51 protein-coding genes and 1 other annotated feature (2 of these 52 cut by a window edge) are annotated in these 57,671 nt (G+C 46.7%); of the genes, 45 read left to right on the top strand and 6 right to left on the bottom strand.

Translation table 11 applies throughout. From position 1 onward, the window contains the following. From CI595_RS17995 to CI595_RS17935, 13 genes are all read left to right on the top strand, one after another. Positions 1-156: the end of an extracellular solute-binding protein gene (locus CI595_RS17995; protein ID WP_095175007.1), read on the top strand. Its footprint begins 1,293 nt before the window's first position; the window shows 156 of its 1,449 coding nt (coding positions 1,294-1,449); its start codon lies off the left edge, out of view; the stop codon is at positions 154-156. An 84-nt stretch (positions 157-240) separates the two neighbouring features. Continuing rightward, positions 241-1,098, top strand: coding sequence for a carbohydrate ABC transporter permease (locus CI595_RS17990; protein ID WP_095175006.1), 858 nt, complete (start codon positions 241-243; stop codon positions 1,096-1,098). A 12-nt stretch (positions 1,099-1,110) separates the two neighbouring features. Further along, positions 1,111-1,995: a carbohydrate ABC transporter permease gene (locus CI595_RS17985; protein ID WP_095175005.1), complete on the top strand. Its 885-nt coding sequence runs from the start codon at positions 1,111-1,113 to the stop codon at positions 1,993-1,995. Between the two features lie 8 nt (positions 1,996-2,003). Further along, on the top strand, positions 2,004-2,738 hold the full coding sequence (locus CI595_RS17980; RefSeq protein WP_095175004.1) for an SDR family NAD(P)-dependent oxidoreductase: 735 nt from the start codon (positions 2,004-2,006) through the stop codon (positions 2,736-2,738). Between the two features lie 83 nt (positions 2,739-2,821). Beyond that, positions 2,822-3,973 (top strand): Gfo/Idh/MocA family protein, encoded by a 1,152-nt coding sequence (locus tag CI595_RS17975; protein ID WP_095175003.1) that lies wholly within the window; start codon positions 2,822-2,824, stop codon positions 3,971-3,973. A gap of 32 nt (positions 3,974-4,005) precedes the next feature. Next, positions 4,006-4,476, top strand: a complete 471-nt coding sequence (locus tag CI595_RS17970) for a VOC family protein (RefSeq protein ID WP_095175002.1) — start codon at positions 4,006-4,008, stop codon at positions 4,474-4,476. A 15-nt stretch (positions 4,477-4,491) separates the two neighbouring features. Beyond that, positions 4,492-5,325, top strand: coding sequence for a sugar phosphate isomerase/epimerase family protein (locus tag CI595_RS17965; protein ID WP_095175001.1), 834 nt, complete (start codon positions 4,492-4,494; stop codon positions 5,323-5,325). 371 nt (positions 5,326-5,696) lie between these two features. Continuing rightward, positions 5,697-7,052 carry a GH1 family beta-glucosidase gene (locus CI595_RS17960; protein WP_095175000.1) on the top strand — a complete coding sequence of 452 codons (1,356 nt, stop codon included), beginning with the start codon at positions 5,697-5,699 and terminating at the stop codon, positions 7,050-7,052. Positions 7,053-7,217: 165 nt separating this feature from the next. Beyond that, positions 7,218-8,678 carry an alpha/beta hydrolase gene (locus CI595_RS17955; RefSeq protein ID WP_095174999.1) on the top strand — a complete coding sequence of 487 codons (1,461 nt, stop codon included), beginning with the start codon at positions 7,218-7,220 and terminating at the stop codon, positions 8,676-8,678. Positions 8,679-8,932: 254 nt separating this feature from the next. After that, positions 8,933-10,099, top strand: a complete 1,167-nt coding sequence (locus CI595_RS17950; RefSeq protein WP_095175074.1) for a radical SAM/SPASM domain-containing protein — start codon at positions 8,933-8,935, stop codon at positions 10,097-10,099. Between the two features lie 3 nt (positions 10,100-10,102). Then, positions 10,103-10,717, top strand: a complete 615-nt coding sequence (locus CI595_RS17945; protein ID WP_095174998.1) for a TetR/AcrR family transcriptional regulator — start codon at positions 10,103-10,105, stop codon at positions 10,715-10,717. A 183-nt stretch (positions 10,718-10,900) separates the two neighbouring features. Continuing rightward, on the top strand, positions 10,901-12,031 hold the full coding sequence (locus CI595_RS17940; protein ID WP_147737744.1) for a M50 family metallopeptidase: 1,131 nt from the start codon (positions 10,901-10,903) through the stop codon (positions 12,029-12,031). A gap of 113 nt (positions 12,032-12,144) precedes the next feature. Then, a complete protein-coding gene (locus CI595_RS17935; protein ID WP_095174996.1) occupies positions 12,145-12,471 on the top strand; it encodes a DUF1622 domain-containing protein in 327 nt (108 codons plus the stop codon). A gap of 62 nt (positions 12,472-12,533) precedes the next feature. Here CI595_RS17935 and CI595_RS17930 read toward each other — a convergent pair whose 3' ends face one another. Continuing rightward, positions 12,534-13,346 carry an AraC family transcriptional regulator gene (locus tag CI595_RS17930; RefSeq protein WP_158661527.1) on the bottom strand — a complete coding sequence of 271 codons (813 nt, stop codon included), beginning with the start codon at positions 13,344-13,346 and terminating at the stop codon, positions 12,534-12,536. 202 nt (positions 13,347-13,548) lie between these two features. Between CI595_RS17930 and CI595_RS17925 the strand changes: the two genes are divergently transcribed. The 9 genes from CI595_RS17925 (at position 13,549) to rplA (ending at position 19,835) form a co-directional block, all read left to right on the top strand. Then, positions 13,549-14,829: an ABC transporter substrate-binding protein gene (locus tag CI595_RS17925; protein WP_095174994.1), complete on the top strand. Its 1,281-nt coding sequence runs from the start codon at positions 13,549-13,551 to the stop codon at positions 14,827-14,829. A 63-nt stretch (positions 14,830-14,892) separates the two neighbouring features. Continuing rightward, the gene (locus tag CI595_RS17920) at positions 14,893-15,777 is read left to right on the top strand and encodes a carbohydrate ABC transporter permease (RefSeq protein ID WP_095174993.1); all 885 of its coding nucleotides are present in this window, start codon (positions 14,893-14,895) and stop codon (positions 15,775-15,777) included. A 9-nt stretch (positions 15,778-15,786) separates the two neighbouring features. Then, positions 15,787-16,629, top strand: a complete 843-nt coding sequence (locus tag CI595_RS17915; RefSeq protein WP_095174992.1) for an MBL fold metallo-hydrolase — start codon at positions 15,787-15,789, stop codon at positions 16,627-16,629. 12 nt (positions 16,630-16,641) lie between these two features. Then, on the top strand, positions 16,642-17,469 hold the full coding sequence (locus tag CI595_RS17910; protein WP_095174991.1) for a carbohydrate ABC transporter permease: 828 nt from the start codon (positions 16,642-16,644) through the stop codon (positions 17,467-17,469). Positions 17,470-17,647: 178 nt separating this feature from the next. Further along, positions 17,648-17,797, top strand: a complete 150-nt coding sequence (gene rpmG, locus CI595_RS17905; RefSeq protein ID WP_018597038.1) for a 50S ribosomal protein L33 — start codon at positions 17,648-17,650, stop codon at positions 17,795-17,797. 21 nt (positions 17,798-17,818) lie between these two features. Further along, the gene (secE, locus tag CI595_RS17900) at positions 17,819-18,022 is read left to right on the top strand and encodes a preprotein translocase subunit SecE (RefSeq protein WP_065543582.1); all 204 of its coding nucleotides are present in this window, start codon (positions 17,819-17,821) and stop codon (positions 18,020-18,022) included. A 15-nt stretch (positions 18,023-18,037) separates the two neighbouring features. After that, the gene (nusG, locus tag CI595_RS17895; RefSeq protein WP_065543581.1) at positions 18,038-18,553 is read left to right on the top strand and encodes a transcription termination/antitermination protein NusG; all 516 of its coding nucleotides are present in this window, start codon (positions 18,038-18,040) and stop codon (positions 18,551-18,553) included. A gap of 81 nt (positions 18,554-18,634) precedes the next feature. Continuing rightward, a complete protein-coding gene (gene rplK / locus CI595_RS17890) occupies positions 18,635-19,060 on the top strand; it encodes a 50S ribosomal protein L11 (protein WP_018597035.1) in 426 nt (141 codons plus the stop codon). Positions 19,061-19,139: 79 nt separating this feature from the next. Beyond that, the gene (gene rplA / locus CI595_RS17885) at positions 19,140-19,835 is read left to right on the top strand and encodes a 50S ribosomal protein L1 (RefSeq protein WP_033139666.1); all 696 of its coding nucleotides are present in this window, start codon (positions 19,140-19,142) and stop codon (positions 19,833-19,835) included. Between the two features lie 54 nt (positions 19,836-19,889). On the opposite strand, the gene CI595_RS17880 is transcribed toward rplA, so the two are convergent. After that, a complete protein-coding gene (locus tag CI595_RS17880) occupies positions 19,890-20,945 on the bottom strand; it encodes a LacI family DNA-binding transcriptional regulator (RefSeq protein ID WP_158661528.1) in 1,056 nt (351 codons plus the stop codon). A gap of 416 nt (positions 20,946-21,361) precedes the next feature. Between CI595_RS17880 and CI595_RS17875 the strand changes: the two genes are divergently transcribed. From CI595_RS17875 to yicI, 6 genes are read left to right on the top strand one after another with little or no spacing between them, the layout of a single operon-like run. Further along, positions 21,362-22,630 carry an ABC transporter substrate-binding protein gene (locus CI595_RS17875; RefSeq protein WP_162291915.1) on the top strand — a complete coding sequence of 423 codons (1,269 nt, stop codon included), beginning with the start codon at positions 21,362-21,364 and terminating at the stop codon, positions 22,628-22,630. Positions 22,631-22,644: 14 nt separating this feature from the next. Next, a complete protein-coding gene (locus CI595_RS17870) occupies positions 22,645-23,538 on the top strand; it encodes a carbohydrate ABC transporter permease (protein ID WP_242987009.1) in 894 nt (297 codons plus the stop codon). After that, positions 23,519-24,418, top strand: coding sequence for a carbohydrate ABC transporter permease (locus CI595_RS17865; RefSeq protein WP_243135202.1), 900 nt, complete (start codon positions 23,519-23,521; stop codon positions 24,416-24,418). The genes CI595_RS17870 and CI595_RS17865 overlap by 20 nt, the downstream gene beginning before the upstream one ends. A 14-nt stretch (positions 24,419-24,432) precedes the next feature. Then, positions 24,433-26,238 (top strand): sulfatase, encoded by a 1,806-nt coding sequence (locus CI595_RS17860; protein ID WP_095174986.1) that lies wholly within the window; start codon positions 24,433-24,435, stop codon positions 26,236-26,238. 22 nt (positions 26,239-26,260) lie between these two features. Then, the gene (locus CI595_RS17855; protein ID WP_095174985.1) at positions 26,261-27,379 is read left to right on the top strand and encodes an anaerobic sulfatase maturase; all 1,119 of its coding nucleotides are present in this window, start codon (positions 26,261-26,263) and stop codon (positions 27,377-27,379) included. A 12-nt stretch (positions 27,380-27,391) separates the two neighbouring features. Then, positions 27,392-29,647: an alpha-xylosidase gene (gene yicI, locus CI595_RS17850; protein ID WP_095174984.1), complete on the top strand. Its 2,256-nt coding sequence runs from the start codon at positions 27,392-27,394 to the stop codon at positions 29,645-29,647. A gap of 43 nt (positions 29,648-29,690) precedes the next feature. On the opposite strand, the gene CI595_RS17845 is transcribed toward yicI, so the two are convergent. The 3 genes from CI595_RS17845 to CI595_RS17835 are packed head-to-tail and all read right to left on the bottom strand — an operon-like array spanning position 29,691 to position 34,267. After that, positions 29,691-31,586, bottom strand: coding sequence for an ATP-binding protein (locus tag CI595_RS17845; protein ID WP_095174983.1), 1,896 nt, complete (start codon positions 31,584-31,586; stop codon positions 29,691-29,693). Next, positions 31,583-33,541, bottom strand: a complete 1,959-nt coding sequence (locus CI595_RS17840; RefSeq protein ID WP_095174982.1) for a hypothetical protein — start codon at positions 33,539-33,541, stop codon at positions 31,583-31,585. The genes CI595_RS17845 and CI595_RS17840 overlap by 4 nt, the downstream gene beginning before the upstream one ends. Positions 33,542-33,550: 9 nt before the next feature. Continuing rightward, the gene (locus CI595_RS17835; RefSeq protein WP_158661530.1) at positions 33,551-34,267 is read right to left on the bottom strand and encodes a LytR/AlgR family response regulator transcription factor; all 717 of its coding nucleotides are present in this window, start codon (positions 34,265-34,267) and stop codon (positions 33,551-33,553) included. A 207-nt stretch (positions 34,268-34,474) separates the two neighbouring features. Here CI595_RS17835 and CI595_RS17830 point away from each other — a divergent pair, with 207 nt between their 5' ends. Next, positions 34,475-35,347: a tyrosine-type recombinase/integrase gene (locus tag CI595_RS17830; RefSeq protein ID WP_243135201.1), complete on the top strand. Its 873-nt coding sequence runs from the start codon at positions 34,475-34,477 to the stop codon at positions 35,345-35,347. Between the two features lie 291 nt (positions 35,348-35,638). Next, the gene (locus CI595_RS17825) at positions 35,639-35,878 is read left to right on the top strand and encodes a hypothetical protein (RefSeq protein ID WP_095174980.1); all 240 of its coding nucleotides are present in this window, start codon (positions 35,639-35,641) and stop codon (positions 35,876-35,878) included. On the opposite strand, the gene CI595_RS17820 is transcribed toward CI595_RS17825, so the two are convergent. Continuing rightward, positions 35,864-37,144, bottom strand: a complete 1,281-nt coding sequence (locus tag CI595_RS17820; protein WP_095174979.1) for a glycosyl hydrolase family 18 protein — start codon at positions 37,142-37,144, stop codon at positions 35,864-35,866. The genes CI595_RS17825 and CI595_RS17820 overlap by 15 nt on opposite strands. Before the next feature lie 265 nt (positions 37,145-37,409). On the opposite strand from CI595_RS17820, the gene CI595_RS17815 reads away from it, so the two are divergent. The 15 genes from CI595_RS17815 to rpoC form a co-directional block, all read left to right on the top strand. Beyond that, positions 37,410-42,296, top strand: coding sequence for a carbohydrate binding domain-containing protein (locus CI595_RS17815; RefSeq protein WP_147737742.1), 4,887 nt, complete (start codon positions 37,410-37,412; stop codon positions 42,294-42,296). Positions 42,297-42,347: 51 nt separating this feature from the next. Then, complete coding sequence (locus CI595_RS17810; RefSeq protein ID WP_095174977.1) at positions 42,348-43,373, top strand: peptidylprolyl isomerase; 1,026 nt, start codon at positions 42,348-42,350, stop codon at positions 43,371-43,373. Positions 43,374-43,551: 178 nt separating this feature from the next. Beyond that, positions 43,552-44,067, top strand: a complete 516-nt coding sequence (locus CI595_RS17805) for a hypothetical protein (protein WP_147737741.1) — start codon at positions 43,552-43,554, stop codon at positions 44,065-44,067. Between the two features lie 39 nt (positions 44,068-44,106). Beyond that, positions 44,107-44,391, top strand: a complete 285-nt coding sequence (locus CI595_RS17800) for a hypothetical protein (RefSeq protein ID WP_095174975.1) — start codon at positions 44,107-44,109, stop codon at positions 44,389-44,391. 12 nt (positions 44,392-44,403) lie between these two features. After that, positions 44,404-44,907, top strand: coding sequence for a hypothetical protein (locus tag CI595_RS17795; protein WP_095174974.1), 504 nt, complete (start codon positions 44,404-44,406; stop codon positions 44,905-44,907). A gap of 25 nt (positions 44,908-44,932) precedes the next feature. Beyond that, entirely contained in the window at positions 44,933-45,457 is a 525-nt protein-coding gene (locus CI595_RS17790; RefSeq protein ID WP_095174973.1) for a hypothetical protein, read from the top strand. A gap of 56 nt (positions 45,458-45,513) precedes the next feature. Continuing rightward, positions 45,514-45,654 (top strand) — a sequence feature (ribosomal protein L10 leader region). A 63-nt stretch (positions 45,655-45,717) separates the two neighbouring features. Continuing rightward, positions 45,718-46,218 carry a 50S ribosomal protein L10 gene (gene rplJ / locus CI595_RS17785; protein ID WP_095174972.1) on the top strand — a complete coding sequence of 167 codons (501 nt, stop codon included), beginning with the start codon at positions 45,718-45,720 and terminating at the stop codon, positions 46,216-46,218. Positions 46,219-46,287: 69 nt separating this feature from the next. Further along, on the top strand, positions 46,288-46,662 hold the full coding sequence (gene rplL, locus CI595_RS17780; RefSeq protein WP_018596966.1) for a 50S ribosomal protein L7/L12: 375 nt from the start codon (positions 46,288-46,290) through the stop codon (positions 46,660-46,662). A gap of 332 nt (positions 46,663-46,994) precedes the next feature. Next, on the top strand, positions 46,995-47,501 hold the full coding sequence (locus CI595_RS17775) for a helix-turn-helix domain-containing protein (RefSeq protein WP_095174971.1): 507 nt from the start codon (positions 46,995-46,997) through the stop codon (positions 47,499-47,501). A 303-nt stretch (positions 47,502-47,804) separates the two neighbouring features. Next, positions 47,805-49,205 (top strand): Na+/H+ antiporter NhaC family protein, encoded by a 1,401-nt coding sequence (locus CI595_RS17770; RefSeq protein ID WP_408608207.1) that lies wholly within the window; start codon positions 47,805-47,807, stop codon positions 49,203-49,205. Between the two features lie 259 nt (positions 49,206-49,464). Then, a complete protein-coding gene (locus CI595_RS17765) occupies positions 49,465-50,634 on the top strand; it encodes an NAD(P)/FAD-dependent oxidoreductase (protein WP_095174970.1) in 1,170 nt (389 codons plus the stop codon). A gap of 208 nt (positions 50,635-50,842) precedes the next feature. Beyond that, on the top strand, positions 50,843-52,651 hold the full coding sequence (locus tag CI595_RS17760) for an aryl-sulfate sulfotransferase (protein WP_095174969.1): 1,809 nt from the start codon (positions 50,843-50,845) through the stop codon (positions 52,649-52,651). Positions 52,652-52,752: 101 nt separating this feature from the next. Further along, a complete protein-coding gene (locus CI595_RS17755) occupies positions 52,753-53,424 on the top strand; it encodes a Crp/Fnr family transcriptional regulator (protein WP_095174968.1) in 672 nt (223 codons plus the stop codon). Positions 53,425-53,655: 231 nt separating this feature from the next. Beyond that, entirely contained in the window at positions 53,656-57,498 is a 3,843-nt protein-coding gene (rpoB, locus tag CI595_RS17745; RefSeq protein ID WP_095174966.1) for a DNA-directed RNA polymerase subunit beta, read from the top strand. 15 nt (positions 57,499-57,513) lie between these two features. Continuing rightward, a protein-coding gene (gene rpoC / locus CI595_RS17740; protein WP_095174965.1) for a DNA-directed RNA polymerase subunit beta' crosses the window boundary here: on the top strand, positions 57,514-57,671 show its beginning. Its footprint extends 3,556 nt past the window's final position; 158 of the gene's 3,714 nt are visible here — the first part of the coding sequence; it begins with the start codon at positions 57,514-57,516; its stop codon lies beyond the right edge, outside the window.

Here is a 57,671-nt window from a genome sequence, read left to right as displayed (position 1 = left end):
AACGGAATACCCGCATTGTGTTCCTGCTCGGCTGAATTGTCCAAAGCATTTGTAACCTTCAGGGAAGGTGTGATTTACGGAAACATCACGGATATTCAGGGAGAACTTCAGAAACTTCAGGATAAATATCAGGCAGAACTTGATAAAGCAGAGTAAGGTCATCTGCGGTTTTTATGGAATACTCTGTGCGGCGCATACGTGCCGCACAGAGAGTTTCATCAGAATGAAAGGAGATTCAAAATGGCAAAACCGGATGGGAAGAGGAAACACAGAAAAGGCCCCAGTCTGGAAGTGATACTTTTATATGCATTTTTGATTGTTTTGGCTATTCTGTTCGTTCTGCCGATATTTTATCTGTTTATGGGATCTTTTAAGGCAGAGAGTGAACTGTTCAGGACGCCGTTTAAATGGCTGCCTGATAAATTCAGGCTGGATAACTTTGTGAATATGTTTTCATCAATTCCCTTTTTTAAGTACTTGAAAAATACAATGATCATTGTGATCTGTAATATTGTCGGTTCTCTTTTATCCTGCTCCCTGGTGGCATACGGATTTTCCAGACTGCGCTGGCCGGGACGTGATAAAGTATTCATTTTAGTACTCATTACCATGATCCTTCCGTATCAGGTAACGCTGGTGCCCCTGTTTCTTATGTTTACCAAGATGAAATGGATCGGGACTTTTCTTCCCCTTACCGTTACCTGCTTTTTCGGGAACCCGTTCTTTATCTTCCTGCTGCGCCAGTTTTTTACAGGGATCCCACAGGACATTTCGGAAGCTGCCCGTATTGACGGGGCCGGAGAATTTACTATCTTCTCAAAGCTGGTTATCCCAATGGCTAAACCTGCGCTGACTACGGTTGCTATTTTTGCATTTATACGATCCTGGAATGATTTCTTAGGACCGCTGGTATTCTTGGGGAAAGATGAACTGTACACACTGTCTTTGGCGGCTTCTATGCTGAAATCCAATCTGGATCCGAACTGGAGTATGCTGTTGGCGCTGGGAGCAGTTATGATCCTGCCGGTATTGATCCTGTTCTTTGTTATGCAGAAGTATTTCATCCAGGGTATTGCCATGTCAGGAATTAAGGGGTAGGAGGGGAAAACAATGAAAAAAATGAATATGAGAAAAAAAGAGGCCATTCATGGGCTGCTGTTTGTTTCCCCGTGGATAATCGGTTTTCTGGTATTTACCTTATTTCCGATCTGTTCCTCCCTGTATTATTCCCTGTGTGACTACCAGGTGATCAAAGATCCTGTCTTTATCGGACTTGACAATTACAAAATGCTGTTTCAGGATAAAACGTTTCTGAAGGCAATGAGTAATACCGTTTATATGATCATTTTTGGAGTCCCTATCACTACATTTATTGCAGTGGCGGTCTCTATTATAATGAATAACAAGAAGTTAAAATACACCGGACCGTTCCGGGTGGCATTTTTTATCCCTACGCTGGTGCCCACAGTGGTGGCATGTCTGCTTTGGATATGGGTCATGCAGCCGGAGACCGGTATTATCAACCGCCTTCTCAGTTATATTGGGATCCAGGGGCCGGGATGGCTTTCCAGCATGTTCTGGTCTAAGCCTGCGCTGATCATTATGATGGTGTGGACCTGCGGCAATGCCATTATTATTTATCTGGCAGGTCTGCAGGATATACCTGACAGTCTATACGAATCCGCAGCTTTAGATGGCGCGGGATTTTTCAGACAGACTTTGTCTGTGACCATTCCGCTTCTGCGCTCTACGATCCTTTATAATGTGGTGACATTGATCATTGCGGTGTTCCAGTGGTTCGCAGAGCCGTACATTATGACAAACGGAGGCCCGGACAATCAGACCATGTTCTATTCCCTGTATCTGTATCAGAATGCATTCTCTTACTTTAAGATGGGATACGCATCCGCTATGGCCTGGATCCTGCTGTTGATCGCGCTGGCAATTATTTTGGTACTTTTCAAGGTCTTCCGGTTCGGGGAGTCAGATTATTAGGAGGCAGTATGATTGGATTAGTGACCGGCGCCAACCGGGGGTTGGGCTATGAGATGGTAAAAGAAGGACTGCTTAGGGGCCACACGATGCTGGCCGGATGCAGGAAAGGCGCAGATGAAGCGTACGCCCGTGATCTGCTGGAGCTGAAAACAAAGTATCCCGACAGCCTTTTGATCATGGAGATGGATGTAACCGATGAAGAGATGGTAAAAGGTGCGGCAGAGCGGCTGCGTCAGAAGTACGGACACATAGATTTTCTTGTAAACAACGCGGGAGTGCTGTTTGAAAAAATGGTAATGCCGGGTGATGCTGTGGCTGACTTAAATGTGGATATGTTCAGAAAGACTTTGGATGTGAACGTGACAGGTACGGCTATTGTTCTGAAATATTTTATCGGTCTGCTGTATGCATCTGAGGATGCATGTATCATGAATATCACGTCCGAGGCAGGACATTTAACGCCTCAGGGCTACAATTATCTGGCATACTCAGTATCAAAACATGCTGCCAATATGTATACGCAGAAAATACGGAACTATCTGGCAGAGGAGAAGGCAGATAGACATATGCGGATCTATATGATCCATCCGGGCCGCATGGATACTATTATGGGAAAAGAGAATGCCCAGATCCCGCCTTCGGAATCAGCCATAGGGCTGTTTGACATTCTGGACAGGAAAAAACAGATACCTGATATGGATGTTCCTTTTATCAACTACAGAGGGGAGCCAATGCCATACTGAGGGGTGAGGAAATAATCTGCTATTTGATCCCGGGACGATAGGCAGGCCCGGAACACATATGGAAATACAATGAGGAATCAGATATGAGAAATGTAAATGTTGGAATACTGGGGTGCGGAGTCATCAGTAATACTTATATCCGGGATATCAAACGTTTTTATCCCTCCCTGCATCTGGCAGCCTGTGCGGATGTGAATGTGGAGCTGGCAAAGAGCCATGCGGAGAAGTACCAGATACCGTCAGGGTGTTCCGTGGAGGAAATGCTTGCCATGGAAGAGGTGGAACTGGTGGTGAACCTGACGCCTCCTCAGTTTCACATGGAATTGAATAAGAAGATACTGCAGGCAGGAAAACATGTATTCTGTGAAAAGCCATTTGCCCCCACCGCTGCCCAGGCCAGGCAGGTTATGGATCTGGCGGATGAGAAGGGGCTTCTTGTGGGAAGCGCGCCGGACACCTTCCTGGGATCTTCCCTGCAGACATGCAGAAAGATCCTGGATGACGGATGGATCGGAAAGCCTCTCTATGTAACTGCCAATATGATGTCAAACGGTGTGGAGACCTGGCATCCGGCACCAGCCAATTTTTACAGGCAGGGGGCAGGGCCGCTGTATGACATGGGTCCGTACTATTTCACGGCTCTGGCAGCGCTGTTGGGTCCGGTGAAAAGGGTCAGCGCTTTTTCCGGTACGGGATTTCCGGTGCGGAAGGTTTACACAGGCCCTCTGAAAGGGCAGGAGGTTCCGGTTGAGACACCCACTCATTATTCGGGAACCGCAGAACTGGCCTCGGGTGTGATCGTGAGCATGAATATCAGTTTTGATATCTGGCATTCCAATCTGCCCATGTTTGAAATATATGGGACAGACGGGACGCTGGAGGTGCCGGACCCCAATATGTCCGGCGGGCGGCCCAGGGTCTACAGGAAGGAAAGGACCCTGGATGTACTGTATGATGACAGCCGGGAGACAAAGGAAAAGCAGGACACGAGTGTGGAACTGCCTGAACTGTATCCCCATATAGGTGATTACACCAGGGGGATCGGCGTTCTGGACTTGGCCTGTGCCATAGATGAGAAAAGGAAGCCAAGGGTTAATGCAGAGATGGCCTGCCATGTGATTGAAGCCATCACGGGTATGATGGAATCAGCACAGGACAAGAAAGTATATGAAATGAAAACTACCTGCGAAAAACCGGAGCCTATAAAAACAGGCACGCCAGCAGGCAGAATATAAAAACAACAAAAAGGAAAAGTGAGGTAAAGAGTATGAGTGCAGTAGTCGGTACAGATTTAGTTTGCCAGGTTGGGTTTATTGTGAAGGATATCAATGCCACAAAGAAGAAATGGGCGGAATTTTTAGGTGTGGAAGAGCCGGAAGCAGCTCTCTGCGGGGAATATGAGACAACGCAGACAGAATTTAAAGGCCAGCCGGCACCGGAGGCCAACAGTTACCTGGCATTTTTTGATGTAGGCCCGGGTCTCCAGCTTGAACTGATCCAGCCAAATGAGGCACCCTCCACATGGAGAAATTACCTGAATGAACATGGAGAGGGCATTCACCATGTGGCATTCAACATAAAGGGAATGAAAATGCCGGAAGCAGTAAAACGCTGTGAGGACTTCGGCATGGTGCTGGAGCAGAAGGGTGAGTACGGCGATGCCAGCGGAAGATATACCTACATGAATGCTTATAAAGACCTGAAATGTATTGTGGAACTGCTGGAGAGCGACAGATAACAGGAGGATATGCGGATGAGACTGGGATTATCCAGCCCTCTGGAGCACAAAAGCCCACGGGAATGGGCTGGGAAGATGCACCGGATGGGATGTACTTCAGTTAATTTCCCTGTGGATCATACCTGTGATGAAGAGCTTCTGGAGGAATATGTAAAGGCAGCTCATGAATATGGACTGACCATCGCAGAGGTGGGCGCCTGGTGTAATCCGATCTCCCCGGATGCCAAAGTCAGGGAGGCCGCTCTTATTAGGTGTATTGAGCAATTAAAGCTGGCTGATAAGATCGGCGCCAGATGCTGTGTCAATGTCTCCGGTTCCAGAGGAGAGCGATGGGACGGCCCTTATAAAGAAAATCTGACACAGGAAACCTGGGATATGGTGGTGGATAGCATACAGCAGATCATTGATGCTGCCGATCCGAAAAAAACTTATTATACCATTGAACCCATGCCTTGGATGTATCCTATGGGGCCGGATGAGTATGTAAAGCTGATCCATGATGTGGACAGGGAGCGGTTCGCCGTGCATATGGATGTGTTCAATTGGATCACGACCCCGGAGAGATATTTTTATCATGAGGAGTTTATGGAAGAGTGTTTTAGCAAACTCGGTTCTTATATCAGGAGCTGCCACCTGAAAGATGTGGTCCTTTTACAGGAATTTACCATGCAGTTTAGGGAGACGGCCTGCGGGAAGGGAACCCTGAATTTGGAAAAATACGCAGAGCTTGCCGGCAGGACAGACCCGGATATGCCGCTGATCATTGAACATCTGGACGGTGATGCGGCTTACTTGGAAAGCCTGGATTATGTAAAACAGCGTTTTGGACGGGCAGGCATCACAATATAAAAGCAGACAGCCGGAGCAAATGCAGGGGGATCCTGCCGCTCCGGTTTATTCATAACAATGGAAAGTTCGCGGAGCGTGCTTTCTGTTGTTTTGTCCGGATCCATTTTATAGTTGTTGAAAACAAGGGATTTTTAGCTTAATATGAATATATAGATCAACATTAGTAACAATTCAGACAGGTCTGCGCATTTACTGCGCTGAGCGTATGAAAAAGTAGTGCCGGCAGGCATGCAGCCCATGGCGAAGCGATTTTTAATGGCTGGATGCGTAACGGTTCAGCTTGTCTGAACTGTTACCAACATACTGTCTGCAGAATTGGATTTGCAGGGCTGTGGATAGTAAGATACCATCATGCAGAGGAGGATTTTTTTATGGGATTTCAGGATGACTTTTTATGGGGGACAGCAACCGCTTCTTATCAGATAGAGGGCGGTGCTTTTGAGGACGGCAGAGGTTACACGGTATGGGATGATTTCTGCAGGACACCCGGCAAAGTATTTTCCATGCACAACGGGGACGTGGCCTGTGACCATTATCACCGTTACAAAGAAGATGTAAAAATGATGGCAGACATGGGGATCCGGGCGTATCGTTTCTCTATTGCCTGGTCCAGGATTTTTCCTGAGGGAAGAGGGGAGATCAACCGGAGCGGTATAGATTTCTACAATGCTCTGATCGATGAACTTCTGAAATACAATATTAAACCGTGTCTGACGCTGTTCCACTGGGATCTGCCCTTTGCCCTGCACCGTCTGGGAGGCTGGCAGAACCCTGAGATCGTGGACTGGTTTGCAGAGTATGCGGCTGTGGCGGCAAAAGCATTTGGGGACAGGGTTAAATTTTTTATGACCTTCAATGAGCCTCAGTGCTTCGTGGGGCTGGGACACGTGAGCGGAGAACATGCACCCGGCAATATTATGTCCCGCCGCAGCGTGCTGGAAATGGCCCATCATGTGATGATGGCACACGGAAAAGCAGTGCAGGCTATCAGAAGCTTGGTACCGGACGCACAGATTGGATATGCGCCAACCTCCAATCCGGTAATTCCGGCAGCGGATACGCCGGAGGATATTGAGGCTGCTAGAAAAGCATATTTTGCCGTGGAGGACAAGCCGGATTATATGTGGTCCGTAAGCTGGTGGAGCGACCCGGTCATGCTGGGCAGATATCCGGAGGACGGGCTGAAGCTGTTTGAAAAGGATTTGCCGGACTTTAAACCGGATGACCTGAAACTGATGCATCAGCCCCTGGATTTTTACGGGCAGAATATTTACAACGGATATAAAGTGAAAAGTGACGGAAAAGGAGGCTGGGAGGCTGTGGAACGCCCTGTAGGGTATCCAAGGACAGGCAACGGATGGCCTGTGGTTCCGGAATCTCTCTATTGGGGGCCGCGGTTCCTCTATGAACGGTATCAGAAACCTATTGTTATCACGGAGAGCGGCTGCTGCTGTGCGGATACGGTGTCTCTGGACGGAAAAGTCCATGACCCGGGCCGGATAGATTTTTATCACAGATATCTGCGGGAGCTTGGCCGGGCTGTTGAGGACGGGGTGAAAGTGGATGGCTATTTTGCCTGGTCCGTGCTTGATAACTTTGAGTGGGCAAAAGGCTATTCAGACAGGTTCGGTATGGTCTATGTGGATTTTGAGACGCAGGAACGCATCCTGAAGGATTCTGCACACTGGTATGCGGAAGTTATCAGAAATAATGGAGCAGATCTGTAGACATAAGAGGGATTGGAACCGCTTGGCGGGTCCGGGTATCTACGTTATTCCCGGTTTTCTGTACTTTGGGTTAAGGCAGTTGTGATTTTAAAGCAGTGTGATATAGTGAGACCAACGTAACTATTTATCAAATCCGCAGATTTACGGCGGTAAGGAGGAATCACTATGAAAAGAAAGATAATGGTAACTGTGCTGAGCGCTGCCGTCATGCTTGCATTTGCAGGCTGTTCCGGCAATGGCAAGGATGCAGGGGACAAAGGCGCTGAGAAGAAGACGGAGGATACACAGGGGGAGGCCGGTGCCCAGAAGGAGGCCGGTGCCCAGGAGAAGGCAGGTGTCCAGGAGGAGGCCGGTGCCCAGGAGAAGGAATCCGGGGCAGCAGGTGAGAGCAGCTCGGATCTTCTGACTACGGCTGAGACGCTTGTAAAAGATTTGATCGAAGGCAATACAGATAACATAAAAGGAAATTATGAGTATACAGAACAGATGAAGTCCGCAGTGGAAAGCGGCCAGTTCCAGGCAGCTTTTCAGGCGGCGCTGGAAGCAGTGGGAGAGCTGAAAGAGGTTCAGCCCGCGTGGGAAGGGGAGCCCCAGTCCGGGTATGACGTGGTACAGGTCCCCTGTGATTTTGCCGTACAGCCCATCAATCTGACCATATCTTTTCTGGAGGGCAAAATAGGAGGCGTTACCACTTCTGTGTATCAGGAAAGCAAAGAAGAGGTCTCCATACCGGAAAATGTGACGGAGACGGATATGGATCTGAGTATAGCAGAGGGGCGTACACTGCCGGGGACTTTTGCAGTACCTAAGAATCTGAAGGAATACCCGGCTGTGGTATTTGTGCATGGTTCCGGCAGCGGTGACAGAAATGAGGCTTCCGGTCAGCTAAAACCGTTTCAGGATTTAGCCTGGGGCCTGGCGAAGCAGGGGATCGCCTCCTATCGTTATGACAAGATATCCTATGTGTATGGAAAAGAGATAGCCGAGGATAAGGATTTTACAGTCTATGACGAAACGGTAAATGATGCGGTTGCCGCTGTTAAAATGCTGCGTGAGCAGGAGGGCGTTTCAAAGGTATACGTGGTGGGACACAGCCAGGGGGCTCAGATGATGGGCGCAATTGCACGTGAGGCCAAGCCGGACGGCTGTGTCATGATGGCAGGTCCCGCCAGAGGGTTTGCGGAGACGCTGGAGCGTCAGTACACGTTTCTTCAGAGCCTGAATCCCAATCCGTCAGAGCAGGAGAAGGCTGTGTATGAACAAGCCTTTGCTGCAGTGGAACAGATGAAAAATATAGACTCCCTCTCCGAAGATGAAAAGATCATGGGTCAGGATCTCACATATATAAAAAGCCTGCTGGATTACGATGCCGTGAAGGAAGCAGAGGATATGACCATGCCGGTGCTTGTCCTTCAGGGCGAGGAGGATTATCAGGTGACTATGGATGATTTCCGGATATGGAAAGACAACTATGAGGGGAAAGACAACTGGCAGTTTGTGTCATTCCCCGGACTGAGCCATATGTTCATGGAGGGCAGATATGAGGACGGCCCGGCCAGTTATCAGGGGGTAAAGCATATCCCTGATGAAGTGACAGATACAATTGCCGGATTTATTAACGGATAAAGAGGTTATTAACGGATAAAGAGGTATTCCTATTTTGCAGACAATCATCGTAGTGCCGGTGATTGTCTGCATTTTTTATGGGAAGTTTTTGGACAGGACCAACGCTGTGTGTAGGATATGGGCGGACTTATGTTTTGTGCGGTCACTTTCACTTGACAGGCTAGTGTGTACTAGCTATAATGAAAGAAAAAAAGGCTAGTGTTCACTAGCTGAAGGCGCCGATGACCCAGACAGAGAAAGGTATGGAAAAGATTATGAAGAGATTACAATTGGAGCAGTATCTTAGCCGCGGAGTGGAAAATATTATAAAAGGAATGAAAAAAGCATCATTCACAAATCCGAGATCAGCCATGTACCTGCTGAAATATGCTAAGGCAGCCGGACGGGCGGCAGGAAAGCGCAGGCAGGCGGAGCAGAACGGGAAACATGTGCCCCCTTTCCTGATCGCCAGCATAACCAGCCAGTGCAATCTTCACTGCAAAGGGTGTTACGCCCGGGCAAATCACACCTGCGGCAGCGAGGCAGTTGGGATAGGGATGCGTGCCGAACAGTGGGATGATATTTTTGCCCAGGCTGAGGACATGGGAGTAGGCTTTATCCTGCTGGCCGGAGGTGAGCCTCTGATGAGACCGGATGTACTGAAAAAGGCAGGAATGCGAAAAAATATCTTGTTCCCTGTTTTCACTAATGGTACTATGATTAATAATGATACATTGCCCCGCTGCGCGGAAGGGGAATCAGTCTCTGAGATGCCTGATAAAGGAGAGGCAGATAGAGGTACATATCTGCAGCTTTTTATGGATAACAGGAATCTGCTGCCGGTTCTCAGTATGGAAGGCGACAGGCAGAGGACAGATGCCAGGCGAGGCAGCGGGATTTATGACGGTTTAATACAGACCATGGAGGATCTGAGGGGCCGGGATATCTTATATGGGGTATCGGTAACCGTGACCAAAGAAAATATGGAGGAGGTTACTGCAGATGCATTTCTTAGCAATCTATCCCTCCTGGGCTGTAAAGCTGTGATCTATGTGGAATACGTGCCGGCAGACAGGGAAACAAGGAATCTGGCGCCGGATGATGGGGACAGGGAATATCTGGCAGACAGGCTGGAGATATTGCGGGAAATGCAGGGAGATATGCTCCTTATTTCGTTTCCCGGGGATGAGAGGGCATCGGGCGGATGTCTTGCTGCGGGGAGGGGATTTTTTCATATCAATGCCAGCGGCGGGGCGGAGCCTTGTCCGTTCTCCCCTTATTCCGATACCAGTCTGCAGGAGACCAGCCTCAGGGATGCTATGGATTCCCCTCTGTTTTGCAGGCTGAGGGAGGACGGCAGTCTCACGGAGATGCATACCGGCGGCTGTGCCTTGTTTGAGCAGGAAAAGAAAGTGAAGGATTACCTGAAAGGGATAGAATGAGTTATGTCAACTAAAGAGCGGATCGTGGAGGAGGCCCTGACACTTTTTTCAAGCAGGGGATACCAGGGCACCAGCGTGAAAAACATTGCGGAGGCAGTGGGGATCAAGGACAGCTCCCTCTACAAACATTTTAAGAGCAAAAAAGAGATCTTTGAGACTATTGTGGAGGAAATGGCAAGAAGGATGGAGGCTATGAGCCATACTTTCGGCCTGCCGGATGACACTTCCATGGAGGAGGCCGCAATTGCATACGGCGGGATAACCGAGAATGAGCTGGTGGAGCTGAGCAAAAAAGTTTTTTTGTTTTACCTACAGGACCCCTTTGCAGGAAGGTTCCGCAGAATGCTGACCATAGAACAGTACCGGGATCAAGTGATCGCAGCGGTTTACCGGAAGATTTATATGGAGGACAGCATCCGTTACCAGACGGTCTTATTCGGTGAGATGATACGTCAAGGCGTTTTTTCAGGGATGGATGCCAGGGCTATGGCAGTGAATTTCTACGCGCCTATATTTTTTCTCCTGAATAAATACGACGGCGGGGACAGTGATGTGGAGGATGGACTTGAGGAACTGGAACGGCAGGTCAGGGAGTTTGTCCGTATTTACCAAAAATAAAAGAGGGCGTATCTGCAGAAGGCTGGCCTGCAGTCCGATATTTTAGCCGGGATACCCCAAGGTGTGTGTGATATAACGTTTGATCGTATGATATGGAACTATAGAGATTAAGAGACGGCAGATTGATCAACAGCCCGGCATATTTAATTTACAGGCTGTTTTCGGAGGATGAATGAGCAGATTATGGGCAGAATAAAAAGGAAAAGACGGAGACCGTGGCCGCAGATGATCGTGGGAGCCCTGATCGGCGGAGCATGCGGGTACTTTGGTATGATGTTTGTGGAGAGAATGCACGGGGGGAAGGTTAGTACTGAGAAAATTGTGGCAGGCCTTGTGTGGATGATCCTGTGCCTTTATGTAGCAGCATTTCTGCAAGTTATTGTACATGAAGGGGGACATCTGGTCTGCGGGCTTCTGAGTGGATACAAATTTTCTTCCTTCCGCGTAGGAAAAGTGATTCTGGTTAAGAAAAGAGACGGGATTAAGCGGGGGCGGTATTCCCTTATGGGAACAGGGGGACAGTGCCTTCTGGCACCGCCGGATTTGGTGAATGGAAGTATGCCCTATATGTTGTACAACCTGGGAGGAAGTCTTTTTAATCTGCTGTTTGCCGGGGCCTCCTTGGTTATCTGTTTTGCGATAGACGGACACGGGTATCTGCAGATCCTGTTTATGGCATTTGTTATCGTAGGTGTCTTTTTAGCGCTGATGAATGGAATACCTATGCAGCTTGGCGGGGTGGATAATGATGGATACAATGCGCTCCATCTGGGGAAGGATAAAGAGGCAGTGCGCTGTCTGTGGCTGCAGTTAAAGATAAATGAGCAGTTTACATTGGGCGTACGCTTAAAGGATATGCCGCAGGAGTGGTTTGAACCTGCGCCGGAAGAGCTGTGGGATAATGCTCTGTGTGCAGCAACCGGTGTGTTTGCCGTCAGCCGTAATATTGACAGGGAGGACTTTCCGGCAGCACTGGAAATAGGGGAAAGGGTGCTGGAGCATGCTTCCGGTCTTATAGGAATCCAGAAATCCATGCTGGAGGCGGAAATGATATTCTGCAGGCTTATGCTGAATGGTCCGGGGGAAGAGGTGCGCAGAGAGTATGAGAAGGCCGGTGTTCAGGAGTTTTTGAAGCGCTCCTCATCCATGCCGTCCGTGCTGCGTATTCAATACGCCTATGAGCTGATTCAGAATCAGGATGGGGAAGCAGCACAGAAATGGCTGAAACTGTTTGAGAGAGCGGGAAAGAACTATCCCTTTGACGGCGATATTGCCAGTGAGAGGGAGCTGATATCTTATGTGGACCATTTGTAACGGTTCGGTACCTTTGCAGTAACTAAAGTTTACATAACACGAAAGAAAAATGAAAGGCTGGCCATACTGACAGCAGACGGATTACTGGTGTTGGCCTGTGGGAAAGGATAGCTATGCTGTTTTTAGAAGAGACTTTGAGGAACATTGTGGATTTGGCAATCCTGTTATTTGAATATATTGGTGTGGGCATTATTATTTTTGCGGGGGTCCGGGGTATCATCCACTATATTAAGCGGGATCCCAATACAAAACTTCTCCTTGCAAAAGGACTTGCCATGGGGCTGGAGTTTAAATTGGGGAGTGAGATTCTGCGCACGGTGGTTGTGAGGGAACTGTCGGAGATCTATATTGTGGCGGGGATCATTGTGCTGAGAGCGATATTGACGATTTTGATTCATTGGGAGATTAAGAATGATGAAGAGAAGGAACAGGTAATGTGATAGCCTGTTCCTTCTCTTTGCTTAGTTTTGTACGGTGTATTATAAGGATACCAAGGCAACTCCTATTTTCTGAAGCAGGAAGGACTCCTTCCCAAATTACGTTTAAACACCTTAAAAAAATGCGATTCATACTCATATCCGAGAAGATAGGCAATTTCTTTATAAGGCATATCTGTCTGTGTGATAAATTCTACAGCTTTTTCCATTTTCAGCTTTTCTATATATTGATGCGGGGAGATTCCCAGCTCTTTTATAAAACAGCGGTATAACTGAGACGCACTTATATTGCATTCCTCCGCTAAATCCTGTACACGAAGGGGAATACGGAAATTGTGTTCAATAAAGCGTGTGGCGATTGTTACATAATTTTGTAATACAGGATTCAGACTGTCTTTATTATAATTTATAATACAGGCAGCAGCCTGATAAAAATGACCCAGAAGAACCTCCTGGGCACGCTGCGGATATCTCACTTCTTTGAACATAGATTCCATATGTGTGATAAGAGAATCATCTTTATCATAATGAAAGACCGGATTCTCAGCACTCAGATTCATGCGGTTAAGAAAATAGTCTGCCTTTTTCCCCCAGAAACCTACCCAATATACACTCCAAGGTTCTGTTTCATCGGCCTGATAGATAACCATAGTGCGGGCAGGAACAAGAAAACCGTCCTTAGCGTGAAGATGATAAGTGCAGTCATTTACTTTGTAAATACCCTGTCCGGAAATTATGTAGTGAAGTATATAGTATTCCCGCCAGTCATATCCGTAGGTATATCCGGCTGAATTTCTGGAGAATCCCACATTATTAATCACAATATCCAGATTTTTGTCAAAATCTTTTTCGTCCAGAAAGAAATCATTTGTAAACATGGTGCACATCCTTTTCTTCATATTGACCTTTTATTACAGTTTAATATATAGTTTGTCAGAATGCAAGAAATGTATAATAAAACAGTGGATTTGTTGATGATAATAAGAAAATAAAAGTCTTATAATATGAAATATAAAACAGCGGATACCAAAGAAAAAAGACATGTATTTACTTCTAATAATCAGAAAAGGAGAGAAAAAAATGTATAAGAAAAAATTGGAAAAATTATTGGCGGCAGGGTTAGGCATCATGATTGGGATCACTGCATTGGCAGGATGCGGAAATGGCAGTGATTCCGTAAAATCAGGAGAAGAGGAGGGTGGTAAAGTAACTTTGACATTTTCTATATGGGATAAACTGCAGCAGGAGGGAATGCAGGATATGGTGAATGCCTTCGAGAAGCAAAATCCGGATATAAATGTGAAGGTAGAATACACACCGTGGGAACAGTATTGGACAAAACTTCAGGCCTCCGGAACAAGTGACAGTCTCCCGGATATCTTCTGGATGCATCCGGAACAGGTATATACATATGTGGATGGGGAAAAGCTTTTGGACTTGACAGATAGAATTGAGAAAAGTTCAATTGCGGATTTAAGTAAATTTCCCCAGAATATCAATGATGATTTTAATGTAGAAGGAAAGCAGTATGCAATTCCCAAGGATTACTCCACTTTCGGATTGTGGTATAACAAAGATATTTTTGACGCCCGCGGAATGGATTATCCGGATGACACATGGGACTGGGATAAATTGAAAGAGGCAGCCGGGCAACTGACAGATAAGGAAAAAGGCATTTACGGGCTTCTTGTCCAGTATAACACGAACGATGCTGCGTATCATTATATTTGGCAGAATGAGGGTGAAATTATCAGTGAAGATGAGACGAAATCCCTGTTTGATGATGCAAATACAATAGATGCTGTTAAATATATGGTCGATTTCATTGAGAATGGATATTCTCCGACGATGACAGACTATGCAAATACAACAGCCGACCAATACTTTGAGTCAGGAAAAGCCGCAATGCATATAGGTGGCTCCTGGATGGCCAGTGAATATATGGGGATTGAAGGACTAAACTGTGATGTGGCTCCATTGACGAAAGGAAAGATCAGAGCAGACCTCTGCGGAGGTATGGGATATAGCATAGCAGCTAATACACCTCATCCAGAAGAGGCGTGGAAGTTTGTAGAATATCTGTCGGGTGAAGAAGCTAATACAATACAGTCAAAGTCGGGCGCCGCTATATCAGCTTATAAAGGAACACAGACGTCATGGGTGGAACGTTTTCCCAAAATCAATGCGCAGGTATTTGTTGATGCCTCTGAATACGGATTTTCCAGTCAATATTGTGCAACCAGAAGTGAATGGATCAACATTGAAGAGGATTATATGACACAAATTTTTTCGGGTACACTTCCTGTTGAAGAGGGATGTAAGGAATTGGCTGAAAAAATCAATGAAGTGCTTCAGAAATAAAGAGTTTTTTGTGATTTAGTTGGAACCGGCAGGAACAATTCCTGCCGGTGAGGGAGGCGGAAAATGAAGAAACAACATATGAAGAAGTATATGTGGGCATATGGATTTATTGCGCCGAGTTTAATCCTGATTTGTATTTTGAACTTGTGGCCGATCATCCAGACATTTTATTTAAGCTTAAATGAGGTTAAGGGATTTCAGAATCCGGTTTTTATAGGACTTTTAAATTACAAAACTTTGTTTCACGACAGTGAATTCTGGCGGTCACTTTTTAATACCTGCATCTATACAATTATAACAGTGCCGGTAGGTGTTTCGCTATCTTTGCTTACAGCTGTGTTTTTGAATATGTCTATCAAGGCAAAATCTTTATATAGGGTATTGTATTTTCTTCCTGTAATATCCGCGCCGGCAGCCGTAGCCATGGTTTGGAGATGGTTGTACAATTCGGAGTTTGGTTTTATCAATTATTTCTTATCTGTTTTTCGCATTCAGGGTCCTAACTGGATAGCGGACAGCCATACGGTTTTAATTTCTGTGATGATTGTCGGTATATGGTCATTAGTTGGGTATAATATGGTAATTCTTCTAGCCGGACTTCAGGATATCCCAAGGTCTTATTACGAAGCGGCCCAGATTGACGGTGCAACTTCTGTGAAACAATTTTTGCACATAACGGTACCTTTGGTTTCGCCAACCCTATTTTTTGTTGTCCTGACTACGATGATTAGTTCCCTTCAGGTATTTGATCATATTTTTATGATGCTGGACAGCACAAACCCTTCATTAAAGTCAGGTGAATCCATTGTATATCTTTTTTATAAATATACGTTTGCCAATAATAATAAGGGTTATGGTTCTGCCATTGCTACGGTACTGCTGTTTCTGGTATTAATTCTAACAGTAGTTCAAATGAAGGTGCAGAAGAAATGGGTCCACTATCAATAGGAGGGAAACATGGAAGAAATAGAAATAACTGAACTTTGCCCGGACATATGGGCTATTAACGAGATGGATAAGGTGACCATGTATCTAATCAATGGGACGAAAACAGCATTGCTGATAGATACCGGTCTGGGAATTACAGATTTAAAAAAGGTTATAACGGATAAATGTGGTGAGAAACGTGTAATGGTCATTAACACGCACGCGCATCTGGATCATAATTCGGGAAATAATCAGTTTGATACGGTATATGTAGGAAGATTTGATGAACCATATTCACATATACCGGTTGGAGAACAGGAGCGCAGGGTTATGCAGGAGTATTATATTGATCAGATACCTGTATGTGAAACTGCCAGGCAAAAGTGGGCACCCGGAATTGCAGGAAAAGTAAAGACTTTAAAAGATGGGGATATTATTGATATAGGTAAATATGTATTTAAAGTTTTGGAGATACCCAGCCACAGTATAGGCTCTATTGCTTTGATCGAGGAACACTTTCAGTGGGTTTTCACAGGAGATGTACTCCTTACCTGGGAGGCCTGGGGACATTTGGGACCTGGAATGCTCAGCCCGTCTGTAACCTTAAAAGAGTATAGGGAAAGCCTTAGGAAACTTACGCATTACATAAATGAGGAAACAAAAATATTTCCATCACATGGCAAAAGGGATAATCCTTACAGCTGCACACAATATATACTTCCATCAGAAATAGTTTATATTTATCTGGAGGGTATTACAAAAATCATTGACGGAAAATGGACAGGGGATTTTTATAGCTGTGAATTTCACGATGGACTGGTAAAAAAATTTGACGTTGGCGGAATTGTATATGATAAAAGCAGAATAGGATAATGGGGTGGAGATATGAAAAGAAAACTGGATAAAAGCCATTTGGTGGTATATTTACTTCTGTCATTAGGAGCTGTTGTGATGATATTTCCTTTTTTGTGGAGTCTTCTTACATCATTTAAGTCCCTTTCAGAGTCTTTAAAAGTACCTCCTGCTGTTTTTCCGGAAACGTGGAATCCGGTAAATTATAAAGATGTGTGGAATACGCTTCCCTTTACAAGTTTTTTTGTAAATACAGTCCTTATGATATTGCTCAGAATTGTGTTTTCTACAATATTAAGCGCTTTGGCTGCCTATGCATTTGCACGTATGGAATTTCCTTTCAAAAATCTGCTTTTTATTCTGGTACTTATGCCAATGATGGTACCTTCCCAGATTTTTATTCTGCCCCAGTATTTAATTGTTTCCAATCTGGGATGGCAGAATACAATCAAGGCATTGGTTGTACCGGGTATTGCCAGTACATTCGGTATTTTTCTTCTGCGGCAGTTTTTCATGGGGATACCCAAAGAGCTTGAGGAAGCTGCAGTATTAGATGGCTGCAATCCAGGGCAGACATTTCTAAAGGTAATGCTGCCGCTGACGAAATCCGGGATAGTTTCTTTGGCTATTTTTACGGCACTCTTTGCTTATAAAGATTTATTGTGGCCTCTGGTTGTCAATACTTCGGTGGAAAAAATGCCGCTTTCTTCAGGACTGGCAATGCTTCAGGGGCAGTATACTACAAATTATCCGCAGCTTATGGCGGGATCAGTTATCGCGATCATTCCTATGATAATATTGTTTCTGCTTTTTCAAAAACAGTTTGTGGAGGGAATTGCTACCACGGGAACAAAAGGATAAAATTTATTGACAAAGACCTCTTTCTGTGCTAAACTGGACAAGCGACAGTGGAAGTAGGTCTTTTTTTTGTGCCTAATTTTCAGGAACAAAAGAGATCTTGTCGCAGGAAACCGAAACGTTGCATGCGGCAGAGACGTGAATCTGCCGGAGATAAAAGACACATGGAGGTGGAGAAGTCGTGCGCGTAAAAATAACATTGGCATGTACTGAATGTAAACAGCGTAATTACAACATGACAAAGGAAAAGAAGAACCATCCGGAACGTATGGAGACAAAAAAATACTGTAAGTTCTGCAAGGCTCACACAATGCACAAAGAAACCAAATAATTGGGCTCGAGAGGTGAAGCTATGGATGCAGAAAAGAAAGTAAAAGCTCCTAAGAAGAACTGGACCAAAGGGCTTCAGGCTGAATTCAAAAAAATTATCTGGCCTGACAGGCCGACGCTGGTTAAACAGACGGTTGCGGTTGTAGCGATCACTGCCATCTTGGGAGTGCTCATTTCCGTGATTGACAGCGGCGTCCTGCAGATTCTGAATCTATTAATCAAATAAGGACAAGGTGATTTTATGTCAGAAACAAATTGGTATGTTGTACATACCTATTCAGGGTATGAGAACAAGGTAAAAGCCAACATTGACAAGACAATTGAAAACAGACACCTGGAAGATCAGATTTTGGAAGTCCGTGTTCCCATGGAGGACGTTGAGGAAATGAAAAACGGCCAGAAGAAGCTGGTGCAGAAGAAGATGTTTCCGGGCTATGTCCTTATTAACATGGTGATGAATGATGATACCTGGTATGTTGTAAGAAACACGCGCGGTGTCACAGGATTCGTTGGTCCGGGGTCAAAACCGGTTCCTTTGACAGAGGAAGAGATGGACCGTCTGGGTATCCGGAACGTTACAGTCCAGATCGACTTTGAAGAAGGTGACAGTGTTGTTGTTACAGGCGGAGTTTGGAAAGATACCGTGGGCGTTGTCCAGAGTATCAATGAATCCAAACAGATTGTGACAATAAATGTTGAGCTGTTTGGCCGCGAAACGCCAGTTGAAATCAGTTTCGCAGAAGTTAAGAAAATGTAACGAAGATGAAAGGGCCATACGTCACATGGCTCGTGGGAGGGAAATCCCCGACATTACCACATAATTAGGAGGTGCCGAAAAATGGCAAAGAAAGTAACAGGCTATATTAAATTACAGATCCCTGCTGGAAAGGCAACACCAGCACCACCGGTTGGACCTGCTCTGGGTCAGCACGGTGTAAACATTGTACAGTTTACAAAGGAATTCAATGCGAGAACAGCAGATAAGGGAGATTTGATCATCCCGGTTGTTATCACAGTATATGCGGACAGAAGTTTCAGCTTTATAACCAAAACTCCGCCGGCAGCAGTTCTGTTAAAGAAAGCCTGCAACCTGAAATCCGGTTCAGGTGTTCCGAACAAAACTAAAGTTGCTACAATTTCCAAGGCTAAGATCCAGGAAATCGCAGAGATGAAAATGCCGGACTTAAATGCAGGTTCCTTAGAAGCAGCAATGAGCATGATTGCAGGTACTGCAAGAAGTATGGGAATCACTGTAGAGGAATAAGGCCAGGCCTTGCCTTTTGAACTATTGAAACGAACGTGGGAGGGACATTCCCGCAATTACCACTAGGAGGTTATTTAATATGAAACGCGGAAAGAAATATGTAGAGGCTGCAAAAGCAGTTGATCGCGCAAACTTATATGATACAGAAGAAGCTATCGCTTTAGTTAAGAAAACAGCAGTAGCTAAATTTGACGAAACAATCGAAGCTCATATCAGAACAGGTTGTGATGGACGTCATGCAGACCAGCAGATTCGTGGTGCAGTTGTACTGCCGCACGGAACCGGTAAAACTGTTCGTGTATTAGTATTTGCAAAGAATGCCAAAGCTGATGAGGCTCAGGCTGCCGGTGCAGACTATGTTGGAGCTGAGGAACTGATTCCGAAGATCCAGAACGAAGGCTGGTTAGATTTCGACGTTGTTGTTGCTACACCGGACATGATGGGTGTTGTTGGACGTCTGGGTCGTGTACTCGGACCAAAAGGCTTAATGCCAAACCCGAAAGCCGGAACCGTAACAATGGACGTTACAAAAGCTGTTCAGGATATCAAAGCTGGTAAGATTGAATATCGTCTTGATAAAACAAACATCATTCACGTGCCAATCGGAAAAGCTTCTTTCACAGAGGAGCAGTTAGCGGACAACTTCCAGACGCTCATGGGAGCTATCACAAAGGCTAAGCCAAGCACACTGAAAGGTCAGTACCTGAAGAGTGTTACACTCGCTTCCACAATGGGACCGAGCGTTAAGCTTAACCCGGTTAAGTTAGCTCAGTAATAGATGAAATAAAAAGGGGCCGCCGTATTGAGAGATCAATGCGGCGGCCTCTTTTTATTCCTGCCCCTGTTCCAGCGGGAGAAAACTCTCTCTATACAGAAAGGAATAGGGAATATCGTGTTCAAACTCTAATCCTTTCTTTTCTATTTTGTTGACCAGAAGTTCCACTGCCCGGTACCCCATCTCATAGGAGTGTACATAGGTGGTGGTCAGTTTTGGGGAAAATTCTTCACCGCCCCGGGAGTATTGGCTGGTTGCCACAACCGCTATATCCTCAGGAATACGCAGCCCCATGGAACTTATGATACTGTAAGCATGGCTGCAGGTAGGGAACTGGTCGAGGTAGATAGCCTCCACAGGATTTTTTTGTGTAAGCAGTTCTTCCAGTGCATACTGAAAGCTTTTAGGATTGTAATAATCGTACATGACAAAGCGGCACTGGTCCTGGGACAGCCCTTTCTTCAACCGAAAATCTTCCACGATCTGGCGGCTGATCTCCACCATCTGCAGTTCCTGAGCCTGCATATAGCTGGTAAACAGCGCTGTATTTCGGTATCCTTTCTGATAGCAGATCTCCAGAAAATCCTGTTTGTATATTTCATGTCCTCCGTAGACGTTGCAGCCGTCCTTATCAAAGGGGAGCTGCACTCCCGTGTAAATAGTAGGGAAGCCGGAAGTGATAAGCTCCTCCATAAAATGCTGGTAACTGTTTCCCACAGCGGAGAAAATAAAACCATCCACTCTGCGGCGTTTTATGATCTGGCTGGTGGAAGCTGACGGGACGAAGGAACGGTTATCTAAAAGCAGATCATATTTCAGATGATTGGCCGCGATCGTGGCACCGCTTAGAAACTGGATCGTAAATTCGTCATTGGGCTGTTGTATACTCCAGAATGGAAGGACCAGTCCTATGGTGTGTGTCTGATTGGAGGCAAGGCTTTGCGCACTGGCACTGGGGGTATAACCCAATTCCTCCATGGCTTTTATGACCCTGGATTCCGTCTCGGCGGAATAACGTCCCTTTTTATTAATGATCCTTGAGATGGTGGCAATGGATAGATTGGTTGCCTGGGCTATATCATATATCGTAATATTTTTTTCAGATTCCATTTTTGATATCCTTTTCGTTTTGGTGTACTGCATGAAAGACAGAAGATCTGCCTCTGTTAGTATTACTTTAAAGGAGAAATCCCCATTTGTCAATAAGTTTGTGTAAACGGTTACGCAAAGCTTATAAAACATTATCAACAAAAAACAGCATTTATAATTGTGCAAAGAGTATAAAAAAATAAAATATTATAAGAATATATTGACTAAAAAGCCGGTTTGATGTATGGTAACAGCATGAGAAAGCGCTTAACCACGTGTGCAAAAGGTTGTACGACCGTTGAATACCTAAAATATCAGTTGATTTGCCGAATAAAGTGAATGATATAAGGAAAAAAAGCAACTGCGCAAAGGTAATCTCTTATATTTTAAATGAGAAAGCGCTTAACCAAATAATGGAAAACGGAAAGGATAAGAGGATGAAGAAAAAAAGTTTGATCGCATTGGGAATGGCAGTTATGATGCTGTGCACGGCATGTCAGGGAGGCTCTGATGAGGCAAAAGCTGAGAGCAAAAAAGGGAGCGAAAAGACAGTCATGAACATCTGGATCGCGGGAAGTGGGGACGCGGATTCAGACAAGGCTTATAAGACAGTTCTGGATACATATTGTGAGAAAAATACAGATGTAGATTATCAGCTTACTTACATTCCATGGAGTGATTACTTTACAAAGCTGAACACAGGTCTTGCAGGCGCAAGCGGTCCCGATATTTTTATGCTGGGCTACGGGCAGATCGGTTCGGTGCAGAGGGCAGGCAATCTTTTGGATTTGTCTGATTATATTCCCCAGGATTGGGACGGATATGATGATTTTTATGAAAATATCCTGGAAATCTGCCAGCGGGATGGTGATTACTATGCTCTCTTCAAACCGTCCAACAGAACCATATTTTACAGAAAAGATATCGCAGAGCAGAATCAGGTTACAGAGGAAGAACTGAATATCAAGAGTCCGGAAGACTTTGAGAAGCTGGTAGAGAAAATGACGGTCAGGGATGACAGTGGAAATGTGGTAACCTACGGACTGGAGATCGACCCGGATGAAGTACAGGAACTTTTTACCTATATGGGGATGTTTACGGACGAACCTGCCCTTTGGGATGACGATTACAAGGCAGTTTATGACCAGGATGCCGGCATACAGGCAATGGAGTACATGAATAAACTTTATGAATCCGGAAATGTATGCTTCCAGGATGCAGCTGCGGGAACTACAGGTGTGGCATCAGGCGTTGCTGCCATGGCGATTGACGCCAATCAGGGCTATGTGACAGACGACAGTGCATTTCCCGGACAGATCGGCTGTATAAAAAATGAGATGCCGACTCTGCTTATCGGAGACTACCTGGCGGCCAACGCCAACTCCAAGAATCCGGATACAGCGGCAGATATGCTCCTCCACATGTTTTCCAAAGATTCCCTGAAGCAGTTTGCTGAGATCGCAGGTCATTATTCCGGCAGAAAATCTTTGAATGAGGACTATATTAAGATCAACCCCGACTATGAAAATATTGTATATTCTTATGATAAATCCTTTTCCTACGGAAAACCCATGCATCCCAATTTTGGAGAGGCACAATCTAATATCGGACCTGCCATGGAATCTGTGTTTAACGGAACAGAGGCAGCAGCCGCGCTGAAGGACAGTGCTGCACAGTGGAATGCAGTTGTGGAGGCCAGTAAATAGGAGACTATATGATCATGAAAAAAATCGGGAAGAAAAGAGGAAAACTGGAACAGCAGAATGCAGCATATCTGCTGATCGCGCCCAGTTATCTCATATACACATTTTTCATTCTGATTCCTGTTATCTGGACCATTGCCATGTCTTTTACGGACTATGATTTAAGCAAAGCCCATTTTGTGGGAATCAGCAATTATATTCAACTGACAAAGGACCCTATTTTTGTTAAAAGTGTTGGGAACACGCTGTTTTATTGTGTACTGGCGATTGTTCCGGCCATGGTTCTTGGGCTTGCGCTGGCAATGTTTCTGAATCAGAAGCTGAAGGGAAAAGGATTTCTGCGGACCTTGTTCTATTTGCCAAATATTTTTTCCATGGTGGCAGTGTCCATGGCCTGGCTCTATCTGTACGACACCACCTCAGGCATCCTGAATAAGGTGCTGAAAGATATTGGAATGCAGGCCGTGCCGTGGATCAGCAGTGCCTCTATGGCTATGATATCCATAGCGATCATGAGCATATGGAGTACCACGGGGTATAATATGATCTTGTTTTTGTCCGGACTTCAGGGGATACCGGATTATCTGTACGAGGCGGCCAGCATTGACGGGGCCACATCCTGGAAAAAATTTATTCATGTGACGATACCCATGCTGAAGCCAACCACTTTTTTTGTGTTTGTTATGGCATGTATCAATTCCTTCCAGGTGTTTGGGCAGGTGCTGATCGTGACAAACGGAGGGCCTATGAACTCCACCACAACCATCGCACATCAGATATACAGGAATGGATTTGAGTATTATAAGATGGGGTATGCCTCCGCGCAGGCAGTGGTGCTTATGGTGATAATCTTTGCGATCACGCTTATCAATATGAGATTTGGGGGAGGTGATGAGAATGACCTTGGCTGATATGGGAAAAAAGAAAAAGGAAAATCTGGTGAAGGGCATAAGCTATGCGGTTTTGATCATCTGGGTCCTCATCACGCTGGTCCCGATCATTTTTACGGTGTTGACAGCATTTAAGACAGACCCGGAAATATCTATGGCCAGCTTCAAATGGCTGCCCGAAAGCTTTGGGAACTTTGAAAATTTCCGTCAGGCATTTGCCATGGGGGACTGGTTCCAGTATTTTAAGAACAGTTTATTTATAACAGCAGTTACCGTAGTGGGCAGTCTGATCTTTAACTCCATGGCCGGATACGCATTCGCAAGGCTCAAATTTAGAGGCAGAGAGTTTCTGTTTATGAGTGTTCTGCTGGGAATGATGGTTTCTCCCCAGTCAATCATTATACCCCAGTATGTGATGATGCGCTCAGCGCCGTTTTTCGGAGGCAATAACATACTGGGCCAGGGAGGGACAGGACTTCTTGACAGTTATGGTTCTCTGATCGTGCCATTTTTGGCAGGTGCGTTTGGTATCTTTTTGTGCAGGCAGTTTTATTCCACATTCCCTACATCCCTTGACGATGCGGCCAGAATAGATGGGTGTGGTGTTATAAAGACTTATTTTGTCATTTATCTGCCCCTCTCCAAGACCATACTGGCAACACTGACGATCTTAAAATCAGTTGCCACATGGAATGACTTTTTTTATCCGCTGATCATGACCCAGTCTGAGAAAATGAAAACGGTACAGCTTGGGCTGCAGATGTTCCGGGGCAGTTCCATGACGCATTACAACTATCTGATGGCAGCCACCATCATTACAGTAATACCGATGGTGATCGTATATGCCTGTGCGCAGAAGTATTTTGTGCAGGGAATTGTATCATCAGGAATGAAGAATTGAGAGGAGACTGAATTATGAAAGCGATTATGGTGATGTACGATTCCCTGAACCGTCATTTCCTTCCCAACTACGGAAATGAGCTGACTAAAATGCCTAACTTCCGGCGTTTGGGGGAGAAATGTGTAACCTTTGACAATTCCTATGTAGGGAGCCTGCCGTGTATGCCTGCAAGACGTGAACTGCATACAGGCAGACTGAATTTTCTTCACAGGGGTTGGTGCCCTCTGGAACCCTTTGATGACTCCATGCCGGAGAAATTGAAGAAAAATGGTATCTATACCCATCTTGTCTCCGACCATCAGCATTACTGGGAAGACGGGGGAGCGACCTATCATACCAGGTATAATTCCTGGGAATGCTCCAGAGGACAGGAAGGTGATCCCTGGAAAGCGGATCTGAAAGTCAGGGCAGAGGATCATCCGGGTTCCTTTGGGCCATTTCCCAAAGATCCCATCGGATATAATATGAGGCGCCAGGACTGCGCTAACCGCAGACATATAAAAGAAGAAAAAGACTTTCCACAGGCTAAGACCTTTTCCAACGGTCTTGCGTTTCTCAGGGATAATAAGGATTGCGACAACTGGTTTCTCCAGATTGAGACCTTTGACCCCCATGAACCTTTTTTCTCGCCTGAAGAGTACCAGGAACTATACAGGAAGGACGGGGAATCAGCAACTCCTCTTGATTGGCCTCCCTACGGCCCTGTTACGGAGGATAAAGCGGTGGTTTCCGGAGTGCGGAATAAATACAGGGCTTTGCTGAGTATGTGTGACCACTATCTGGGGCAGGTCCTTGACCTGATGGATGAGTACCGGATGTGGGACGACACTATGCTGATCGTGAATACAGACCATGGGTTCATGCTGGGAGAACATCTCTGGTGGGCAAAGGGCATTATGCCTTTGTATAACGAGATGGCCAGGACCCCTCTTTTTATATGGGACCCAAGATGCGGTGCCGAAGGGGAACGCAGGCAGTCGCTGGTGCAGAATATTGATCTGGCCCCTACCCTTCTTGATTATTTCCAGGTGCCTGTTCCGGAGGATATGCAGGGATTTGCTCTGAAAAATGTGATAAAAGAAGATACGCCTGTGAGGAAATACGGTATCTTCGGTCTGTTTGGCTCAATGATCAACATCACGGACGGCAGATTTGTGTACATGAGGGGGCCGGCAAAAAAAGAAAACCAGCCTTTGGCGGAATATACACTTATGCCTACCATAATGCGTTCCAGAATGGATCCGAAGAAACTGAAGGATATGAAGCTGAGACAACCTTTTTCTTTTACAAAGAGCTGTCCGGTACTGGAGATCCCGTCCGCCGAGGAGTGGGGCGCAGTGGCATCCTGCTTCCGGTACGGGGACCTTCTGTTTGATCTGGAGAAAGACCCGGAACAAAAGCACCCCATAGATGACCCGGAAAAAGAGGCAGAGCTGATCTGCGCAATGATACAGCTCATGAAGGAAAATGATGCTCCGCAGGAGCAGTTCTGCCGCATGGGTTTTCCTAAGGAGGGAGATGTAACTTCAGAGAAAGTCCTTGAGATGAGAGCAGACAAGGAGGCCTATGACCCGGTGAGCGGATTGGGGGATTTCCGGTGGGAGGAGCCTGTAAAATGGCAGTTCTCGGCCTTGAAAAATGTGGCATCACCTTATATGAAGGAAGATGAACTGGTAAAACGGTTCAGAGAATTCTGCCGTGAGGACAGTATTGGATGCATTGACAGGAAGGTCATGGAACGCTTTATCAATTCGATCATCCCTGAAGCGGACAGGGAGAGCGCCTGCTTCACCATGGAGATGGCATACAGATTAAACTGACAGGGAATGCGAGGAGAAAAAAGTGCCTGCACTAAATGTAATGATAAAGCCTGCCTCAGGTTTATGTAATATGAGGTGTACCTACTGTTTCTATACAGATGAAGTGAATCACAGGAAAATGGGGAATCTGGGGATCATGTCCCCGGAAACCCTGGAAAATGTTATCAGGAAATCCCTGGAGTTTGCAGAGGGTGTATGTACATTTGCTTTTCAGGGCGGCGAGCCTACGCTGGCGGGCCTGGCGTATTTTGAAAGAGCGGTGGAGCTGGAGAAGAAATATAACCGGCATTCTGTGGTGATCCAAAATGCGCTGCAGACAAACGGATATCTTTTAGATGAAGAGTGGTGCCGTTTTCTTGGAGAGAACCATTTCCTGGTGGGGCTGTCCATAGACGGGATCCGGTGTACACACGATTCCTGCAGGAAGGATAAACAGGGAGAGGGTACCTTTTCAAGGGTGTTTTCCTCTGCACAGATGCTGAAGGACCACAGAGTGGACTTTAATGTCCTGACGGTAGTCAATAAAAAAACCGCGCCCAGGATCCACAGGATTTACCAGCAGTATCAGAAATGGGGGTTTTCCTTCCAGCAGTATATCGCGTGTCTGGACGCTCTGGACAGCAGTGCGCAGAAAGAAGCCTACGGCCTGGAACCGGAACTGTACGGTCAGTTTTTGATCGAACTATTTGAATTATGGTATGCGGACTACCAAAAAGGTACACAGCCTTATATACGGCAGTTTGAAAATTATATTGCGATTTTAATGGGCGGTTATCCGGATGCCTGCGAACAGAACGGGGTCTGCGGCCTGCAGAATGTAGTGGAGGCGGACGGCAGTGTATATCCCTGTGATTTTTATGTGCTGGACGGATATTCCATTGGGAATCTGAATGAGGATTCCTTTGGGGAAATATATGAAAAAAGGGCAGCATCAGGGTTTGTGGAACGTTCACAAAATCAGAGCGGGCAGTGTAAGGACTGCCGTTACTATTCTGTATGCCGGGGCGGCTGCCGCAGAAACCGTGTGGAAGAGGCCGGGGGTGGGGCTGTAAACTGTTTCTGCAGATCGTATCAGATGTTTTTTGACAGATGTTATGACAGACTGTGTCTGATCGCAGAACAGTTATCACACAGATATTAAAGGAGACTGCATATGAAATTTACAGATGGATACTGGTGTGTGAAAAAGGGAATCACACCGCTTTATGCGGCAGAATATTCCTCCCATAAAGTGAAAGATAAAGAGCTGGTCCTCTATGCACCCGGAAGGCATATTGCGGACAGAGGGGACTGCCTGAACCTTGGGATGCTGACCATTCGCCTGACCAGTCCCATGGAAGATGTCATTAAAGTCACAGTTACGCATTTTGAGGGGACGGCATCCAAGGGTCCATTTGCGGAAACAGTCCGGTGTTCCCCTCATGTTGTCATAGAGGAGGATGAAGATACCCTAAGTTTTCAGAGCGGGAATACAAAGGCAGTTGTGGACAAAAGGCCGGATTCCTGGGGGATCCGTTTTCTGGACGGGGACAGGGAACTGACCAATACCGGTTTCAGAAACATGGCATACATGAAACAGGAAAGAGACGGCAGGGTATATATGACGGAACAGCTGGCCCTGGATGTGGATGAATACATCTATGGCCTGGGAGAACGCTATACCCCCTTTGTAAAAAACGGGCAGAGTGTGGAGATGTGGAATGAGGACGGCGGAACCGCCAGTGACATCACCTATAAAAATATCCCCTTTTATTTGTCAAACAAGGGATACGGGGTACTTCTTGACGAGGAGGGAGATGCCTCTTATGAGATAGCCAGTGAAAAGGTGGAAAGAGTACAGTTTTCGGTTGAGGGGGAGAGACTTGCCTATTACATCATAAACGGGCATACGCCCAAAGGCACGGTATCCCTGTATACAGAGCTGACGGGTAAGCCTGCACTTTTGCCGGCCTGGTCCTTTGGCCTCTGGCTTACCACGTCCTTTACAACAGATTATGATGAGGAGACAACCGGCAGTTTTATTCAGGGAATGGCAGACTGGGATATTCCCCTTCATGTATTTCATTTTGACTGTTACTGGATGGAGGCCTATGAATGGTGTAACTTTACCTGGGATCCGGCCACATTCCCCGACCCCAAAGGGATGCTTGACCGTTATCATAAAAGGGGGCTTAAAATATGCGTGTGGATTAACCCGTATATCGGCCAAAAGTCCCCACTCTTTCAGGAGGCTTTAAAAGAGGGGTATCTGCTGAAAAAGAAGAACGGAGATGTATGGCAGACCGATATGTGGCAGGCTGGTATGGGGATCGTGGATTTTACAAATCCGAGGGCAGAGGTTTGGTATCAGAACAAGCTTAAAGGGCTGCTGGATATGGGGGTGGACTGCTTTAAAACGGATTTTGGTGAGCGGATACCTGTCAGGGATATAGCATATTATGATGGTTCCGACCCGGTGAAAATGCACAATTACTATACCTACTTATATAACAAAGCGGCATTTGAACTGCTGCAGAGGGAAAGGGGGGAAGGGGAAGCTGTTCTTTTTGCCCGCTCTGCCACGGTGGGAGGGCAGAAATTTCCTGTACATTGGGGAGGTGACTGTTCCGCTTCCTATGCGTCCATGGCTGAGACGATCCGCAGCGGCCTTTCTCTTGCGTGTGCCGGTTTTGGATTTTGGAGCCATGACATAAGCGGATTTGAAAGTACAGCATCCGCGGACATCTATAAACGCTGGTGTCAGTTTGGGCTTTTAAGTTCCCACAGCCGTCTGCACGGTTCCTCCACCTACCGCGTGCCCTGGATATTTGACCGGGAGGCGTGCGACGTCCTGCGAAGATTTGTAAAGTTAAAGTGTGCTCTGATGCCATATCTCTACAGACAGGCAGTGAAAACCCATGAGGAGGGTATTCCCCTCATGCGGCCCATGTTTCTGGAGTTTCCGGGAGACCGCTGCTGTGAAACGCTGGACAAGCAGTATATGCTTGGCGATTCACTCCTGGTGGCCCCTGTGTTCAAGGAATCCGGGGAGGTTGAATATTATCTTCCGAAAGGAAACTGGGTGAATCTGCTGACAGGGAATTCCTACATGGGAGGAGGCTGGCAGAAAGAGACCTATGATTACTTTACGCTTCCTCTCTTAGTCCGCTCCGGCAGTATCGTGCCTGTGGGAGCGAACTGCCAAAGGCCGGATTATGACTATGCAGATGGGGTAAAGCTGCTTCTCTACTTTCCGGATGATGGTTGTGAAGAGGAAGTTTTTGTCACAGATGTAAAAGGGTCCACAGTTATGAAGGTAAGAGCAAACAGGGCAGGCGGGACCATTAAGTTAAGGGCAGAAGGAAGATGCAGGAATTTTACCTGTGAAGTTCTCGGAGAAGAAAAATTGAAAGTTGTACTTGAAGAATAGATAGAAGCAGACGGCATAGTTGCGAAAACAGCCGTCTGCTTTCTTATAAGGGCAATATAATGGAAACCTGAAAGATATGCCCTTCCTTTGCAAATTCCACAGTCCCCTGGTACTGCTGGACCACTTTTTTTACAGACTCCGTTCCGATTCCCGGACCGTCATGTTTGGTGGACTGGAAGGTTCCGTTCTTCTCTTTCAGGGGATTGGAGAATGTGTTTTCAAAGCGGACCAGCAAGCCTGCCTCCCTGTATTTTCCCCGTATTTTTATGGAGGGATGCTGTCCCCGGTATTCCATGCAGGCCTCATAGGCATTTTCCAGGAGGTTTCCGAAGAGGATGGAGATATCAGCATCTTCAATCTGAAGATCCGCAGGCATTTCCAGCGTGGCGTGAAAGGTAATATGATGCTCACTGCACTGGCCTTTATAATACTGGAGCAGAGCATCCGCGATGGGATGGGCGCAGCATGTCTCCCTGCGGGCGGCTGCCTGGCTGATCTCACAGCTTGACAGATAGCGCATAGCCTGTTCCGATTCCCCGTTTTCCAGAAACTGATACAAAGTGCGCAGATGATGGCGCATATCGTGCCTCTGTCTTGCAGATTCTGCTATCTTTTCGGTCAGCTCACTGTAGTGCACCTTCTGGACCGCAACCTGTGTGGACAGCCGCTTCTTCTCCTCCTCATAAAAACGGTTCAGCCTGTAGGCGTCCGCAAGCTGTGACCAGAGGAAGAAGGCACCGGATGTGACGGCAATAAGGCTGCAGTATTCAGGGAAAAATCCTCCGTACTTTGGTTCGTAAAGGGGAAAGAGCCTGTCAGCCCAGAGCGATATACAGACAATGCCCGTCAGGATGGGTACAAAGGAGGAAAAACCCTCCCCGCAGGCTCCGGCATATACAACATTGGCCGCCAGGTACAGTGACACAAGGATCTTCACGGCTGTTACAGAGTATGAGAAGACGCAGTGTACCATTGCGGAAGAACCCCCGAAGGTACCATATACAAATGCCGCCCCGCTGAAAAGCAGCACAAAGACTGAAAATACCCGGTATCCCTTAGCCTGGCAGTTTAAGAATATGTTCTGCAGATAAACATACAGAAAGTAAATAGCGTATGTAGTGAAAAGTTCAATGCCATACCACACGGATCTTTCCGTACTGAAAAATGTGTAGAAGACCGGGTAAGAGATATAAACAGTAACCAGCAGGGACATGAGTGAAAAAAGTCCTGCCCTTTTATCGCGCAGTTTCAGAAAAAAATAGGCAGAAAATATGCACAGCAGAAAGACCAGAATGATCACGGCGCTGTGCAGAAACAGCCGGACATACTGGTATTGCCATACGTTTTCTTCCGGGCCGAATATGGGCGGGTAAGTCATGCCGCTGTAAAAGTGGCTGGCATTGGCAGTTTGGATCACGATTTCCGTCAGGCCCCGGGATGAGAAAGAGACGGTCTGTATACCGGTTTCCCTCTCCCGGGTGTCCGGGTTTCCCATGCCGGCAAGCAATGTGCCGTTGATATATAACCGATAGGAGGAAAAGATCTCCGGCAGATACAGAGAATACACTCTGCTTTCGGATGGGAGTTCTATACACAGTCTATAAGTGGCTTCCCCGTAGGGGGACCTGTTTTTATCTCCCAGGGAAAAATCGTTATACTTTCCTATGGTGATAAATTCCATGGGTGTTTCCGGAAGACCCTGTTTAAAGTCATCCGGAGTAAGGAGGGCTCCGGGATAAAATTGCCACTGGTTTGTAAGATAAAATAAATCCCCGTCCAGGGAATCCCGGTCAGGGCATAGAATTCCACTGATTGGCTGGAGGCAGTTGTCTATGTATTTGTTGTCTTGTTTATACAGAAAAAATAAGACGAAAGAAAAACAAATAACACTGGCGGAAAAGAGCAGCATGGTCCGTATCAGATTTTTATGTAGTCTCATATTTTGTTTTTCACCTGCTTTCTTTTGGAACGCAGAATATAAACAGCGGGCACCACAGCGGCCGCTGCCAGCAGCAGGGCGGCTGGGGCGGACTTTCTTATGGGCAGACTTTTTTGCGGCGCGTTCTCCCGGTATTTCAGCTCATAAAACCCGCATGACGGTATTTCAAAAGACGCGTATCCGTTTATTTCCGTTATCACAATATCTGTTTTTTGACCGTCTAGATACAAGGTATCAGGCAGCGGCTGTCCGTTTATCCGCATGGTGGCTTTTATACCTGATTCAAGTGATATTTCTTTGTTGTTTACCAGGATGCGCAGACGGAAGGAGAGGCTGTCAGATTCTTTGATCTCAACAGTCAGGATATCAGATTCCTGGATGTCTAGATCCTTCAGAAAAGAGGCAGGTATTTTTAGGGTGATATTTTCACCGGTGAAGGGGATGTAATCCCCATATATACGGTACAGATAGGACAATCTGGAGCCGGAAATTTCAGTGACGCCTTTTTCCACCTTTTCTGAGGGGAGTGCAGAGGAGGTACCGGAGGTCTTACGGCTGTCTTTTAAAGTGGTTTCCTCCGGACTGTCTTTGGATTCCTCCGGATCCGTTTCTGTGTTATCCGCACTTTGGGGATCACTGTCTGGCACAGCTTCATCTTCTACGGTATTGTCTTCCGGCTTTTCCTGTGTCGTACCGGCGGGAGGGTTTGACGGAACGTTATCTGCAGGCATCTCATCATCCGGCTGCTGCTGCGGAACCTCACCGGCAGGCGGTGTGCCGCTGCCGTTTTGGACGGGAGGTGCCGGCTGGCTGATCTGGGGAGTGTCCGGCGTCTCTGTGGAATCTCCGCCGTCCCGGTTGCCTTCCATGGACGAATACTCCACATTTGTGCCATCATCCAGAATGCATATAATATTGCTGCTGTATTTCCCCTCGGCTTTAAAATAGAAATAGTAATACTTATTCAAATGCAGTTGGCTGCGGTTGATCCTGACACTGCCGGGAACCAGGCTGACGAAGCCGGGGGTATCACAGGGGATAAATGGATCGTAGGTAATAGAATCCTCGGCAAGAGGGGTTTCGCTTACAAGATAGTAAACTTCAAGGTCATTCCATATGGCCGGTGTTCTTGAAAGATCCGCAACAAAGAAGTCGGGAAAAACGGTGGTTATGAAAAAGTTCCAGTTTTCTCTGTGGACGACATATATAGTTTTTGTATAGCGGGTATTTTCGTCCGCAATATAATAACAGTCTTCATATTCCTCATTTATGGTAAGGGTTAAAGTAACCGGATAGCTTCCCTCGCGGCTGATGTCCACGGAACTGAAGTCCCAGTTTATATCAAGAACGGCCGCCTGAGTCAGATCAGAGGTTAGTCCCAGCCATTGGCTGTAGGCTGAGGACTGAAGGTCGGAAATATAATTTTCATCGTCCTTATATACGATCTCCGGATTCAGCAGGCTGCTTAGAGGGGTGACAGCGTCCAGATTGACGATTTCTCTTTTTTCATCCGTTGGAAGTATATTGATGGTGACATGTACAGTGGGAATCTGCAGTCCTTCTGCAAGGCGGAAACCATCCGGTACCATGATCTTTCCCGTCAGCTCATACCTGCCGGGCACGTTTGTGTCAATGGAAAAATGGATATTATGGTATGCAGACTCGGTTTGCGGCTGTCCGTCTGCATACCAGTCCATCTGCAGAAAAAAGATTTTGTCTGAAGATAGGATAAAGGGATCCTCTGAGCAGGCGGTAACCCTCATCTTGGAAACAGACTCCATGACGGCAGAGAGGTCATCCCCTGAAAAGACGGAACATTCCATAAAGTTTTCATAATCGTCCTCAGGGGAAAAAGAACGCAGAGTGATATCTGCAGATCCGGCCTGCACCGGGATCATATGCATTATTGCCGTAAGGAACATAAAGGTTAAAAGAGCCAGAAGTTTTTTTCTCATACGTTTCTCCTAAACACGTTCAAAAGCAACCTGCAGGAACGCGGACTTTGTATCCCTTATCTTATTTCTGCTCACCGGTATCTGTTCGCCGTTTTGCAGGGTGAGGGTATCTTTCTCCATGCGTTTTATCTTTGTAAGATTTACCAGAATGCCTCTGTTACAGCAAAAGAACCGATAATCCTTCAGCAGCGGCTGTGTAAGCTCGGAGAAGGAGGTTCTGGAAGAGACGGTGATCTGGATATCACTCATATGTATGATGGTGTTCCGGCATGAAGTAATAATATAATAAATTCTGGAATAGGGAATGTCCAGCTCCTGTCTGTCCGATCTTACATGAAGATAACGCCGTGACAGCACAATTTGTTCTAGGCACGGTCCCAGTATCTTATGGATCATGTCTTTTTGCAGGGGCTTCACGATATACCGCCATGCCCGCACATCATATCCTTCCGCCATATAGTCAGGGCTGGTTGTCAGGAAGATGATAAAACAGTTGGGGTCTTGGTCCGCAAGGTGTCTGGCGGCGGTCATTCCATCCATTTTCTTTAAATAAATGTCCATAAAGCATATATCAAATTCATCTTTTTCAAAAACTCCAAGAAAATCTTCGGCGCTTTCATATTCACACAGATCCGTTTCAAGATCCAAAGTATTCAGATAGGGGATCAATACATTCTTTAACTCATCTCTGTCTTTTTCTTGATCATCTACAATTGCAATTTTCAAGTTTAACACCTCCAGGCATAAAATTCCACTATTATTATAGCATGTAAAACTTTCGGGTGTATTTACCATTCCAACAACAAAAAAGGAATTCGTGCACCATTTAAGATGGTTTGTTGTATTGTGTATATAGGATGTACATATTAGGTACAATAACAGATGACAGAAGTAAATGCAAGGTTCAGGATGTGACAGAAAGGCTGGTTGATTATGGAGTGCAGAAATGCGGCGGCAACGTTTCAGATGGATGAGGACGGTCTGGTAAAGGGCTACGAGAACTACCTTTTAGGGGAAGAGAGGAGCAGGAATACCATTGTCAAATATGTGCATGACCTGAGGTCATACTTTATGTTTCTTCAGGGGGAGACAGTTACAAAGGAAAGCCTGCTGTGCTGGAAGGAAAAACTGACACAGAGTTATCTGCCTGCCAGTGTGAATTCTATGCTGGCAGCAGTAAACGGGTTTCTTGAATGGGCCGGGTATCCCCAGTACAGGGTGAAACCGCTGAAGATTCAGAGGGAGATCTTTACGAAACCGGAAAAAGAGCTGTCAAGAGAGGAGTATATCCGGCTGGTGAACGCTGCTGAGCAGAAACAGAACCGCCGTCTGGCCTTGATCCTGCAGACGATCTGTTCAACAGGCATACGGGTCTCGGAGCTGCAGTTTGTAACACTGGAGACAGTAAAAGCAGGACGCGCGATTGTGGATTGTAAAGGGAAAAAACGTACCATTTTCCTTCCAAGAGCCTTGAGCCGTGCCCTGCAGGTGTACTGCCGGGAGCAGGGGATCAGAAAAGGAGTTATTTTTTGTACAAAAAACGGGAGGCCGCTGGACCGCTCAAATATATGGAGAGACATGAAGAATCTGTGCTGCAGTGCAGGGGTTGAGCCGGAAAAAGTGTTTCCTCATAACCTGCGCCATTTATTTGCAAGGACCTATTACCGCATGGAAAAGGATCTATCCAGGCTTGCAGACCTGCTGGGACATTCCAGTGTGACCACGACCCGCATCTATACCATGGAAAGCGGTACGGAACATGCCAGACAGGTGGACAAGATGGGGCTTGTTGTGTTGAGAATATAAAAAACCACATAATGATGGTTATGTGGTCATAGAAACAAATGTTTTAAACTTGAATACATAGCAATTTTATCATGCTTCCTCTTAAAATACAATATTTTATACCGGAGAACATGGGAAAAGACACAGAGAATAAACCGGAGGCATCCTGATACATGCGCCGGTTTACTTCCTGTGTCTATTTTTAATGAAATCTTCTTTTGTGGGATGCACAGAAGTCTGATCCTCAGAATCGTGACCACATAACCATCATTATGTAGTCTTCACAGGATAATGAAAAAGGAGGTGCGGAGTTTGAAGGATAAATTACTGGACAGGCTGGCAAGAGAAAACGGCACAACAATGCTGTCGGACCTGCACGGCTGCATCAGCAGGATAAAGATCCATGACGCAGTGAGCAGGATTTCATCTCAAGAGTATCCACAGGAAGAGTGGGAGGAGGCAGCAGGGTATATACTGGGCAAAAAAACTCCGCACTTTAATAACGCCCAGGCAGCCCGCCAGTATCTGTGTGATCGTTTAAAAGGGGTCTGACAAGGAGAATTCTGTACAGAGGAGCAGCCAGTTCTGGCGGAAAGACCGCATGAGCTGCCAGTAATCAACTCTGGGAAACCCGAATTCTTTTACGAGCTGGAATTTGGCCAGGATACTGCGCACATCCTCAAACCATACAATATGGTCTGTGCCCCGGTCATTATATTCAAAGAAAGGGGCCTGTGATATTTCGTCATACTGTATGTCGGCATTATTGGCAGCAGCGATGGCCACAGCCTGCTGGTTTCCTATGGTTACGGCGGCTGTTTCTCCACGGACAAAGGGAAGAGGCCAGTCATATCCGTAGTTCGGTATGCCCATGGAAATCTTTTCAGGGGGGATTTCCGTCACCGCGTATTCTAAGACCTGCCTCACGGAGGGTATGGGAGCAACAGCCATGGGCGGACCGTAGGTGTAGCCCCATTCATACGTCATCAGCAGCACCGAGTTTGCCGCTTCCCCCAGAAGTCTGTAATCCACCCCCTCATACAGAAGTCCCGGCTGGTCCGCAGATACTTTGGGAGCCAGTGCCACGGAGACCGTGATTCCCACTGCGTTCATCCTCCGGGTCAGTCTCCGCACAAATTCCACATAAGCCAGCCGGTCCTCGGCTCTTATATACTCAAAATCCACATCTACTTCAGAATATCCTTTATTCTGTACCGTTCTCTGTATATTTTCCATGAGATTTTCCTGAACTTCCATATTCTGAGAGGCAATGGTGACCAGATTGCTGTTAAAGGTCCCTGCTTCTGTAAAGGGTGTCAGTACAAAGACAGCCTTGGTGCCGTATACCCTGGCTGCGTCCAGCAAAGGCTCATCATAAATGGGGATTAATTCGCCGGATTCTGTAAAGCCATAGGAAAAAATGGACAGATATCCCAGATAGGGAAGCGTTTCCCCTAACAGCCTCATATTGATAAAAGGATAAGCATAACCGTCCGCAGTTAAGGGTCTGTCTGACTGGTCCTTGTAACGGATGACCAGATACTGTCCCTGCCGGAGGAACGGCTGGCTGGTGAGGAAGGGATTATTCCGCACGATCTGCAGAGCGGGGACGCCGTACAGGTCCGCAATAGTGGGGATGGTCTCGCCCGGCGCGGTTTCATGGATCAGATCCGGCTGAAGAACAAGGAGGGCCTGGCCTACAACCAGGTGGTCCTGCTCACTTAGCTGGTTGTCAAAGGAAAGACGGCTTGGGGATACTGCGTACTGTGCAGCAATGTTGCTGAGGGTTTCACCTGGAGCCACAACATGTATGATCATAAAAATACCCTTTTCTTTTAGTTTATGTGAGGAACGGAAAATGTTTAATCAAAGGGTTTATTAAAGTTTTAGTCAAAATGGTTGAAAATGTTATAAATGGAGTCGAATATGAAAAAAATCGCAGCGGCTGTTGTGATACTATATAAAAAATGGGGTAAATCTCCGTATTTATAGTGCAAATGACGACAATGCCCGAAGGAGAGGAGGATGCAGGTTTTAAGAAGTGAATAAGAAATATTCTGAATTGAAGGAGGAAAAGGTCAAAATGATGAAAAAATGGAAATCAGGAATTTCCATGCTGATGGCAGCAGCCATGATTATGGGGAATATGACTTTGGCTGTGCCTGTCATGGCAGAACCGACTGCAGGTATGCTTGTAAACGGAGGATTTGAAGAAGATGATCTAAACGGCTGGACAAAAAACGGCTGGTGCACCGATGGCGGAGCCAGTATGGAGAGAGTTGGAAGTAATGTGATCCAGCCGGCAGAGGGCAGTTATTGTCTGAGAGAGGAAGCAAAAGGAAACGGGTCCCAGGTCACACAGGACATTGCCCTGACACCGGGGAAGGATTACTGGCTCACGGCCCAGATTTACCAGACTACCGCCAATTCCTATTCTATAGGATTCCATGAGAATGAAGGAAAGGGAAGCGACCCGCAGTTTGCCGTAAAGTCCCGCAGTGAAGTGGGCGAGTGGGTTCAAGTTGCCGTGCGCTTTACTATGTGGGAAAATGCCCAGAAGCCCAATGTCTATACATGGCTGAACGCAGGGGCAGGCACTGCATATGCAGACGATGTAAATCTGTATGAGGCACCTGATTTATCTGCACTTGAGGCAGCACTTGCGGATGCAGAGGAAAAACTGGGACAGACGGATATCTACACGGCTGAGTCACTGGGAGTGCTTCAGAATAAGGCAGAGGAATCCAGGACTTACACAGATATCTATTCTTACGATGCGGCCCAGAAGACACAGGAGGAAGTAAATTCCATTACGGGAGAACTGGAAGCCGCTGTTGCCGGCCTGGAGAAACAGCAGGGTCAGCAGGAGCAGACAAACCTTCTGGCAAACGGTGACTTTTCAGACGGACTCAACGGATGGGGAATCTGGCCGGAAAATGCTGAGATCACCATCCATGAGGAAGAGGGCGGCTTCTACAGTTCCTTTGACGCCGGCAAAGCGGCAAACGGAATCAACCGGAATGTGGACGGTCTGGAGCCAGAGGCTTGGTATAAACTCAGCGGAGAAGTATATGCTGACACTGCACAGGCCATTTCTATTGCCCAGAAAAAGCCTCAGACAGACAGTGGAGATAAGTCTTTTGCAGTAAATGCAAAAACAGGGGAGTGGGAGACCATATCCGTTACCTTCCAGATGCCTGCAGGCCAGACTTCCAAAAACATCAGTGTCTGGTTAGAGAAGGGAACCGCTAAAGCCAGGAATATCAGGCTTGTAAAAACAGACGGCCCGGAGAATCCGGACAATCCGGACAATCCGGGAGATGACTCCCTGATCACCAGCAGTGATACCTTCTATATAGATGCCGGGAACGGAGATGACGCTGCTACAGGAACCTCCCCGGAACAGGCATGGAAAACCTTTGAAAATGTAAAGCGGCTCCGCCTTCAGGCAGGCGGCAGACTCCTTTTAAAGGCCGGCTGTACATGGAACGGCGAGCAGCTTAAGCTTCAGGAGGCAGCAGGAACCCAGGACAACCCTGTTTATGTAGACAGATACGGGGAGGGCGCCAATCCTGTTATCAACGGCAATGGAAACCCATGGCAGACCAACAAAAACGCGCCGAAACAGGATGTGGCAGCAGTTCATATCTACAATTCCCAATACACCACTGTCCAGAACCTGGAAGTGACCAACACGGAAGCGGATGCAGCGGACCTTGTGAACGACAATGCCAAAAAGAAACAGAGCCAGTACCTGCTCACAGGTATCCTTGTGGAGAACCACGATGGGGGAGACCTTCCGGGCGTTGTTGTGAAGAATAATTATGTACATGATGTCAACGGTTACATGCAGGGTGGTGCCCAGAAGGGTTCAGGCGGTTTGATCGCCCTTGTGACAGGAGATAAGGTAGAGTCCAAATTCACAGATCTTACAATTGTCGGAAATAAGGTAGAAAATGTCTGCCACGAAGCCATTTATATGGAAAGCTCCTGGGCATCCAGAGTATTGGTAGGCGGCAGCGGCGCACAGGATGCGGGAAAAGGAAAATGGGTCGGATGGCCGAATGTATATGTGGCAGAGAACTATGTCTACGACGTGGCCGGTGACGGTATTGTGCTTATCAACGCAGACGGCGGTATCGCAGAGAAAAATCTTGTGGTGAAAAGTGCCAGTGAGGACTGGGACTACAGCAGAAATCCCGCCCATGCAGCAATCTGGATGTGGGACTGCAACAATGTGACCATGCAGTATAATGAAGCGGCCCATACAGAGAGTTATCAGGATGGTATGGCCTTTGACTTTGATTACGGCAATCAGAACGTAATGTACCAGTACAATTACAGCCACGACAACAAGGGCGGATTCTGGATGGCCTGCCCGGGACCTTATTATACGGTAAATGCGGTTGCCCGATACAATGTCAGTGTCAATGATGGTCTGTTTGACGGCGCGCGTATCATGCGTATCGGTGAGAAAGGCAGTATTGGCAACCAGGTCTACAACAACACCATTTACTGGGATCACGGATATAAGGTTAATGCTGTGGAACAGGCAACCTGGGGAACCGCGCCTTCCAGCGGTACAGATATCTACAACAATATTATCTGCGGAGACAGTGATACCTTTGTGAGTAATGAAGGAGTAAATTACAGCAATAACTGTATTTACGGCACTATTGCGGATGTGTATCCAAAGGATGAGGACGCAGGCGTTATCATTGCTGACCCGCAGTTTGAAAATCCTGAAAACTATACGGACGGAAGCTTTGCTGACGGAACGGTGACTCTGGGAAGCGCTGAAGGCTTTAAACTAAAATCAACATCACCCTGTATTGATGCGGGCAGCGATTACATGGACCCGCCCCAGGAATCTCTGAAAGCGGTGGAAAATGAACTGGTTCCTACGCAGATCACCATAGAAAACAAAGACTATGCCGGAAACCCTGCTCCGTACACAGATGGAGAGAACCGGGGGCTGGTAGATCTGGGGGCTTTTGAGTATCAGGGCAAGAGTACGGCTGAGAGGCCACAGGTGGACAAAACCTATCTGCAAGCTCTGACAGCCATGGCGGAGGCATATGATAAAAATGCTTATGATGCCGCCACATTTGCTGAGATGGAGAAGGCACTGTCAGCAGCCAAAACAGCCATGGACCGACCGCTTGCTACACAGGAGATGATCGACAGTTATGCCAAGAACCTGGAGCAGGCAATACAGGCATTGATCAGGAAGGATGACATTAAGGAGAACGATGCTGAGACGGCTGACAATATTCTGGAATCTTATAATCCGGAAAACAGTAATGGCGATTTTGAGTCCGGAGACGTGGGAGACTGGGGAGAGTGGCAGAGTACCGTATCTGTTGCAAAAGGGGATGCCCACAGCGGTGAGCATAGCCTGAAAGTTGACCAAAAAAATGCCGGAGAGACCGCATACTCTGAACTGGGCGGGATTCCCGTAACACCGAACACGGAATATATTCTGGAGGCATGGATCAAATGCAGTGCTTCGGACACCGGCAAGGTTGCCATTGAAGCAAAACATCACAAAGATATAACCGATTCAGGTGACATTAAGCTCGGAAATGCCCATCCGGAGTCTCTCACAAGAGCAGGAGAGTGGAGAAAAGCAAGCTTTGCATTCACTACCAAGGGTTACGACAAGATCAGTATCAGCATTAACAGTGACCTGGCAACAGTACAGATGGATGATGTAAAACTGTACGAGAGATATACCGTGACCAAAGAGAATTTGGATACATCTGCTCTGGATGAAGCTTTGGCCCTTGTTCCAAAGGAGGAGGAATCCTACTATACGGAAGAATCCTGGAACGCATACCAGGATGCTGTTCTGGCAGCCAAGCTTGAGAAAGTGAATGCGGACGCAACGCAGGATACGGTTAACAAAGCAGCGGAAACATTGAAAAAGGCCTATGAAGCTCTGGCAAAGAAGAGTGAGAAACCGGTGGTGGATAAAAAAGGTCTGCAGGAACTTTATGACTTGCATAAAGATGACGTGCAGGGGAACTTTACAGATAAGACCTGGGAAGATTTCCGAAATGCTTTGAAGAATGCAGAGACAGTTCTCGGAGATGAAACTGCGGACCAGGACAAAATAGAACAGGCAAAGAAACTGCTTGAAGATGCAATTGCAGCGCTGGAGGAGAAAACAGAAGGGAAGGCAGATAAGGCCGCTCTGGAGAAACTGTTTAACGCCCATAAAGATGACAAGCAGGGGAATTTTACGGACAAGACCTGGAAAGATTTCCAGGATGCGTTAAAGAATGCCGATGCTGTTCTGAAAGATGATACCGCGGACCAGAAAAAGGTAGACAAGGCAAAAGAGAACCTGGAAGCAGCCATTGCCGCTTTGAAGGAGAATCCTAAGTCTGAAACAGACAAAAGCGCTCTGGGAAAATTATACAATGCCCACAAAAATGACAAACAGAACAACTATACAGATGAAACCTGGAGAATCTTTGCCGACGCCCTGAAAAACGCGGAGACAATATTGAACGATGACTCCGCCACCCAGGAGGAGATCAACAAAGCGGCGTCCGATTTAAGTGCAGCACTATCGGGACTGAAGGAGAAAGGTGCGGACAAGAGCGCTCTGCAAAAACTTTATGACAAACATAAAGATGACAAGCAGGGAAGTTATACGGATGCCTCCTGGAAACAGTTCCAAAAAGCACTGGAAACGGCAGCATCGGTATTAGAAGACGACAAAGCATCGCAGTCTGAAGTGAACAAAGCAAAAGACAGCCTGGAAAAGGCAATTAAAAACCTGAAGAAAAAAACAGGTACACCGGGTACCACAAAGAAAAAGCCATCTTCCACATCAGGGACCAAGACGGCCAAGAGTGCCAAGACAGGTGATGAATCTCCGCTTGCACTTTTAGCAGGACTTCTGGTATTATCAGGAGGTACAGCAGTAATTTTAGGAAAGAAACGTAAATACCAAAAGTAAGTGGGAAGTATGGGGGCTGTTCTTGGCAGCCCCCATTTTCAGGAGTGACGAATGCGGAAAAAATATATTGTTGACGCTGTTTTTGCCATAGTCCTTTTGCTCCTGGCCGGGCTGGTTTTTTATATCAGGTTTCAGAAGCCGGAAGAACTGCGCACTGCAATGGAGATAAACGGGCAGGACGTGGCAAAAGAGGAATACCAGTCAGAGATAAAGCAGCTTCAGGCACAGGTAAAAAGCCGCTATTCCACAGATGAGGCAAACCGGAAAGATTTTTGGACAACCCCCATAGACGGTGAGACGCCACTGGCGGTTATCATGAACCTGGCAAAGGAAGACCTGATATACAAGAAGACACTTTCATCCATGGCTAAGGATAATGGGATACAGGCAGATATGGACTACAGTGCCATAAAATCCTCCATGGAGGAAGAAAATGCCTCCCGTTCAAAGAAAGGAACTTCCGGTGAGGTGACTTATGGCTTGTCCTCCTACACGGAAGAGTCCTATTACCAATATGCATATTCTGAACTGGAAGCTGAATTAATGGAGAAGCTGAAAAAAGAACAGACACTTTCCAAGGAGGAGCTGCAAACAGCCTACCGTGAACGACAGGATGAGTATCGCTATGATACAGGGGTGAAAATGCTTGTGGCGGAAACCAAAGCAGAGAACGCAGCAGAGCTTCAGGAGGCAGCAGAAGCCATAAGAGCAGAAAGCAGCCGGGAAGAACTTGAGGAGGATTATCCCCAAATCAGCTTTTATGAGCTGGAGATGAATAGTCTTGATACCCAGGAGGGAAAAAGCGGGGTCTACAGTATGCGCTGGATGCTGGCGTCATCCATGCAGAAGGGAGAAATAAGCGAACCCTTCACAGCAGGCGGAAATATCCTTATTATGAAATGTCTGGAAAGAGTGGAAAACGGGGTCTTGCCTTTTGAGCAGACAGAGGGAATCCTGAAGAGCCGAATCCAGACTGAGAGAGCGGAGCAGGCAATTCAGGAGCAGGTAAAAAAAGCGGAAATAAAAGAAAAAAGCAAAAAGCTGGAAGAAGCGGCCAAAGAGGTTCTTTTACAGTGACAAACATATGGAAGTATCCCGGAAAGTCCCATTTGTACAGGGCTGTTCCGGGATTTTTTGCGTTTCGTGAATAACAAACATTTAAGGCCGATTTTACTTTCCTTTGAAGACGAATCTTTGGTCACAGCAGTATACTTGTCCTGTAATCAATGATCACACTTTATTCCAAGGAGGAAACATGATGAGAAAAAGAATTACAACTGCTATATTAACAGCAGCTATGTGCATGGCAATGCCGCTGACTGCTTTTGCAGCAGAGGAGTCCACATCCCAGAACCAGGAGATCAGCGCCGTACTCACGGCTGACCCTTCTTACACAGTGACCATACCTGCTTCCGTTTCTATGGGAAATGAAGGTGCAGCGGTGGAGGTGACAGCCGAAAATGTGGAGAACCTTCCGGAGGGCAAAAAGATTTCCGTGACAATTGCAGGGACCAGTGCTTATAGAAACCAGATGGTCCTTGAGGGGGATACCTCACCGAATACCTCCATCCGCTACCAGATTATCAATGAAGCCGGGGAGACCATTGAGACAACAGGGGGCAAAGATGAGGCAAACGGCAGAGAAGTTGTGGCGTTTACCGGAAGTGAGACAAAGCAGTACACAGTCAAACCGGTGATCGCCGGAAGGTTTGAATATGGCGTGGCTTATACGGGAAGCATAACATTTGGGATTCAGCTTGCAGACAGTTAAAATACAGCCTTTGCCATGTGCAGCAGGAAAGGAATTAACATGATAAGAAAAGGTAAGCTGATGTTTATCCTTGCGCTCTCGGTACTGCTTGTGTGTGCACCGGTTCGTGTTTTGGCATCTTCTAGCAGTCTTCATCTCTACACGGAAAAGGATACGGAGAGTAAGGAAAAAGATACGGCAAAAACGTCCGCGGCGGCTGCTGCCAAAACGGGGGATGACAGACAGATATTGGTCCTGCTGCTGACCTGTGCGGCTGCGGGAGGTGCCGTGCTCTTATTGGTCCGGACCGGAGAAAAAGCGCAGGATCCTATTGAAAAAGATTAAAGGAAGAGGAATATGCAGAATAGAGGAAATACAAAAAAAGCAGTGTTTGCTGCAGTGGGGATCGGTCTGGCAGTGATCCTCGCGGTATCTTTTCTCCTATTTCACGGAAAGGACGCTCCGGATAACGGAAATGGCCGGGGACTTGTGGTTTCGGCCGACGCGTCCGACTGGGATAAGAACCTGGAGGACAGGTCAGGTGAGGCGTCAGGGATCAAAATACCGGGGTACGGAGAACTGACAATAGGTAAGGACGCAGGGGAATTTCAGATGAGTCTTGTGAATCCCGAAGGAAATCCCTGCTACTTTAAGTATACACTGGAGATACCGGAGATATCAAAGGTACTTTATGATTCGGATCTGATCGAGCCCGGCAAGGCCATAACAAAGTTTACGGTTGAGAATCTGCCGGAAAAGGGGGATTATGATCTATATATCAACATTAGTACATATTCTCTGGATGACAGTCTGGAATCTATGAACGGAGCGCAGGTGAAGACTATTCTGCATGTGGTGTAGTGTTTGGAAAGAGGAGGAGAAAGTCATGACAAGAGGGAAAAAAATAATGACAGCAGTTTTGACAGGGGCAATGTGCACTGCTTTTCCAATGGCAGCCCTGGCAGACAGCACATCTGTGACAAATCTCACATTATTTGAATCAGCGGAACCGGCCTACACCGTCACGGTCCCGGAGACGGTTGAGGTAGCGGCAAAAGGGAGCACAGACGTGAAGGTTACGGCTGAAGAGATAAAAAATCTGCCGGAGGATAAAAAGATATCGGTTACTCTGGCAAAAGGAAACGGTGTGTTCGGCAGACTGTACCTGACAGCCGAAGATCCGGAGAACCCGGAAGGAAAACAATTGACCCTGACCTTATACGTGACGGGAACCGACGGGGAACCCAAAATGGGGGCTTTGGAAAACCAGATCAAGGGAATGGAGCTGGCTGCATTTACAGAAAACGGAAGCCAGGATTACCAGCTCTCCGTAGCTCCAAGTCTGACCCCGGTAAAAGGCGCACAGTACAGCGGATACATTGTTTACGGTGTGGAATTGAAGGATAGATAAAATTTAATCAAGTTTTATGAAGAAAAAGCTTGACAATACTTGTCCTGCATGATATTTTAATACAGGAATAGCTGCCGAAGACAGCAGGTGCCGTTAGGCATAAGGATAAAACGCCTGCCGAGGAAAGATTCATTCTTGCAATTATTAGGATTGATGAAGCCTCTCTGTCTATGCAGAGAGGTTTTTTTCGTACTAATCGTTGAAGTACCTTTCGATATATGTGCAGCGCAGCCTAAAAAAATAAGGAGGTGCACTAATTCATGGCAAAAGTAGAACTCAAAAAACCGGTCGTAGACGAGATTGCCAACAGTATTAAAGATGCCGCATCCGTAGTGTTAGTAAGCTACAAAGGTATCACTGTTGAGCAGGATACAAAAATGCGTAAGGAATTAAGAGAAGCTGGTGTTACTTACAAAGTATACAAAAACACAATGATGAACTTTGCTTTCAAAGGAACTCCTTGTGAAGAGTTATGCCAGCATTTAGAGGGAACAAACGCTTTAGCAGTATGTATGGAAGATGCAACTGCTCCGGCAAGAATCCTTGCAAAATATGCAAAGGAAGTTCCGACTCTGGAATTAGTAGCAGGTGTTGTGGAAGACGCTTACTACGACAAGGCAGGAATCGAGGCACTTTCCAAAGTTCCTTCAAGAGAAGAACTGCTTGGAAAACTGCTTGGAAGTATCCAGTCTCCTATCACAAACTTTGCTCGTGTGCTTAACCAGATTGCTGAACAGCAGAGCGGTGCAGCAGCAGAGTAAGCTAATACACTGACAAAGTCAGATGTACTATCAAATGAAAATAAAACAAAAAATTGGAGGTAAATAAAAATGGCAAAATTAACAACAGCTGAATTTATTGAAGCGATCAAAGAGTTATCTGTATTAGAATTAAATGAATTAGTAAAAGCTTGCGAAGAAGAGTTCGGTGTATCCGCAGCAGCAGGCGTTGTAGTTGCAGCAGCAGGTGATGGTGCAGCAGCAGCAGAAGAGAAAGATGAGTTTGACGTAGAACTGACAGAAGTTGGTCCTAACAAAGTTAAAGTTATCAAAGTTGTTCGTGAAGTTACCGGCTTAGGCTTAAAAGAAGCTAAAGAAGTTGTTGACGGTGCTCCGAAAGTCCTCAAAGAGGCTGCTTCCAAAGCAGAGGCTGAAGAGATCAAAACAAAACTTGAAGGCGAAGGCGCTAAAGTTACACTTAAATAATTTAAGCGTAAATACTTTGTGTTTTCAAGGTAGATAAGGTATAATGAACATTCGTTACACACTTGTTTACACATCTTACAATAAAAATTATATTATTTTAGCCCCGGTATCTATATGGTACCGGGGTTTTTAATTAACGATGGCAGCATGTTCTGTGTTGCTGGAAATTTACAAAACAAAAGCAACCGGGGGAGCCGAAAGCCTCTGCAAAACTATTAAATTTTAGGATCGGACACGGTATGTCCGGTAGTAAAATACGGCATTTCTCACTCTGTGTCGTGTTATATGCAGCGTTCCCGGACTATACTAACGTTGAAAGGAGGAACAAGGAATTGGACCAGAAAAAGATAGGGAGTTTTTTTAAAATGCTCCGTAAAGAAAAAGGGCTTACCCAGGAGCAGTTAGCGGAACATTTTAATGTCACCGGAAGAACCGTTTCGCGATGGGAGACAGGGAACAATATGCCTGATTTGGATATCCTTGTGGAAATGGCAGATTATTATGATGTGGATCTGAGGGAACTGCTTGACGGAGAAAGGAAGAGTGAGAAGATGAATAAAGATTTAGAAGAAACTGTATTGAAGGTTGCGGATTATAGCAATGATGAGAAAATGAGGCTGATGAAAAAACTGCATATTTTCTCCTGGATTGGCGTATTGTGTTTTATAGTTTTTATAATTTTGGAGGGCATGGGTCTGGCCGAGAGCGGAGCCGCGGAAAATATTGCGTCACTCTGTGCCGGTATATCTTTCGGAATGCTTATCATAGCTGTGATCTATACAAGCAAATATATCTCAAAGATCAAATCGTTTAAAAAAAGAGTTTTTCAACACAGATAATTTAAATATGCATGATCACATCGTGAATGTGCAGGATACAGTGGGGATTCCCTCCGAGAGGGTGGAAGCCCTTGTTAAATAAAAGACCGATGGTACCAGGGGAAAAGAACCTGATGCTATGGGTCTTTTGTCAGTTATGTCAAAAAAACTGCGAGAACTTAAAAAAAATTGTGTAAGTGTTGGCGCGCGAACAGGTATAGTTTTCCAGGCGTGTTATACTTTTAACTATCTAAAGGAAACGGGGTGAGCAGCATAGGAACAGAAAAACCCAGGCTGGTTTTCTGGGGCAGCCAGGCATTTGCCATGATGCCGTTCGGGCTGTACATATTGATAGGCGGAATATTTTCAGTGGGGCTTCATTATTATTCAATGAAAGGGTTGATCTTCGCAGCGGTCATTTCCCTTCTGGCAGGTTTCTTTCTCTGCAGGAACAAAGGAAAATACTGGGACTCCATTGTTCACGGGCTGGCACAGTACGGGAATTCAAGGCTAATATTTATCTTCCTGATCATCGGCATATTTTCCAAACTGATGATGACCGGAAAGATTGGAGACGGGTTCATCTGGCTCAGCCTTCAACTGGGGATTACAAAGAGTGGGTTTGTGGTCTTCGCGTTTCTGGCTTCAGCCATAATCTCTATGGGGGCTGGGGCACCTATAGCGGCATTGTTTGCAGTGATTCCGATCTTTTATCCGCCCGGGATCCTTATGGGTGCCAATCCGGCCATGCTGAGCGGTGCACTGATCAGCGGTATTTTCTTCGGGGATGCGCTGTCTCCAAGCTCCCAGGTGATCAACACCACAGTGATGACACAGCATGAACAGGGAACGGGAAGGCCTGCACAGCTTCTTTCCACCCTGAGATCGAGGACACCTTATATTCTGGCAGCAGGGGCAGCCACAATGGTTCTGTATTTTATATTTGGAGCCGGGCAGGGAACCATGGGAGATATGGCGGAGCTGTCCAAGTTTTCCGATGTGAGAGGGCTATGGATGCTGGTTCCGGTTGCGGTGCTTCTCTTTATCTGTTTTAAGACGGGAAATCTGTTTGAAGGGCTTTCCTTTGCAATCGTCACAGGGCTTGTGGTCGGACTGCTTACCGGACTGTTCACATTCTCCGATATTGTGAGCATTGACTATGAGACAGCGGGCCTGAAGGGGATCATCTTTGAAGGGATTTACGGGATCATTGATGTGGCGGTATCCACCATCCTGCTTTATGGACTGATCGCCGTGGCGGTGGACGGTGGAATGCTGGAAAAATGCTGCAGTTATATTCTTTCCGGCAAATTTACCAGGACAAAACGGGGCGCCGAGGCAGTCCTGACCGCAGGGATAGTCATTATCAATATACTGCTGGCCGGATGTGTGCTGCCGTCCATCCTCATGTTCGGGGACATGGCAGACAGAATCGGGCAGGAAAGCGGTATCCCGCCGGAACGCAGGAGCATTCTTTTGACAGCGAACGCAACCAACTTCAGCGCGATCATACCTATTAACAGTGCGTTTGTTATGGGAAGTGTGACAATCATCAATGAGATGGTGCAGAACCACAGTTATCTGCCCACGGTGACGCCGTTTCAGATTTTCATCTGTTCCTTTTACTGCCTGATCTTAACTGCGATCTGTATCTTCTGGGTGGTTTCGGGAGTGGGCAGAGAATGCCGGGACAAAACCGGAAAAAAAGTAAAAGGCCGGATATAGGCAGAACAGCAGATAGAGAACCGGTTACAGAAAATGGGACATAAGAAACGAGATTAAGTCAAAGGTGTAAAAACAAAGAAATCAAACTAGGAAATCAAACGAAGAGATCAAACGTAGAGATTAAACATAGAGATTAAACAAAGAAATCAAACAAAGAGATCAAACGTAGAGATCAAACATAGAGATCAAACAAAGAGATCAAACAAAGAGATCAAACATAGAAACCGAGACATGGAAACCAAGAATAGGAGATGAACATATGGAATCAATTTATGATCTGGTCATCGTGGGCGGCGGTCCTGCCGGCCTTGCGGCGGCTATCTATGCAGGCAGATCCGAGAGAAAGACCCTTCTTCTGGAAAAGGGTAGTTATGGCGGGCGCATCAATGATACTTATGAGATCAGGAATTATCCGGGCACCATTGTGGACAGCGGCCAGCACCTCATGGAAAAGTTCAGGGAACATGCAGGCAGTTATCCCACTGTGGAACTGAAACGGACCACAGCCACTGGGATCAGCAAGGAGGAAAATCTTTTTGTGGTCAGCACAAAGCGGCGGGGGGACTTTAAGGCCCGCAGTGTGATCCTGGATCTGGGTACCCGCCCAAGGGAACTGGGTATTCCCGGGGAGAAAGAGTTTGTGGGACATGGAGTTGCTTACTGTGCCACCTGCGATGCGGAGTTCTTTAAAGGAAAAGAGATCTATGTACTGGGTGCCGGAGACCAGGCAGTGGAGGAAGCAGATTATCTGACAGGGTTTGCCTCCAAGGTCACTATTATTGTTCTGCATGAGAAAGGGCATCTGGACTGCAATGAGGTGTCGGCGGAACATGCTTATCAGAACCCTAAAATAGATTTTTGCTGGAGTTCCACCGTGCAAGAGATCAAGGGAAAAGATCATGTGGAATCTCTGGTGCTTAAAAATGTGGAAACCGGCCAGGTCCGGGAAGTAAGCGCAGCCGGTTTGTTCTTCTTTGTAGGTATGGTGCCTCAGACGGAGATGGTCCGGGAGATGGTGACCTGTGACAAGAGCGGCTACATTAAGGTAAATGATAAGATGGAGACCAGTGTTCCCGGGCTTTATGCAGTGGGAGACTGCACACAGACATTTTTGCGGCAGGTTGTCACTTCAGCGGCCAACGGCGCGGTGGCGGCAGTTGCCTCTGAGCGTTACGTGAAAGAACTGGGACAGATTGAAGGCATCTTAGGACCGGATTCCGGGAAGATCGCGTTTGTGTTCTATAATCCCTACAACAATGCTGATATCGAGGCGGTTTCCCAACTGGAACAGCAGTTAAAGGGAGAATGGAAGGTTTACCGCCAGGACATCACGCGGCAGAATCTTCTCTACCAGAATCTGAAGGTCCGGCGCACAGTGTCCACAGCATTTTATGAAAACGGAAAGCTGCTGGAAGTAAAAGAAAGGTAATTGCAAAAGATGTGTCCGATGATGCGGCACGGTTGTATAGATTAAATGAACTATTCAGTAGGTCTGCGCATTCACTGCGCTGGCCGTAAGAAAGTGTACCACGGCCAAGCAAAAATCCCATCGCCCAAGGCGATTTTGCATGGATTTTGCCTGTAACTGTGAGGGTACTGAACGTTACGATTAAATTAATTTTTGGAGGTAATAGATTATGGGTCAGCCATTAGTTTTTCCACACGGTGTCACTGTTTACAATCCTGAGAAATGCTGGAGCGGATATACCATTGTTCCGCTGATCAACGACGGCGTTCTGCTGTTCGACATGAACGGAAATGAGATCAGGCGCTGGAATATGCATGCCATGCCGCCTAAATTGCTTCCGGGCGGATATGTTATGGGGCTTTCCGGATACCGTCATCCGGATTACGGAATGCAGGACGGGGTAAACCTGATGGAGATCGACTATGACGGCAATATTGTCTGGGAGTTCGACCATTTTGAAAATATTGACGACCCGGGCAGAGACCACCGCTGGATGGCGCGCCAGCACCACGATTATCAGAGAGAGGGAAACCCTGTAGGGTATTATGTTCCGGGTATGGATGCAAAGCCTCTGGAAGGAAATACATTGATATTAGTGCATCAGACCATCAGAAATCCCAAGATTTCTGACAAAAAGCTCCTGGATGACGCAATGATCGAAGTGGACTGGGAGGGGAATATCCTCTGGAAATGGTCTATCAGTGAACATTTTGAGGAACTGGGCTTTGATGAGGCAGCCAAAAACGCACTGTTCCGTGATCCCAATATGCGTTCCTCAGACGGCGGTGTAGGAGATTACCTGCATGTAAACTGCATGAGCTACCTGGGTCCAAACAAATGGTACGATCTGGGCGACCAGAGATTTAAACCGGACAATATTATATTTGACTGCAGGGAAGCCAACATCCTGGCAATCCTTGACAAGGAGACCGGAAAGATCGTTTGGCGGATCGGTCCTGACTTTAACGCCACGCCGGAACTGAAAAAACTGGGCTGGATCATCGGACAGCATCATTTCCATATGATCCCAAAAGGACTTCCGGGAGAGGGCAACCTAATGGTATTTGACAACGGCGGCTGGGGCGGCTACGGTGTGCCGAACCCGTCAGCTCCTATTGGTGTCAAGAATGCCCTGCGTGATTACAGCCGTGTGCTGGAGTTTAACCCCGTGACCCTGGAGGTTGTCTGGAAACTTACCCCAAAGGAACTTGGCCATGCGGTTCCCACGGATGCCAGCAAATTCTACAGTCCCTACGTGAGCAGTGCCCAGCGTCTGCCAAACGGAAATACCATGGTTACAGAAGGTTCCGACGGACGTGTCATTGAGGTGACACCGGAGCATGAGATTGTGTGGGAGTGGATCTCTCCTTATTATACACACAATGAAAAAGGTCCGAAGAACAATATGATCTACAGGGCTTACCGTTATCCTTACAGCTACGTTCCCCAGGAACCTGTTCCGGTTGAGGTACCAATAGCCCCAATTGACAACATAACATACCGCGTGCCGGGAGCCGGAGCCTTCGGAGCGAAAAAAATCATTGATATTGAAGGAACTTTGCCGTATTATCAAGATGTGGCACTGTGTGTGGCCACAGACGATGAGGAAGATGTAACGCAGAGGGAGAAAGTCTTTGAGGTAAATAAAGACTTTTTCAAACCGGTGACCATGGCAAACTGGAATGATGATGTGCTGAAAGTCAAGGGCAAACCGGTCCTGGTGCTCTTCGGGGCAGAGCGCTGTGTACACTGCAAGGCACTCCATCCGGTTCTGGAGGAGGCCCTTCAGGAAGAATATGAGGGCATGTATGAAGTACGCTATGTGGATGTAGACGCCAACCAGGATCTGTTGGATGCGTGTCATATCGGAGGAATCCCCGTCGTTGCAATCTTTAAAAATGGGGAAGAGGTTCAGCGTTTCAATGGTGAGAAGGATTATGATGATCTGTGCGACATTTTGGACAGACCACTGGAGTAAATACATTAATAATAGAAGGAACGCAATGAGGAGCTGTTTTAGGCAGCCCCTCTTTGCGTTTCTTTTTTTAGATTTAAAGTTAAGGGTTGGGAGGGATTTATATGCACAAGTTTTTTGAGGAACCGAAAAAAAGCTGTCCGGTTCCCTTCGCGGACCTCTGTATGGGGAACTGCATGTACCGGCCGCGTATAAACTGTAAGACATACCAGAGATCAGAGCTGATCTGTCCCCAGGGGAGTAAGATCAACCATTTCGGGATCGTGCTGGATGGTATCCTGAAAGCAGTGGACCAGACCGTCAATGGGGATGAACTGTGCCATGCTTATTTTGAAAAGAATGATATTTTTCCGGAGCTGCTCTATTTTTCCGGAAAAAAATACTATACCTATTCCCTGGTAGCTGCCAAGAAGTCCACTGTGGCCTGGATTCCGGTGGAAGTCCTGGAGGAGATGCTGGAACGTGACAGCCTGCTGATGTATTCCCTTCTGCTCTATATATCCCGGCGCGGCCTGAAGGACCAGCTTTACCTTAACTGCCTGAATTATCAGACCATCCGGGAGCGCATCGCTTACTGGATCGTGGGAATGAATGACATTGTACCGGGGGAGACGGTGCACATGCCCTTGTCCCAGTCTATCCTGGCAAATATGCTCCATGTGAGCAGATCCTCTTTGAATCAGGAGCTGAAAATGATGGAAAGGGAAGGATATTTTAAGATCCGGGGGCAGGAAATGTATATCGAAAATGTGGAGAGACTGCAGGAAATGCTGTGAAATACAGGGGAAAAGCACAGGGACAGTATGCCCAGAAAGCGCAAAAATATTTTAACAAAAAATGGTTGACACGCTTGACAGGGTGTGTTATAGTGAGAAATGCACTATTATGGCAAGTTATGCCTGTCTCTCTATTTATGAATGAAATTAAACTTTGTAATTGGGAAACTTCCATTTGGAGGCTCAGGTATAAGCATAATAAAATTAAAACATACAAGGGGTGAAACGTCAATGGAGAAAAATAGAATCCGTCCCATTACAACCGGTAAGAGCATGAGAATGACCTACCAGCGCCAGAAAGAGGTACTGGAAATGCCGAACCTCATTGAAGTACAGAAAGACTCTTACCAGTGGTTTCTGGACGAAGGTCTAAAAGAAGTTTTTGAAGATATCTCTCCAATCGCCGATTACAGCGGTAAATTAAGCTTGGAATTTGTTGACTTTACTTTGTGTGAAGATGAGGTAAAATACTCCATCGAGGAATGCAAGGAGAGGGATGCTACTTTTGCAGCTCCTTTGAAAGTAAGGGTAAAATTATACAACAGAGAGAATGACGAAATCAGTGAACATGAAATCTTCATGGGTGATCTGCCGTTAATGACAGCAACCGGTACCTTCGTAATCAACGGCGCTGAGCGAGTTATTGTCAGCCAGCTTGTACGTTCTCCGGGCATTTACTACGCTATCGCTCATGATAAACTGGGCAAAACCCTTTATTCCTGTACCGTTATCCCGAACAGGGGTGCATGGCTGGAATATGAGACCGACTCCAATGACGTATTCTATGTACGTGTAGACAGAACTAGAAAAGTCCCTATTACAGTTTTGATTCGTGCGTTAGGTATTGGCACGAATGCAGAAATTATAGAGTTATTCGGTGAAGAACCGAAGATATTAGCCAGCTTTACAAAAGACACTGCTGAGAGTTATCAGGAAGGTCTTCTGGAGTTATACAAAAAAATCCGTCCGGGTGAGCCGCTGGCTGTGGAGAGCGCAGAGAGCCTGATCACCAGTATGTTCTTTGACCCAAGACGTTACGACCTGGCAAAAGTAGGCCGTTACAAATTCAACAAAAAGTTACTGCTGAGAAACCGTATCTCAGGCCATGTGCTGGCTGAGGAGGTTGTGGATACCACAACAGGTGAGATCATGGCAGAGGCCGGTACCGTTGTTTCAAAAGAACTGGCTGACCAGATCCAGAATGCAGCGGTTCCTTATGTGTGGATCCAGGGTGAAGAGCGTAACATGAAAGTCCTTTCCAGCATGATGGTGGATATCACCAACTATGTGGACGCAGATCCTGCCGAGATGGGAGTTACAGAACTGGTTTACTATCCTGTCCTGGCTAAGATCCTGGAGGAGAATGAGGATATTGAGGATATCAAGGATGCCATCCATCGTGAGATCCACGAGCTGATTCCAAAGCATATCACCAAAGAAGATATCCTTGCTTCCATTAACTATAACATGCATCTGGAATACGGTCTGGGCAATGATGATGATATCGACCATCTGGGCAACAGACGTATCCGTGCAGTAGGTGAACTGCTGCAGAACCAGTACAGGATCGGTCTTTCCAGACTGGAGAGAGTGGTTCGTGAGAGAATGACAACACAGGATATGGAGGGTATCTCTCCCCAGTCCCTGATCAATATCAAGCCGGTAACAGCAGCCGTGAAGGAATTCTTCGGTTCCTCCCAGCTGTCACAGTTCATGGATCAGAACAACCCTCTGGGTGAGCTGACCCATAAGAGACGTCTTTCCGCACTGGGCCCCGGCGGTCTGTCACGAGACCGTGCAGGTTTCGAGGTTCGAGATGTACATTACTCCCATTACGGAAGAATGTGCCCCATCGAGACTCCTGAGGGACCTAACATTGGTCTGATCAACTCCCTGGCATCCTATGCCAGGATCAACCAGTACGGTTTTGTGGAAGCACCGTACCGTAAGATTGACAAATCAGATCCTAAGAATCCGCGTGTTACAGATGAAGTTGTTTACATGACCGCAGATGAAGAGGACAATTACCACGTTGCGCAGGCCAATGAGCCGCTGGATGATGAAGGACACTTTATCCATAAGAACGTTTCCGGACGTTATCTGGATGAGACACAGGAATATGAACGTCATATGTTTGACTACATGGACGTATCTCCGAAGATGGTGTTCTCTGTTGCTACAGCCCTGATCCCCTTCCTGCAGAACGATGATGCCAACCGTGCGCTGATGGGATCCAACATGCAGCGTCAGGCCGTTCCGCTTCTCACCACAGAAGCGCCTGTTGTAGGAACCGGTATGGAAGTGAAGGCTGCCGTTGACTCCGGTGTCTGTGTAGTGGCAAAAAAAGCCGGCACCATCGAGTGCGCTGCGTCAAAAGAGATCGTTATGCGCAATGATGACGGTACAAAAGACACTTACCGCCTTACCAAGTTCATGAGAAGTAACCAGAGCAACTGCTATAACCAGAGGCCCATCGTGACCAAAGGGGAGCATGTAGAAGCAGGACAGGTGATCGCTGACGGTCCGTCCACCTCCAACGGTGAACTGGCTCTTGGCAAGAACCCCCTGATCGGTTTCATGACCTGGGAAGGTTACAATTATGAGGATGCCGTCCTGTTAAGCGAAAGACTGGTACAGGATGATGTCTATACTTCTGTGCATATTGAAGAATATGAGGCAGAAGCCAGAGATACAAAATTAGGACCTGAAGAGATCACACGTGATGTTCCGGGTGTAGGTGATGATGCCTTAAAAGACCTGGACGAGCGTGGGATCATCCGTATCGGTGCTGAGGTCCGCGCAGGTGATATCCTGGTCGGTAAAGTGACTCCTAAGGGAGAGACAGAGCTGACCGCGGAAGAGAGGCTGCTCCGTGCTATTTTCGGTGAGAAGGCCCGTGAAGTACGTGATACTTCCCTGAAGGTTCCTCACGGTGAGTACGGTATCGTTGTGGATGCAAAAGTATTTACAAGAGAGAACGGCGATGAGCTGTCCCCCGGTGTGAATCAGGCAGTCCGCATCTATATTGCCCAGAAGAGAAAGATCTCTGTAGGTGATAAGATGGCCGGCCGTCACGGTAACAAGGGTGTTGTGTCCCGTGTGCTTCCTGTTGAGGATATGCCGTTCCTTCCAAACGGACGTGCGCTGGACATCGTACTGAACCCTCTGGGTGTGCCTTCCCGTATGAACATCGGGCAGGTGCTGGAGATCCATCTGAGTCTTGCAGCAAAAGCCCTTGGATTCAATATTGCCACACCGGTATTTGACGGTGCCAACGAGAATGATATCCAGGATACTCTGGATCTTGCAAATGATTATGTGAATATGGAATGGGAAGACTTTGAGGCCAAGTATGAAGATACGCTGCGCCCGGAAGTTTTACAGTTCCTTTACGATAACAGAGCTCACAGAGAGCTGTGGAAAGGCGTGCCGATCTCCCGTGACGGTAAAGTAAGACTCCGTGACGGACGTACAGGTGAATATTTTGACAGCCCTGTAACCATCGGACACATGCACTACCTAAAGCTGCATCACCTGGTAGATGATAAGATCCACGCACGTTCCACAGGCCCATATTCCCTGGTAACACAGCAGCCTCTGGGTGGTAAAGCCCAGTTCGGCGGCCAGCGTTTCGGAGAGATGGAGGTTTGGGCACTGGAGGCTTATGGTGCTTCCTACACACTGCAGGAGATCCTGACAGTGAAATCCGATGATGTGATCGGACGTGTGAAAACTTATGAAGCGATTATCAAGGGCGACAATATTCCGGAGCCTGGTATTCCGGAGTCCTTCAAGGTACTTTTGAAGGAGCTGCAGTCCTTGGGTCTGGATGTCAGAGTCCTCAGAGAAGACATGACAGAAGTGGAAATCATGGAGAATATCGACTATGGCGAGACAGATATGCGCTCCATCATTGAAGGCGATTCCAAACACCGCGGCGAGGAAGAGTACGGTGACTACGGATTCTCAAAACAGGAATTCGAGGGCGAAGAATTAGTAGACGTGGAGGATGAGCCGGAAGAGGATGAAGAAGCATTCTTGAGCTTAGATGATGATACTCTTGTCGAGGAGTAAGGAAAGGAGTCCACAATGCCAGAAACAGCAAATAAAGAGGCATATCAGCCAATGACCTTTGACGCCATCAAGATTGGGTTGGCGTCCCCGGAGAAGATCCGGGACTGGTCCAGAGGCGAGGTTAAAAAACCGGAAACCATTAACTATAGAACCTTAAAACCGGAAAAAGACGG

Origin of the sequence: Blautia hominis (assembly GCA_002270465.1) — a bacterium.
GTDB lineage: Bacteria > Bacillota > Clostridia > Lachnospirales > Lachnospiraceae > Blautia > Blautia hominis.
The sequence above is the reverse complement of the archived record's forward strand: the minus strand, read 5'-3'. Positions and strand labels throughout refer to the sequence as shown.

Coding starts and splice junctions, on each gene's coding strand:
- CI595_RS17815 (WP_147737742.1), top strand. CDS start 37,410: ATGATGAAAAAATGGAAATCAGGAATTTCCATGCTGATGGCAGCAGCC.
- CI595_RS17840 (WP_095174982.1), bottom strand. CDS start 33,541: ATGAGAAAAAAACTTCTGGCTCTTTTAACCTTTATGTTCCTTACGGCA.
- CI595_RS17770 (WP_408608207.1), top strand. CDS start 47,805: ATGATGCCGTTCGGGCTGTACATATTGATAGGCGGAATATTTTCAGTG.
- CI595_RS17985 (WP_095175005.1), top strand. CDS start 1,111: ATGAAAAAAATGAATATGAGAAAAAAAGAGGCCATTCATGGGCTGCTG.
- CI595_RS17910 (WP_095174991.1), top strand. CDS start 16,642: ATGAAAAGAAAACTGGATAAAAGCCATTTGGTGGTATATTTACTTCTG.
- CI595_RS17955 (WP_095174999.1), top strand. CDS start 7,218: ATGAAAAGAAAGATAATGGTAACTGTGCTGAGCGCTGCCGTCATGCTT.
- CI595_RS17845 (WP_095174983.1), bottom strand. CDS start 31,586: ATGAGACTACATAAAAATCTGATACGGACCATGCTGCTCTTTTCCGCC.
- secE (WP_065543582.1), top strand. CDS start 17,819: ATGGATGCAGAAAAGAAAGTAAAAGCTCCTAAGAAGAACTGGACCAAA.
- CI595_RS17795 (WP_095174974.1), top strand. CDS start 44,404: ATGCAGAATAGAGGAAATACAAAAAAAGCAGTGTTTGCTGCAGTGGGG.
- CI595_RS17830 (WP_243135201.1), top strand. CDS start 34,475: ATGGAGTGCAGAAATGCGGCGGCAACGTTTCAGATGGATGAGGACGGT.
- CI595_RS17755 (WP_095174968.1), top strand. CDS start 52,753: ATGCACAAGTTTTTTGAGGAACCGAAAAAAAGCTGTCCGGTTCCCTTC.
- CI595_RS17865 (WP_243135202.1), top strand. CDS start 23,519: ATGAGAATGACCTTGGCTGATATGGGAAAAAAGAAAAAGGAAAATCTG.
- CI595_RS17875 (WP_162291915.1), top strand. CDS start 21,362: ATGAAGAAAAAAAGTTTGATCGCATTGGGAATGGCAGTTATGATGCTG.
- nusG (WP_065543581.1), top strand. CDS start 18,038: ATGTCAGAAACAAATTGGTATGTTGTACATACCTATTCAGGGTATGAG.
- CI595_RS17990 (WP_095175006.1), top strand. CDS start 241: ATGGCAAAACCGGATGGGAAGAGGAAACACAGAAAAGGCCCCAGTCTG.
- rplL (WP_018596966.1), top strand. CDS start 46,288: ATGGCAAAATTAACAACAGCTGAATTTATTGAAGCGATCAAAGAGTTA.
- CI595_RS17970 (WP_095175002.1), top strand. CDS start 4,006: ATGAGTGCAGTAGTCGGTACAGATTTAGTTTGCCAGGTTGGGTTTATT.
- CI595_RS17760 (WP_095174969.1), top strand. CDS start 50,843: ATGGGTCAGCCATTAGTTTTTCCACACGGTGTCACTGTTTACAATCCT.
- CI595_RS17950 (WP_095175074.1), top strand. CDS start 8,933: ATGAAGAGATTACAATTGGAGCAGTATCTTAGCCGCGGAGTGGAAAAT.
- rplJ (WP_095174972.1), top strand. CDS start 45,718: ATGGCAAAAGTAGAACTCAAAAAACCGGTCGTAGACGAGATTGCCAAC.
- CI595_RS17980 (WP_095175004.1), top strand. CDS start 2,004: ATGATTGGATTAGTGACCGGCGCCAACCGGGGGTTGGGCTATGAGATG.
- CI595_RS17805 (WP_147737741.1), top strand. CDS start 43,552: ATGATGAGAAAAAGAATTACAACTGCTATATTAACAGCAGCTATGTGC.
- CI595_RS17810 (WP_095174977.1), top strand. CDS start 42,348: ATGCGGAAAAAATATATTGTTGACGCTGTTTTTGCCATAGTCCTTTTG.
- CI595_RS17870 (WP_242987009.1), top strand. CDS start 22,645: ATGAAAAAAATCGGGAAGAAAAGAGGAAAACTGGAACAGCAGAATGCA.
- CI595_RS17800 (WP_095174975.1), top strand. CDS start 44,107: ATGATAAGAAAAGGTAAGCTGATGTTTATCCTTGCGCTCTCGGTACTG.
- CI595_RS17935 (WP_095174996.1), top strand. CDS start 12,145: ATGCTGTTTTTAGAAGAGACTTTGAGGAACATTGTGGATTTGGCAATC.
- CI595_RS17915 (WP_095174992.1), top strand. CDS start 15,787: ATGGAAGAAATAGAAATAACTGAACTTTGCCCGGACATATGGGCTATT.
- CI595_RS17930 (WP_158661527.1), bottom strand. CDS start 13,346: ATGTTTACAAATGATTTCTTTCTGGACGAAAAAGATTTTGACAAAAAT.
- yicI (WP_095174984.1), top strand. CDS start 27,392: ATGAAATTTACAGATGGATACTGGTGTGTGAAAAAGGGAATCACACCG.
- CI595_RS17880 (WP_158661528.1), bottom strand. CDS start 20,945: ATGGAATCTGAAAAAAATATTACGATATATGATATAGCCCAGGCAACC.
- CI595_RS17925 (WP_095174994.1), top strand. CDS start 13,549: ATGTATAAGAAAAAATTGGAAAAATTATTGGCGGCAGGGTTAGGCATC.
- CI595_RS17920 (WP_095174993.1), top strand. CDS start 14,893: ATGAAGAAACAACATATGAAGAAGTATATGTGGGCATATGGATTTATT.
- CI595_RS17940 (WP_147737744.1), top strand. CDS start 10,901: ATGGGCAGAATAAAAAGGAAAAGACGGAGACCGTGGCCGCAGATGATC.
- rpoB (WP_095174966.1), top strand. CDS start 53,656: ATGGAGAAAAATAGAATCCGTCCCATTACAACCGGTAAGAGCATGAGA.
- rplK (WP_018597035.1), top strand. CDS start 18,635: ATGGCAAAGAAAGTAACAGGCTATATTAAATTACAGATCCCTGCTGGA.
- CI595_RS17975 (WP_095175003.1), top strand. CDS start 2,822: ATGAGAAATGTAAATGTTGGAATACTGGGGTGCGGAGTCATCAGTAAT.
- CI595_RS17820 (WP_095174979.1), bottom strand. CDS start 37,144: ATGATCATACATGTTGTGGCTCCAGGTGAAACCCTCAGCAACATTGCT.
- CI595_RS17965 (WP_095175001.1), top strand. CDS start 4,492: ATGAGACTGGGATTATCCAGCCCTCTGGAGCACAAAAGCCCACGGGAA.
- CI595_RS17790 (WP_095174973.1), top strand. CDS start 44,933: ATGACAAGAGGGAAAAAAATAATGACAGCAGTTTTGACAGGGGCAATG.
- CI595_RS17860 (WP_095174986.1), top strand. CDS start 24,433: ATGAAAGCGATTATGGTGATGTACGATTCCCTGAACCGTCATTTCCTT.
- rplA (WP_033139666.1), top strand. CDS start 19,140: ATGAAACGCGGAAAGAAATATGTAGAGGCTGCAAAAGCAGTTGATCGC.
- CI595_RS17960 (WP_095175000.1), top strand. CDS start 5,697: ATGGGATTTCAGGATGACTTTTTATGGGGGACAGCAACCGCTTCTTAT.
- CI595_RS17765 (WP_095174970.1), top strand. CDS start 49,465: ATGGAATCAATTTATGATCTGGTCATCGTGGGCGGCGGTCCTGCCGGC.
- CI595_RS17945 (WP_095174998.1), top strand. CDS start 10,103: ATGTCAACTAAAGAGCGGATCGTGGAGGAGGCCCTGACACTTTTTTCA.